General features: G+C 68.4%; 48 protein-coding genes (2 of these 48 cut by a window edge). 13 read left to right on the top strand and 35 right to left on the bottom strand.

Annotation, left to right across the window (positions count from 1 at the left end):
- From AC1RAD_RS01490 to AC1RAD_RS01460, 7 genes are all read right to left on the bottom strand, one after another.
- Positions 1–889: the 5' portion of a potassium transporter Kup gene (locus AC1RAD_RS01490; protein WP_159273598.1), read on the bottom strand. It extends 980 nt beyond the left edge of the window; only the first 889 of its 1,869 coding nucleotides appear in the window; the start codon lies at positions 887–889; its stop codon lies off the left edge, out of view.
- Between the two features lie 156 nt (positions 890–1,045).
- Positions 1,046–2,362, bottom strand: a complete 1,317-nt coding sequence (gene gshA / locus AC1RAD_RS01485) for a glutamate--cysteine ligase (RefSeq protein WP_062477724.1) — start codon at positions 2,360–2,362, stop codon at positions 1,046–1,048.
- 184 nt (positions 2,363–2,546) lie between these two features.
- Complete coding sequence (locus tag AC1RAD_RS01480; protein WP_492733531.1) at positions 2,547–3,839, bottom strand: glutamate-5-semialdehyde dehydrogenase; 1,293 nt, start codon at positions 3,837–3,839, stop codon at positions 2,547–2,549.
- Positions 3,840–3,974: 135 nt separating this feature from the next.
- Positions 3,975–5,045, bottom strand: coding sequence for a DNA polymerase III subunit delta (gene holA / locus AC1RAD_RS01475; protein ID WP_062477727.1), 1,071 nt, complete (start codon positions 5,043–5,045; stop codon positions 3,975–3,977).
- Between the two features lie 23 nt (positions 5,046–5,068).
- Complete coding sequence (locus AC1RAD_RS01470; protein WP_062477729.1) at positions 5,069–5,590, bottom strand: LPS-assembly lipoprotein LptE; 522 nt, start codon at positions 5,588–5,590, stop codon at positions 5,069–5,071.
- A 35-nt stretch (positions 5,591–5,625) separates the two neighbouring features.
- Positions 5,626–8,256, bottom strand: coding sequence for a leucine--tRNA ligase (gene leuS / locus AC1RAD_RS01465; RefSeq protein ID WP_095949735.1), 2,631 nt, complete (start codon positions 8,254–8,256; stop codon positions 5,626–5,628).
- An 87-nt stretch (positions 8,257–8,343) separates the two neighbouring features.
- Complete coding sequence (locus AC1RAD_RS01460) at positions 8,344–9,819, bottom strand: FAD-dependent oxidoreductase (protein WP_492733529.1); 1,476 nt, start codon at positions 9,817–9,819, stop codon at positions 8,344–8,346.
- Between the two features lie 130 nt (positions 9,820–9,949).
- Between AC1RAD_RS01460 and AC1RAD_RS01455 the strand changes: the two genes are divergently transcribed.
- From AC1RAD_RS01455 to AC1RAD_RS01430, 6 genes are all read left to right on the top strand, one after another.
- Positions 9,950–11,608 (top strand): alpha-amylase family glycosyl hydrolase, encoded by a 1,659-nt coding sequence (locus AC1RAD_RS01455; protein WP_492733527.1) that lies wholly within the window; start codon positions 9,950–9,952, stop codon positions 11,606–11,608.
- Positions 11,609–11,613: 5 nt separating this feature from the next.
- Positions 11,614–13,794, top strand: coding sequence for a 1,4-alpha-glucan branching protein GlgB (glgB, locus tag AC1RAD_RS01450; RefSeq protein WP_492733525.1), 2,181 nt, complete (start codon positions 11,614–11,616; stop codon positions 13,792–13,794).
- Between the two features lie 709 nt (positions 13,795–14,503).
- Entirely contained in the window at positions 14,504–16,582 is a 2,079-nt protein-coding gene (gene glgX / locus AC1RAD_RS01445; RefSeq protein WP_492733523.1) for a glycogen debranching protein GlgX, read from the top strand.
- Between the two features lie 91 nt (positions 16,583–16,673).
- Complete coding sequence (glgC, locus tag AC1RAD_RS01440; protein WP_492733521.1) at positions 16,674–18,011, top strand: glucose-1-phosphate adenylyltransferase; 1,338 nt, start codon at positions 16,674–16,676, stop codon at positions 18,009–18,011.
- A 14-nt stretch (positions 18,012–18,025) separates the two neighbouring features.
- Positions 18,026–19,495, top strand: coding sequence for a glycogen synthase GlgA (gene glgA, locus AC1RAD_RS01435; RefSeq protein WP_492733519.1), 1,470 nt, complete (start codon positions 18,026–18,028; stop codon positions 19,493–19,495).
- Positions 19,496–19,539: 44 nt separating this feature from the next.
- Positions 19,540–22,023 (top strand): glycogen/starch/alpha-glucan phosphorylase, encoded by a 2,484-nt coding sequence (locus AC1RAD_RS01430; RefSeq protein ID WP_492733517.1) that lies wholly within the window; start codon positions 19,540–19,542, stop codon positions 22,021–22,023.
- A 24-nt stretch (positions 22,024–22,047) separates the two neighbouring features.
- On the opposite strand, the gene AC1RAD_RS01425 is transcribed toward AC1RAD_RS01430, so the two are convergent.
- The 4 genes from AC1RAD_RS01425 to AC1RAD_RS01410 form a co-directional block, all read right to left on the bottom strand.
- Positions 22,048–22,518 (bottom strand): ExbD/TolR family protein, encoded by a 471-nt coding sequence (locus tag AC1RAD_RS01425; protein WP_095743305.1) that lies wholly within the window; start codon positions 22,516–22,518, stop codon positions 22,048–22,050.
- A gap of 15 nt (positions 22,519–22,533) precedes the next feature.
- Positions 22,534–23,229 carry a MotA/TolQ/ExbB proton channel family protein gene (locus tag AC1RAD_RS01420; protein WP_095743304.1) on the bottom strand — a complete coding sequence of 232 codons (696 nt, stop codon included), beginning with the start codon at positions 23,227–23,229 and terminating at the stop codon, positions 22,534–22,536.
- A 28-nt stretch (positions 23,230–23,257) separates the two neighbouring features.
- On the bottom strand, positions 23,258–24,058 hold the full coding sequence (gene dapB / locus AC1RAD_RS01415) for a 4-hydroxy-tetrahydrodipicolinate reductase (RefSeq protein WP_492734538.1): 801 nt from the start codon (positions 24,056–24,058) through the stop codon (positions 23,258–23,260).
- Positions 24,059–24,234: 176 nt separating this feature from the next.
- Positions 24,235–24,795 (bottom strand): outer membrane protein assembly factor BamE, encoded by a 561-nt coding sequence (locus AC1RAD_RS01410; protein WP_062481043.1) that lies wholly within the window; start codon positions 24,793–24,795, stop codon positions 24,235–24,237.
- 85 nt (positions 24,796–24,880) lie between these two features.
- On the opposite strand from AC1RAD_RS01410, the gene fur reads away from it, so the two are divergent.
- Positions 24,881–25,300, top strand: coding sequence for a ferric iron uptake transcriptional regulator (fur, locus tag AC1RAD_RS01405; RefSeq protein ID WP_062481042.1), 420 nt, complete (start codon positions 24,881–24,883; stop codon positions 25,298–25,300).
- A gap of 59 nt (positions 25,301–25,359) precedes the next feature.
- Here the strand turns inward: fur and hprK are convergent, their stop codons facing one another.
- From hprK to AC1RAD_RS01385, 4 genes are all read right to left on the bottom strand, one after another.
- Positions 25,360–26,319: an HPr(Ser) kinase/phosphatase gene (gene hprK / locus AC1RAD_RS01400; RefSeq protein WP_062481041.1), complete on the bottom strand. Its 960-nt coding sequence runs from the start codon at positions 26,317–26,319 to the stop codon at positions 25,360–25,362.
- Positions 26,320–26,423: 104 nt separating this feature from the next.
- Positions 26,424–26,891 carry a PTS sugar transporter subunit IIA gene (locus AC1RAD_RS01395; RefSeq protein ID WP_042581318.1) on the bottom strand — a complete coding sequence of 156 codons (468 nt, stop codon included), beginning with the start codon at positions 26,889–26,891 and terminating at the stop codon, positions 26,424–26,426.
- Between the two features lie 192 nt (positions 26,892–27,083).
- Entirely contained in the window at positions 27,084–27,413 is a 330-nt protein-coding gene (gene hpf / locus AC1RAD_RS01390; RefSeq protein ID WP_013538898.1) for a ribosome hibernation-promoting factor, HPF/YfiA family, read from the bottom strand.
- A gap of 322 nt (positions 27,414–27,735) precedes the next feature.
- A complete protein-coding gene (locus tag AC1RAD_RS01385) occupies positions 27,736–29,853 on the bottom strand; it encodes an ATP-dependent helicase (RefSeq protein ID WP_492733515.1) in 2,118 nt (705 codons plus the stop codon).
- A 225-nt stretch (positions 29,854–30,078) separates the two neighbouring features.
- On the opposite strand from AC1RAD_RS01385, the gene corA reads away from it, so the two are divergent.
- Positions 30,079–31,065 (top strand): magnesium/cobalt transporter CorA, encoded by a 987-nt coding sequence (gene corA / locus AC1RAD_RS01380; RefSeq protein WP_056584267.1) that lies wholly within the window; start codon positions 30,079–30,081, stop codon positions 31,063–31,065.
- Between the two features lie 55 nt (positions 31,066–31,120).
- Entirely contained in the window at positions 31,121–31,873 is a 753-nt protein-coding gene (locus tag AC1RAD_RS01375) for a YoaK family protein (RefSeq protein ID WP_492733513.1), read from the top strand.
- A gap of 9 nt (positions 31,874–31,882) precedes the next feature.
- Here the strand turns inward: AC1RAD_RS01375 and AC1RAD_RS01370 are convergent, their stop codons facing one another.
- The 11 genes from AC1RAD_RS01370 to AC1RAD_RS01320 all read right to left on the bottom strand — a co-directional run bounded on the left by AC1RAD_RS01370 (position 31,883) and on the right by AC1RAD_RS01320 (position 43,537).
- On the bottom strand, positions 31,883–32,623 hold the full coding sequence (locus AC1RAD_RS01370; protein WP_492734537.1) for a 5'-methylthioadenosine/adenosylhomocysteine nucleosidase: 741 nt from the start codon (positions 32,621–32,623) through the stop codon (positions 31,883–31,885).
- A 36-nt stretch (positions 32,624–32,659) separates the two neighbouring features.
- Positions 32,660–34,291, bottom strand: a complete 1,632-nt coding sequence (locus tag AC1RAD_RS01365; RefSeq protein ID WP_095743302.1) for an ABC transporter substrate-binding protein — start codon at positions 34,289–34,291, stop codon at positions 32,660–32,662.
- A 47-nt stretch (positions 34,292–34,338) separates the two neighbouring features.
- The gene (locus AC1RAD_RS01360) at positions 34,339–35,361 is read right to left on the bottom strand and encodes a peptide ABC transporter ATP-binding protein (RefSeq protein WP_492733510.1); all 1,023 of its coding nucleotides are present in this window, start codon (positions 35,359–35,361) and stop codon (positions 34,339–34,341) included.
- Positions 35,358–36,383 carry an ABC transporter ATP-binding protein gene (locus AC1RAD_RS01355; protein ID WP_492733508.1) on the bottom strand — a complete coding sequence of 342 codons (1,026 nt, stop codon included), beginning with the start codon at positions 36,381–36,383 and terminating at the stop codon, positions 35,358–35,360. Before AC1RAD_RS01355 ends, AC1RAD_RS01360 begins: the two co-directional genes overlap by 4 nt.
- 17 nt (positions 36,384–36,400) lie before the next feature.
- Entirely contained in the window at positions 36,401–37,309 is a 909-nt protein-coding gene (locus AC1RAD_RS01350) for an ABC transporter permease subunit (protein ID WP_095949747.1), read from the bottom strand.
- A gap of 4 nt (positions 37,310–37,313) precedes the next feature.
- A complete protein-coding gene (locus tag AC1RAD_RS01345; protein WP_492733506.1) occupies positions 37,314–38,318 on the bottom strand; it encodes an ABC transporter permease subunit in 1,005 nt (334 codons plus the stop codon).
- A 54-nt stretch (positions 38,319–38,372) separates the two neighbouring features.
- Complete coding sequence (locus AC1RAD_RS01340; protein WP_070063399.1) at positions 38,373–40,052, bottom strand: long-chain-fatty-acid--CoA ligase; 1,680 nt, start codon at positions 40,050–40,052, stop codon at positions 38,373–38,375.
- A 100-nt stretch (positions 40,053–40,152) separates the two neighbouring features.
- Positions 40,153–41,652, bottom strand: a complete 1,500-nt coding sequence (locus tag AC1RAD_RS01335; RefSeq protein ID WP_492733504.1) for an NAD(P)(+) transhydrogenase (Re/Si-specific) subunit beta — start codon at positions 41,650–41,652, stop codon at positions 40,153–40,155.
- A complete protein-coding gene (locus AC1RAD_RS01330; protein WP_062481510.1) occupies positions 41,649–41,978 on the bottom strand; it encodes an NAD(P) transhydrogenase subunit alpha part 2 in 330 nt (109 codons plus the stop codon). Before AC1RAD_RS01330 ends, AC1RAD_RS01335 begins: the two co-directional genes overlap by 4 nt.
- A 49-nt stretch (positions 41,979–42,027) precedes the next feature.
- Positions 42,028–42,390, bottom strand: a complete 363-nt coding sequence (gene panD / locus AC1RAD_RS01325; protein WP_062481508.1) for an aspartate 1-decarboxylase — start codon at positions 42,388–42,390, stop codon at positions 42,028–42,030.
- A 16-nt stretch (positions 42,391–42,406) separates the two neighbouring features.
- Positions 42,407–43,537: a Re/Si-specific NAD(P)(+) transhydrogenase subunit alpha gene (locus AC1RAD_RS01320; RefSeq protein WP_492733502.1), complete on the bottom strand. Its 1,131-nt coding sequence runs from the start codon at positions 43,535–43,537 to the stop codon at positions 42,407–42,409.
- A gap of 402 nt (positions 43,538–43,939) precedes the next feature.
- On the opposite strand from AC1RAD_RS01320, the gene AC1RAD_RS01315 reads away from it, so the two are divergent.
- The 3 genes from AC1RAD_RS01315 (at position 43,940) to AC1RAD_RS01305 (ending at position 45,676) form a co-directional block, all read left to right on the top strand.
- Positions 43,940–44,662, top strand: coding sequence for a response regulator transcription factor (locus AC1RAD_RS01315; protein ID WP_492733500.1), 723 nt, complete (start codon positions 43,940–43,942; stop codon positions 44,660–44,662).
- Between the two features lie 83 nt (positions 44,663–44,745).
- A complete protein-coding gene (locus AC1RAD_RS01310) occupies positions 44,746–45,174 on the top strand; it encodes a DUF4019 domain-containing protein (protein ID WP_492698944.1) in 429 nt (142 codons plus the stop codon).
- A gap of 28 nt (positions 45,175–45,202) precedes the next feature.
- Positions 45,203–45,676, top strand: coding sequence for an NUDIX hydrolase (locus AC1RAD_RS01305; RefSeq protein ID WP_492733498.1), 474 nt, complete (start codon positions 45,203–45,205; stop codon positions 45,674–45,676).
- 7 nt (positions 45,677–45,683) lie between these two features.
- Here AC1RAD_RS01305 and mnmA read toward each other — a convergent pair whose 3' ends face one another.
- Positions 45,684–46,784, bottom strand: a complete 1,101-nt coding sequence (gene mnmA / locus AC1RAD_RS01300) for a tRNA 2-thiouridine(34) synthase MnmA (protein ID WP_492733496.1) — start codon at positions 46,782–46,784, stop codon at positions 45,684–45,686.
- Positions 46,785–46,929: 145 nt separating this feature from the next.
- Between mnmA and AC1RAD_RS01295 the strand changes: the two genes are divergently transcribed.
- Positions 46,930–48,648: a long-chain-fatty-acid--CoA ligase gene (locus tag AC1RAD_RS01295; protein ID WP_492733494.1), complete on the top strand. Its 1,719-nt coding sequence runs from the start codon at positions 46,930–46,932 to the stop codon at positions 48,646–48,648.
- Positions 48,649–48,917: 269 nt separating this feature from the next.
- On the opposite strand, the gene AC1RAD_RS01290 is transcribed toward AC1RAD_RS01295, so the two are convergent.
- The 8 genes from AC1RAD_RS01290 to AC1RAD_RS01255 form a co-directional block, all read right to left on the bottom strand.
- The gene (locus AC1RAD_RS01290) at positions 48,918–49,907 is read right to left on the bottom strand and encodes an LLM class flavin-dependent oxidoreductase (protein ID WP_492733492.1); all 990 of its coding nucleotides are present in this window, start codon (positions 49,905–49,907) and stop codon (positions 48,918–48,920) included.
- 44 nt (positions 49,908–49,951) lie between these two features.
- The gene (locus AC1RAD_RS01285; protein WP_492733490.1) at positions 49,952–51,616 is read right to left on the bottom strand and encodes an FxLYD domain-containing protein; all 1,665 of its coding nucleotides are present in this window, start codon (positions 51,614–51,616) and stop codon (positions 49,952–49,954) included.
- Positions 51,617–51,633: 17 nt separating this feature from the next.
- A complete protein-coding gene (locus AC1RAD_RS01280) occupies positions 51,634–52,239 on the bottom strand; it encodes a hypothetical protein (RefSeq protein WP_492733488.1) in 606 nt (201 codons plus the stop codon).
- A gap of 16 nt (positions 52,240–52,255) precedes the next feature.
- Positions 52,256–54,052, bottom strand: a complete 1,797-nt coding sequence (locus tag AC1RAD_RS01275) for a VanW family protein (RefSeq protein WP_492733486.1) — start codon at positions 54,050–54,052, stop codon at positions 52,256–52,258.
- Positions 54,049–54,654, bottom strand: coding sequence for a DUF6891 domain-containing protein (locus AC1RAD_RS01270; RefSeq protein WP_307696902.1), 606 nt, complete (start codon positions 54,652–54,654; stop codon positions 54,049–54,051). Before AC1RAD_RS01270 ends, AC1RAD_RS01275 begins: the two co-directional genes overlap by 4 nt.
- 300 nt (positions 54,655–54,954) lie before the next feature.
- Positions 54,955–55,335: a helicase SNF2 gene (locus AC1RAD_RS01265; RefSeq protein ID WP_492733484.1), complete on the bottom strand. Its 381-nt coding sequence runs from the start codon at positions 55,333–55,335 to the stop codon at positions 54,955–54,957.
- A gap of 247 nt (positions 55,336–55,582) precedes the next feature.
- Complete coding sequence (gene pdxR / locus AC1RAD_RS01260; RefSeq protein WP_070063410.1) at positions 55,583–57,067, bottom strand: MocR-like pyridoxine biosynthesis transcription factor PdxR; 1,485 nt, start codon at positions 57,065–57,067, stop codon at positions 55,583–55,585.
- Between the two features lie 70 nt (positions 57,068–57,137).
- Positions 57,138–57,234: the final stretch of an inositol monophosphatase family protein gene (locus AC1RAD_RS01255; RefSeq protein ID WP_206167823.1), read on the bottom strand. The gene runs 704 nt beyond the window's last position; the window shows 97 of its 801 coding nt (coding positions 705–801); its start codon lies off the right edge, out of view; its stop codon occupies positions 57,138–57,140.

The following is a 57,234-nucleotide window of genomic DNA, read 5'->3' as shown; positions in this document are numbered from 1 at the left end:
TCGAGAGCGTGGCCAGCAGCACCAGCGGAATGAGGGCCCATTCAGGCGCCATCATGAAGAACGGGTTCTTCACGGCCTCGGGGTTCTCCAGGAGCAGCGCGCCCTGGCCCAGGTAGTTGAGCGTGAGCGCCGGCATGACGACCGAGAACCACGCGATGCGGATCGGCTTCTTGCCGAAGTGGCCCAGGTCGGCGTACAGCGCCTCGGCACCGGTCACGCACAGCACCATGGCGCCCAGCAGGATGAAGCTGGTGCCCGGGTTGTCCCAGATGAACTTCAGCGCGTACCAGGGGTTCAGCGCCTTGATGATCTCGGGGTGGTGCGCGATCTGCCACACGCCCAGCACGGCGATGGCCGCGAACCACGCCAGCGTGACGGGGCCGAAGAACTTGCCGATGCCCGCCGTGCCGCGCTTTTGCACCGCGAACAGGCAGAACAGCACGACCAGCGTGATCGGGATCACGTAGTGCTTGAAGTGCGGCGACACCACCTCCAGGCCCTCGACCGCCGAGAGCACCGAGATGGCCGGCGTGATCACGCCGTCGCCGTAGAAGAGCGAGGTGCCGAAGATGCCGACGATCAGGAGCAGCTGGCGCAGCCTCGGCTTGTCGGCCACGGCCTGGGAGGCCAGCGCGAGCATCGCGACCAGGCCGCCCTCGCCTTCGTTGTCCGCGCGCAGCACGAGCACGACGTACTTGATGGAGACGATGACCGTGAGGGTCCAGAAGAACATCGACAGGATGCCGTAGACGTTCTCCACGGTGAACGGCACATGGCCGTGACCGAAGACTTCCTTGACCGCATAGAGAACGCTGGTGCCGATGTCGCCATAGACGACGCCGATGGCGCCGACGATGAGGCCGGCAGAGATGTTTTTGGGGGCTGACACGGGGGTCGATGGGAAAAGGTTGGCTCGCAATGATCGACGCGTCAGTCACGCCGGGGTGCCGCGGCCGCGCCGCGCATCCCTCCGCCCTTTTGGTTCCGTTGCTGTGGGGCCGCTATTTTGCCGTTGCCCGCCGACGCCGCAACCCGCCCCCGCCGCTCATTCGTAGATTTCGGCGTCCGGATCGGTCGCTTCCATCTCGTAACTGGCCGCGACCATGGCCAGACGGCCCACCACGCCATACATGTAAAAACGGTTGGGGGCGCTGGCACCGGGCTTGGCACCCGGCTGCGGCAGCTGCGCGCTTTCCGAGAACGCCAGCGGCACGTAGCTGGCGCCCGGCTGCTTGAGGTTCTCGTCGGCGGCGCGCTCGGCGTGCACGCGGTAGAAGCCGCCCACCACGTAGCGGTCCATCATGTAGACCACCGGCTCGGCCACGCCGTTGTGCACGCGCTCGTTGGTGAGCACGCCCTCCTGCACGATCAGCTCGGTGGGCTCGCGCAGGTCGCGCCCGGCGCTGGTCTTGGCGGGCGACGAGGTGGCGGTGCGCGACTTGCCGATCAGCGCCTCGACCTCCTTGGCGTCGCGCACGGTCACGACGCCCGGGCTCCCGCTGCCGCTGTGGCCGCCCTTGACGACCACGAAGGGCTTCTCGTTGATGCCGTATTCCTTGTACTTGCGGCGCACCTTGGTGAGCACCGCATCCACATGGCTGGTGAGCACGTCGATGCCGCGGCCCTCGGCCACGTCGACGCCTTCGGCGCGCGCGTAGATCGGGTTGATCAGCCAGGGGTCGATGCCCAGCAGCTTGCCGAAGCGCTTGCACAGCTCTTCGTAGCTGTGCAGGTGGTTGCTCTTGCGGCGCACCGACCAGCCCGCGTGCAGCGGCGGCAGCAGGTACTGCTCGTGCAGGTCTTCGAGGATGCCGGGCGTTCCTGCAGAAAGCTCGTTGTTGAGCAAAATTGTGCAGGGATCGAAGTTCTTCAGGCCCAGGCGGCGCTTGGAGCGCACCACCGGCTCGAGCGTCACGGTCTCGCCGTTGGGCAGCTCGATCTTCTTGGGCGACTTGATGGCCGGATCGATCGAGCCGATGCGCACATTGAGGCCCGCCATGTGGAAGATGCGCACCAATTGCGCGACGTTGGCGAGATAAAAGGTGTTTTTCGAGTGGTTTTCAGGAATGACGAGCAGGTTGCGCGCTTCCGGACAGATCTTCTCGATGGCCGCCTGCGCGGCCTGCACCGCCAGCGGCAGCATTTCCTTGGTGAGGTTGTTCCAGCCACCCGGGAACAGGTTGGTGTCGACCGGAGCCAGCTTGAAGCCCGCGTTGCGGATGTCGACGGCGCTGTAGAACGGCGGCGTGTGCTCCATCCACTCGAGGCGGAACCAGCGCTCGATGGCGGGCATCGAGTCGAGCACCCGCTGCTCCAGTTCGTTGATCGGGCCGGTCAGGGCAGTGACGAGATGCGGAACCATGCAGCGGCCTTGTTGGTTTTGTGCTTAAAGGTGGAGTGGAATTGTAGGATTTGGGGATGGCGCGCCCAATGACAAGCAGCCAAAGAGAACAAAGCACCCCAATCCACAACACACGTTGCAAGAACACCGCGGCACGGGCCTCGCCGCGCCGCCGGCCCGATGGCCCCGGCCCTTCGGACCCCGATTAACCGCGGACTTCGCCCTGCCCCAGCACCACGTACTTGAGCGAGGTCAGGCCTTCGATGCCGACCGGGCCGCGCGCGTGGAACTTGTCGGTGCTGATGCCGATTTCGGCGCCCAGCCCGTACTCGAAACCGTCCGCGAAGCGCGTGCTCGCATTCACCATCACGCTGGCCGAATCGACCTCGCGCAGGAAGCGCTGGGCGTTGATGTGGTCGCGCGTGACGATGGCGTCGGTGTGGTGGCTCGAGTAGCGGTTGATGTGCGCAATGGCCTCGTCCAGCCCCGCCACCACCTTGACGCTGATGACGGCGGCCAGGTACTCCTCGGACCAGTCGGACTCGACCGCATCGAGGATCTTCGCCTGCGGATGGTGCGCTTCACTGGCGCGCAGGATCGCGGCGGCGGCCGGGTCACAGCGCATCTCGACGCCCTTGGCGGCGAAGATGGCGGCGATCTCGGGCAGGAAGTGGTCGGCCACCGAAGCCGCCACCAGCAGGCCTTCGGCGGCGTTGCAGGGGCTGTATTTCTGGGTCTTGGCGTTGTCGACGATGCGCAGCGCCATGTCGAACTCGGCCGTGTCGTCCACGTAGACGTGGCAGTTGCCGTCCAGGTGCTTGATGACGGGCACCTTGGCGTCGCGGCTGATGCGCTCGATCAGGCCCTTGCCGCCGCGCGGAATGATCACGTCGACGAACTCGGGCATGGCGATGAGCTGGCCCACGGCCTCGCGGTCGGTGGTCTGCACCAGTTGCACCGCATCGACCGGCAGGCCGGCTTCGGCCAGCGCCTCGGACACCAACAGTGCCAGCGCCTTGTTCGAATCGATGGCTTCCGAGCCGCCGCGCAGGATGGCGGCGTTGCCGCTCTTGATCGCCAGGCTCGCGGCCTCGATGGTCACGTTGGGACGGCTCTCGTAGATCATGCCGAAGACGCCGATCGGCACGCGCATCTGGCCCACGCGGATGCCGCTGGGCTGCTGCTTCATGCCGATGATCTCGCCGATCACGTCGGCCATGCCGGCCAGCTGCTCGCAGCCCTCGGCCACGGTCTCCAGGACCTTGGGCGTGAGCTTGAGCCGGTCGACCATCGGGGCTGACAGGCCGGCGGCCGTGGCGCGCTCCAGGTCCTTTTGGTTGGCGGCAGCCAGCGCGGGGCCGGCTTCGCGCAGGCGCCGGGCCAGCGCTTTCAGTGCTCTGTTTTTGGTAGCTGCATCCGCACGGGCCATGAGGAATGCAGCGGCTTTGGCTTGCAGACCGAGGGTCTGCATGTGCTCGCTGACGTTGAACGCGTTCATAGCGGACATTTTCCAGCATTTGGAATCTCCCCCAGGCTTCGCGCACTTCGTGTCGCTTCTCCAACCCCCTCGCCGGGGGCAACACCAGCGGCCCGGCAAAGCCGGTTCCGCGGTGTTCGCTGGAAAAAGCCCGGGTCAGGCGCGACGCGGTGCCGCAGCCGTGCTGCAGGCACGGCACAGCATCAGCGCCAGCCGCTGCAGCGCCTGCCAGCCGCTGGCGGGCCAGTCGGGCTGCTTCAGGCCCTTGCAGATGCCGTCGACCAGGTGGGCCGCGCGCAGCAGCCGGGTCAGCATGCGGTCGTCCAGGCGCGGCAGCACGCGCTCGAAGGCGCGCTCGCGCGGGCCCCAGATGCGGTTCTCGCGCAGCGCCATGGGCAGCGGGCGGCCGGCGGCCATGGCGTCCTTCACGCGCTTGAGGGCACGGATGTCCTCGGCGATCGTGTAGTGCACCAGCACCTCGGCCTCGCCCTCGGCCTGCAGGCCGTCGAGCATGCGCGCCACGCGCTGCGGGTTGCCGGCCAGCACGGCCTCGGAGAGCTTGAACACGTCGTAGCGCGCCACGTTGTTGACGGCGCCCTCGACCTGCTCCCAGCTCAGCTCGCCCGCCGGGTGCAGCAGCGCGAGCTTCTGGATTTCCTGGTGCGCCGCAAGCAGGTTGCCTTCGACGCGGTCGGCAAAGAACTGCAGCGTACGCTGGCCTTCGTCGCCGGGCATCACGCGCTGGTTCTGCAGCCCCAGGCGCTGGGCGATCCACTGCGGCAGCGCGGCGCGCTCGATCGGGTCGACCTGGATGCTCACGCCGTTGTTCTCCAGCGCCGAGAACCACGCGCCGGTGCGCGTGGCCTTGTCCAGGCGCGGCAGCATCACCAGCGTGAGCGTGCTGTCGTTGCCGGGCGCGCCCTCGGCCAGCTGCTGCAGGGCGACGCTGCCGTCCTTGCCGGGCTTGCCCGAAGGAATGCGGATCTCGACGATCTGCTTGTCGGCGAACAGCGAGAGCGAGCCCCCGGCCGCCAGCACCGCGCTCCAGTCGAAGTGCGCGCCGGCCACGGTGTACGAGCTGCGCTCGGTGTGGCCCTGGGCGCGCGCGGCGGCGCGGATGGCATCGGCCGCCTCCTGCGCGAGCAGCGGCTCGTCGCCGTGGATCGTGTAAAGCGGCTTCAGGCCCTTTTGCAGGTGGGCGCCGAGCTGGGCACTGGCAAGTTGCATTGAAAAAAGAACGGAAGCGACGCTTACAGGGACTGCACCGCGGCCAGCCGGCGCATCAGCTGCTGCGCGATGTCGGCCTGCATGTCGCGGAACAGCAGGTCGGCCTCGCCTTCCTTGGCCAGCGCGTTGGTTTCGTTGAAGCTCAGGTCGCGCGTCTGCGAGACCTCGGACGCGGGCAGCAATTCCTTGCCGCCCGGCGTGCGCAGGCTGAAGCGCACGCGCAGGCGCAGCTGCAATTCGCGCAGCAGGCCGGCGGAGTTGGTCGAGATCACGAAGCGGTCGCGGTCCTCGCCCAGCACGACCAGCACGGCGTCGGCGGTGCTGGCCTCTTCCTTGGGCACCAGCGTCACGTTGCCGGCCGCGCGCAACTCGCGCCGCAGCTGGTTGATGAGCGCCGTATTGCCTTCGAGCGACAGCGTCTTGAACGCGAAGTTCGGCGCCTTGCGCAGCGCGAAGCCGCAGCCGGACAGGGCCAGCGAAGCGCCTGCCACGCCGAGGCCCAGGAGAAAGCCGCGGCGCGGCTGCGAGGCATTGCGAATGTTCATGCGTCTGTCGTTTCCGTCGTTCTGCAGTGTCGGGTTCAGATGACCACGTTGACCAGGCGCCCGGGCACCACGATCACGCGCTTGGCCGGCGCGCCTTCGGCGAAGTTGACGAAGTCGTCGCAGGCGAGCGCCAGCCGCTCGATCTCGTCCTTCGAGGCACCGGCGGGCACCAGCAGCTTGCCGCGCAGCTTGCCGTTGACCTGCAGCATGAGCTCGACCTCGTCCTGCGCCAGCGCGGCCACGTCGACCACGGGCCAGGGGGCGTCGAGCAGGTCGCCCGATGCCTTGTCGTAGCCGAGCTGCTGCCACAGCTGGTGCGCGATGTGCGGCGTGGCCGGGTACAGGCAGCGCAGCAGGATGCCGAAGCCCTCGCGCGCGGCGGCCGCGTCGCCCGCGCTGCCGTCGGACTTGAAGCCCTCGAGCGCGTTGAGCAGCTTCATCGCGCCCGACACCACCGTGTTGTATTGCATGCGCTGGTAGTCGTAGTCGATCTGGCGCAGCACGGTGTGCACCTCGCGGCGCAGCGCCTGGGCGGGCTTGCCGAAGCTCTGGCCGGCGAGCGCCACGGGCGCCACGTCGGCCTGGGCCACGCCGTAGTTCCACACGCGGCGCAGGAAGCGGTAGCTGCCCTCGACGGCCGCGTCGTTCCACTCGAGCGTGGCTTCGGGCGGCGCGGTGAACATGGTGTACAGGCGCGCGGTGTCGGCGCCGTACTTCTCGATCAGGTCCTGCGGGTCGACGCCGTTGCGTTCGCTCTTGCCCATCTTGCCCACGCCGCCGTACTCGACCTTGGTGCCGTCGGCCAGTGTGCCGCCGGTGATGCGGCCCTGCGCGTCGAGCACCGCCGTGACTTCGAGCGGCGGGAAGTAGTCCTTGCCGCCCTTCTCGTTGCGCTTGTAGAAGATGTGGTTGAGCACCATGCCCTGCGTGAGCAGCTTGGCGAAGGGCTCGTCGGCCTTCACCAGGCCCAGGTCGCGCATGACCTTGGTCCAGAAGCGCGCGTACAGCAAATGCAGGATCGCGTGCTCGATGCCGCCGATGTACTGGTCCATCGGCATCCAGTAGTCCGCGCCCTCGGCGACCATGGCCTTGTCGTTGGTCGGGTCGCAATAGCGCATGAAGTACCACGACGAATCGACGAAGGTGTCCATCGTGTCGGTCTCGCGCCGCGCGGCCTTGCCGCACACCGGGCACACCACGCCGGCGTGGAAGCCTTCGTGCTTGGCCAGCGGGTTGCCCGAGCCGTCGGGCACGCAGTCGGTCGGCAGCACCACGGGCAGGTCCTTTTCGGGGACCGGCACCGCGCCGTGTTCTTCGCAATGGATGATCGGGATCGGCGTGCCCCAGTAGCGCTGGCGGCTCACGCCCCAGTCGCGCAGGCGCCAGGTGGTCTGCAGCTCGCCCAGGTCTTTCTGGCCCAGCGCATGCGCCACGGCGGCCACGGCCTCCTTGTAGGTCATGCCGCTGAAGTTGTCGGAGTTGATGGTCACGCCGCGCTGCTTGTCGCCGTACCAGTCCTGCCACTTGTGATAGTCGAAGTGCGGCTCGTCGTCGACCAGCACGACCTGGATGATCTCGATGCCGTACTTGTTGGCGAAGGCGAAGTCGCGCTCGTCGTGCGCGGGCACGCCCATCACGGCGCCGTCGCCGTAGCCGATGAGCACGTAGTTGCCCACCCACACCGGCACCTGCTCCTCGGTGATCGGGTGCTTCACGGTCAGGCCCGTGGGCACGCCCTTCTTCTCCTGCGTGGCGAGCTCGGCCTCGGTCGTGCCGCCGCCCTTGCATTCTTCGATGAAGGCCGCGACCTTCGGGTCGAGCGTGGCGGCGTGCGCGGCCAGCGGATGCTCGGGCGCGACGGCGCAGAAGGTGACGCCCATGATGGTGTCGGCACGCGTGGTGAACACGTACATGCGGCCGTCCTGGATGAGCTTGCCGCTCGCGTCCCGGATGTCATGCGTGAACGCGAAGCGCAGGCCTTCGCTCTTGCCGATCCAGTTTTCCTGCATCAGCTTGACGCGCTCGGGCCAGCCCGGCAGCTTGTGCTGGGTGTGCTCGAGCAGTTCTTCGGCGTAGTCGCTGATCTTCAGGTAGTAGCCGGGGATCTCGCGACGCTCGACCGTGGCGCCGGTGCGCCAGCCCTTGCCGTCGATCACCTGCTCGTTGGCCAGCACGGTCTGGTCGACCGGGTCCCAGTTCACGACCTGGGTCTTGCGGTAGGCGATGCCCTTTTCGAGCATCTTCAGGAACAGCCACTGGTTCCACTTGTAGTAGCTCGGATCGCAGGTGGCGATCTCGCGGCTCCAGTCGATCGCCAGGCCCATGGCCTGGAGCTGGCCCTTCATGTAGGCGATGTTCTCGTAGGTCCACTTGGCCGGCGGCACGCCGTTCTTCAGCGCCGCGTTCTCGGCCGGCAGGCCGAAGGCGTCCCAGCCCATGGGCATCAGCACGTTGTAGCCGCTCATGCGCAGGTAGCGCGTGAGCATGTCGTTGATCGTGTAGTTGCGCACGTGGCCCATGTGCAGCTTGCCGCTCGGGTACGGCAGCATCGAGCAGGCGTAGTACTTCTTGCGGCTCGCGTCCTCGGTGACACGGTAGACATCGGCGGCGCGCCATTGCGCCTGGGCAGCGGACTCGACGTCGCTGGGTTTGTAGCTGGGGTTCATGACATCTCGGCAGGGCCCGGCTCGACGGCGGCCGGGAAGGCGGATTATCGCGCCGTGCGTGATCGTCCCCCGGGCCCCATGCCGGAATCAGGCCCTTTCCTGCGGCGGCGGGGCGGGCGTCCACTCGTCGCCGAACAGTTCCGGCTCGCTGTAGGCCTCCAGATTCGCCCAGTGGTGGGCCGCGTCTTCCCGGTAGAACAGGCTGGCAAGCCCCGCCGCCAGGCGCCGTGCGCCGTCGCTGATGGCGGGAATGTCGCCCGACACCGTGCCGTGCGACAGCGCCGCCGGGTAGCAGAAGCAGTGGATGCGCGCGAGGCCCGGGCAGGCGCCGGGCGCGGTTTCCTGGAATTCGAAGGCCGGCCCGAGGTCGGGCGAATCGGCCAGTTCGCGGTCTTCGTCGCCGGGCGCGGGCGTGAAACGGTCTTTCCAGGTACGAATGTGCGCGGCAATGCCCGCGAATTCGGGGCGAGCGGCCCAGTCGACCTGGAAACCGGTCGACACGATCAAGAAGTCGAACTCGAAGTCGCCCTTGGGCGTGGTCACGCGCAGCGCCTCGCCCTGCGGCGCCACCGACAGGATGGGGCAGCCGAAGTTGAAGAAAGCGTTGGCGTGCCGCGACACCCGCAGCGTGCTGCCGTGCGGCGGCGGCACGTTCAGCACGTTGATGTAGTGGCGGATGCGCCATTTCAGTTCGTCGGGCAGGTCGTAGTGCCCCTGCGTGAGCCCCGGCACGCCGGCGCCCTTGCCCTTGTTGACGCGCGGCAGGTCGGGCCGACGGATCAGCAGTTCGACGCTGTGCGCGCCGGCCTCGAGCGCCGTGGCGGCGCTGTCCATGGCCGAGGAGCCCGCGCCGACCACGCCCACGCGCAGGCCCTTCAGGCGCGCGTAGTCCATCTCGTCGGAGGAGTGCGCCCACTTGGCGCGTGGCAGGCCATCGACAAAGGCGGGCACGGCCGGGCCGCCCAGGCCGTCGCGGCCGGTGGCCAGCACGACGCGGCGCGCCAGCACGCGGCGCTCGCCCTCGGGCGTGCGCAGGTCCAGGCGCACGGCGCTGGCGTCGGGCAACGGTTGCAAGCCAGTAACAGCGGTGTCGTTGCGCACGTCCACGCTCATCACGCGGCGGTACCAGACCAGGTAGTCCATCCACTGCAGGCGCGGGATCTTGTCCATCGCGGCCCAGGCCTCGGTGCCGAACTGGGCTTCGAACCAGGCGCGGAAGGTCAGCGAGGGCAACCCCAGCGCCGGGCCCGTGAGCTCCTTGGGCGAGCGCAGGGTTTCCATGCGCGCCGTGGTGGCCCAGGGGCCTTCGCGCCCGGCCGGCGCGCGGTCGAAGACCACCGCGCGGATGCCCTGCTGCGCCAGCGCGCCCGCCGCGGCCAGCCCGGCCTGGCCGCCGCCGATGATGGCCACGTCGAGCACGGGTTCGCCGTCGACCTGGCGCGGCGGTACCCAGGCGCGGGCGGGCCAGCCGAGGTAGTCGAGGTCCTGGGCGAGCCGGCGTTCGAGCGCGGCAAGGCCGATGGGTGGGGCGGAGGGGGGGAAAGCGGTGTCGTCGGTGGTCATCGGTCGGGGGTCGGGGCGGCAGCGCCCCGCCCTGCTGAATTTACCCACTTCCGCGCGGCGCCCGCCTGCCACAGCGTACCGCTGGCCCGGATTTCGCATGCCACAATGAATTTCGACCACAGGGGCAGGCATGAGCGGCAGCAACGGCGAATGGTGGCGGGGCGCGGTGATCTACCAGATCTACCCGCGCAGCTTCATGGACAGCAACGGCGACGGCGTGGGCGACCTGCCCGGCATCACGTCGAAGCTCGACCACGTCGCCCGCCTGGGCGTCGACGCGGTCTGGGTCTCGCCCTTCTTCCGCTCCCCCATGAAAGATTTCGGCTACGACGTGGCCGACTACCGCGCCGTCGATCCGCTGTTCGGCACGCTGGCCGACTTCGACGCCATGCGCGCACGCATGCATGCGCTGGGCCTGAAGCTCATCATCGACCAGGTGCTCTCGCACACCTCCGACCAGCACGCGTGGTTCGTCGAAAGCCGCAGCTCGCGCGACAACCCCAAGGCCGACTGGTACGTCTGGGCCGACCCCCAGCCCGACGGCACGCCGCCCACCAACTGGCTCTCGGTCTTCGGCGGCTCGGCCTGGCAGTGGGACTCGCGCCGGCGGCAGTACTACCTGCACAGCTTTCTCGCCGAGCAGCCCGATCTCAACTTCCATTGCCCCGCCGTGCAGAACGCGCTGCTCGGCGAGGTGCGCTTCTGGTGCGAGCGCGGCGTGGACGGCTTTCGCTTCGACGCCTGCAACCACCAGTTCCACGACGCGCTGCTGCGCGACAACCCGCCCGCCACGGTCGAGTCGATGGGCGAGGTCAGCACCGTGCGCGCCGACAACCCGTATGCGATGCAGGTCCACCTGTACGACAAGAGCCAGCCCGAGAACCTCGTGTTCCTCGAGCGCCTGCGCCGGCTGCTCGACGGCTACGGCGCGGTCGCGCTGGGCGAGGTCGGCGACGAGAACGCACCGCCCGTCATGGCCCAGTACACCGAACTCGGCAAGCGCCTGCACCTGGCCTACAGCTTCAGCCTGCTCACGGCCGACCACAGCCCCAAGCACCTGCGCCACCAGGTCGAATCGCTCGACGCCGCACTGGCCGTGACGGGCGGCTGGGGCTGCTGGGCGGTGTCGAACCACGACGTGCCGCGCGTCGCCACGCGCTGGAGCGACGGCGCCGCGCCCGACACCCGCCGCGATCGGCTCTGGCTCGCGCTGCTGCTCGCGCTGCGCGGCAGCGCCAGCCTCTACCAGGGCGAAGAGCTCGGCCTGCCCGAGGCCGACGTGCCCTTCGAACTGCTGCAGGACCCCTACGGCCGCGCCTTCTGGCCCGAGTTCAAGGGCCGCGACGGCTGCCGCACGCCGATGCCCTGGACCGCCGACGCGCCTAACGCCGGCTTCAGCACCGGCACGCCCTGGCTGCCGGTGGACGGCGCCCACCTGCCGCTGGCCGTCGCGCAGCAGGAGGCTGACCCCGGCTCGATGCTCGCCTTCAGCCGCGCGCTGCTGCACTGGCGGCGCACCCAGCCGCTGCTGCGCACGGGCGCGCTGGCGTTCGTCGATGCGCCCGCGCCGCTGCTGCACATCGTGCGCAGCGACGGGGACGCGGTGCTGCATACGATCTTCAATACGGGGAGCGAACCGGTGTCGATTCCGCTGCCCGAGCCGCTGGTGCCGCTGGCCGGCCACCCGCTCGCGCCGACCGCAACGGTCACCGCCGCTCCAAAGCCCCTGCTGACATTGGCGCCTTATGGCGTGTGCTTCGGCACGCCTGCCGAAGCAGGAGGACGCTGAACCCCATGCCACCTTCTCCTTTCCTCCAAGCTGCCGACATCCAGGCGCTGATGCGCGCCGAGCACGGCGACCCGTTCGCCGTGCTCGGCCCCCACGAGACCGCCGACGGCCTCGAGGTGCGCGCGCTGATGCCCGGCGCGCGGCAGGTGGCCGTGGTGCATTCGCGCACCGGCTGGCCGCTGTCGATCCTTGCGCGGCACGAGGGCTCCGACCTGTTCAGCGGCCTCGTGCCCGCGGCCGAGGCGCGCATGGGCTACTCGTTCCAGGTCGACTGGGAGAACGGGCACGCCTCGCGGCTCGAAGACCCGTACCGTTTTCCGTTCGTGCTCGGCGAGACCGACGTGTGGCTGCTGGCCGAGGGCACGCACCTGCGGCCGTGGGAGCGGCTGGGCGCGCACCTGCGCGAGATCGACGGCGTGAAGGGCGTGGCCTTTGCGGTCTGGGCGCCGAATGCGCGGCGCGTGTCGGTGGTCGGCGACTTCAACAACTGGGACGGCCGGCGCCACATGATGCGGCTGCGCCGCGAGTGCGGCGTGTGGGAGATCTTCGCGCCGCACGTGGCGACCGGCGACAGCTACGAATTCGAGATCCTGTCGTCGCGCGGCGAGGTGCTGCGCAAGGCCGACCCCTTCGCGTTCTCGTCGCAGCTGCGCCCCGGCACCGCCTGCGTCGTGGCGCCGCTGCCCGCGCCCGTGCCGATGCCCGCCGGGCGCGCCGAAGCCAATGCGCGCGAGGCTCCGATCAGCATCTACGAAGTGCACCTGGGCTCGTGGCGCCGCAAGCACCACGGCCAGGAATGGCTGGACTACCGCGAACTGGCCGACACGCTCGTGCCCTATGTGCGCGACATGGGCTTCACGCACATCGAACTGCTGCCCATCACCGAGCACCCCTTCGACGGCTCGTGGGGCTACCAGCCCATCGGCCTGTATGCGCCGACCTCGCGCTTCGGCACGCCCGGCGACTTCCGCCATTTCGTCGAAGCCGCGCATGCCGCGGGGCTGGGCGTGATCCTCGACTGGGTGCCCGCGCACTTCCCGACCGACGCGCATGGTTTGGGCAACTTCGACGGCACCGCGCTGTACGAGTACGCCGATCCGCGCGAGGGCTTCCACAACGACTGGCAGACGCTGATCTTCAACTACGCCCGCACGGAGGTGCGCAACTACCTCGTGGGCAATGCGCTGTACTGGCTGGAGCGCTACGGCGTGGACGGCCTGCGCGTGGATGCGGTGGCGTCGATGCTGTACCGCGACTACAGCCGCAAGGCCGGCGAGTGGGTGCCGAATGCGCAGGGCGGGCGCGAGAACCTGGAGGCCATCGATTTCCTTCGCCGCATGAACCGCGTGGTGGGCGTGGAGCGTCCGGGGGCTGTGACCATTGCCGAAGAGTCGACGAGCTTTCCGGGTGTGACGCGACCGCCGGAAGACGGCGGGCTGGGGTTTCACTACAAGTGGAACATGGGGTGGATGAACGACACGCTGGCGTATGCGGGGACCGATCCGGTCTATCGCAAGCACCATCACCAGCAGATCACCTTCGGGCTGATGTACGCGCACAGCGAGAACTTCGTGTTGCCGCTGTCGCATGACGAAGTGGTGCACGGCAAGGGGTCGATGATCGGGCGCATGCCTGGGGACGAATGGCAGAAGTTCGCGGGGTTGCGCAACCTATATGGGTACCTCTGGGCTTATCCGGGGAAGAAGCTGCTGTTCATGGGAGGGGAGTTTGCGCAGTACGCGGAGTGGAATGCGGATCGGGGGCTGGACTGGCACTTGCTTGAGCATGCGGGGCATCAGGGGGTGCGGCGGTTGGTGCGCGATCTGAACAACGTGTATCGGCACTTTCCTGCTTTGCATGAGCTGGACCACGAGGGGGCTGGGTTCGAGTGGTTGGTGCATGACGATGTGGCGCAGTCGGTGTTTGCGTTTGTTCGGCGGGCTCGGGATGGGGGGGTTGTTGTGGTGGTTTGCAACTTCACGCCTGTGCCTCGGCTTGGGTATCGGTTGGGGGTGCCTTGTGCGGGTTCGTATCGGGAGGTCATCAATACGGATGGGGTTGTGTATGGGGGGAGTGGGGTTGGGAACGGGGTTGTCGAGAGTTCTCCGGTGGGGTGGCATGGGAAGGCGGATTCGGTTGTTGTCAGCTTGCCGCCGCTCGCTACTTTGATGTGGGTGGTGGCTTGAAACGCTCTGGGCTGGTTTTTGTTCCGGGGCCGGGTCTCGGCCCGGCGGCCGACCTACTTTTCTTTGCTTCGCCAAAGAAACGTAGGCAAAAGAAAGGCGACCCTGCTGTCTGCGTCCCTCCGCTTCGCTACGGGCAACCTGCGGTGCTCACGTTTCGCGGGGTCTCGCCCAAACTCGCTTCGCTCAAACAAGGGCGAGCCCTGATCCGCGAAACGCTGCGCTCCTCGGCGCATACAGAAGGGATTGGGATACCAACAGGCCATCGCTTCGCTCGGCCAGTGAGCCGCAGCAGGCGCTTTGCGCCTGCTGCGGCTGGGATTGGTCGCGACGTTGGTTGGAACATGAGCGCAAGCGCACGCGCGGGTGCAGATGTGCTTACGAGCACCAACCCGAGCACGAACACAGGATTGGGCTGTCGGCAACTGCCGGGCCGAGCGAAGCGACGGCCCGCCCGGTGTCAAAGCCCCTCTGGCTGCGCCGAGGAGCGCAGCGTTTCGCGGATCAGGGCTCGCAGCTGTTTGAGCGAAGCGAGTTCTGCGAGACCCCGCGAAACGCGAGCACCGCAGGTTGCCCGTAGCGAAGCGAAGGGTCGCAGACAGTGGGGTCGCCTTTTCTTTGCTTACTTTCTTTTAGCGAAGCAAAAGAAAGTAAGTCGCCCGCCGGGGCGAGTCCCGGCCTCGGAAAGCAAACACCGCCGGGGAGTCAAAGCATGCTGAGCCCAGGCCATCCCCTCCCCTTAGGCGCAACGCCATCACAACAAGGCGTCAACTTCGCTATCACAGCGCCAACAGCAACCAAAGTAGAACTCTGCCTCTTCGACAGCACAGGCAAAAGCGAACAACAGCGCCTACCGCTCCCAGAGTGCACAGACGGCATCTGGCACGGCCACCTCCCCACCGCCCGCCCCGGCCTGATCTACGGCTACCGAGTCCACGGCCCCTGGTCCCCAAAAGAAGGACAGCGCTTCAACCCCGCCAAGCTCCTCCTCGACCCTTACGCCCGAGAAATCCTAGGCCACTACAACGGCAGCGATCTCTTCCTAGGCCACGCCCCCACAAACCCAACCCAACGCGACACCCGAGACAACGCCCCGATAGCACTCAAAGCCCGCGTAACAGCGCCCAGCAACACACCCCAAACAACAGGCCAGGCCCACATCCCCCCCACAGACCGCGTCCTGTACGAGCTGCACATCCGCAGCCTCACCCACCAGCACCCAGGCGTTCCCGAACCGCTAAGAGGCACCTACGCCGGCCTCGCAGAACCCGCCATCCTCGACCACCTGCAACGCCTGGGCATCACCACCCTCAGCCTCATGCCCGTACAGCACCGCGCCGACGAACAGCGCCTGCTCGCCAAGGGCCTGACCAACCACTGGGGCTACAACACCATCGGCTGGTTCGCCCCCGAGGCGCGCTTCTGGAGCGGCCGCCCCGGCACCACGCCTGCCAGCGAATTCCGCGCCATGGCCGATGCGGTGCATGCGCGCGGCATGGAACTGGTGATCGACGTGGTCTACAACCACAGCGCCGAAAGCGACGAACTCGGCCCCACGCTCTCGCTGCGCGGCATCGACAACGCCCTGTACTACCACCTGCGCCCGGACGACCGCGCCCTGTACGAGAACTGGGCCGGCACGGGCAACTGCCTCAACCTCGGCGAGCCGCGCGTGCTGCAACTCGTGATGGACAGCCTGCGCTTCTGGGCCTGCGAGATGGGCGTCGACGGGTTCCGCTTCGACCTCGCCCCGGTGCTGGGCCGCGACGCGCAGCGCGGCTTCGATGCGCGCGCGCCCTTCTTCGCGGCGATGGCACAAGACCCGGTGCTGTCGCGCACGCTGCGCATCGCCGAGCCCTGGGACCTCGGTCCCGGCGGCTACCGGCTCGGCGAGTTCCCGCCCGGCTGGCTCGAATGGAACGACCGCTTCCGCGACACGCAACGCGGCTTCTGGCTGCGCCAGGGGCGCGAGGGCGCCGCCGGCCTGGGCGACTTCGCGCACCGCTTCACGGCCTCCAGCGCGAGCTTCGCGCACGACGGCCGCGCGCCGACCGCGAGCGTCAACTTCATCACCGCGCACGACGGCTTCACGCTGCGCGACCTCGTGAGCTACGAGCAGCGCCACAACCTCGCCAACGGCGAAGACAACCGCGACGGCCATGCGAACAACCTGAGCACCCACTGCGGTGTCGAAGGCCCGAGCGACGACCCCGCCGTGCGCACGATGCGCGCGCGCCTGCAGCGCACGCTGCTCGTCACGCTGCTGCTGTCCCAAGGCACGCCGATGCTGCTGGCCGGCGACGAGCTCGGCCACAGCCAGGGCGGCAACAACAACGCCTACTGCCAGGACAACGAGACCACCTGGCTCGGCTGGATCGGGCTGTCCGACCCGGCCAGCGAACGCGCGCGCCTGACTGCGTTCGTCGCGCGGCTCACCGCCCTGCGCCGCGAGGCGCCGGCGCTGCGCAGCGCGCGCTGGTGGCCGGCCGAGCCGCCGGCCGACGACGCCCCCCCGGGCCTGCGCTGGCTGCGCCCCGACGGCCAGCCGATGGCGCCGGCCGACTGGCACGCAGGCACGGCCCTTGCGATCCTTTTCGGGCAGGCCGAAGGTGCCTGGCTGGTGCTGGTGAATGCGGGCCCGGGCCCCGTCAGCTTCACGTTGCCGAATGGCGACTGGCGCTGCTGCCTGGCCACCGATGCCGAAGACCCCGACGACCTGCGCACCGCGTCCCGCCCGCTGGGCCGCACGGCGCAGGTGCCGGTTTCGAGCCTCTGGCTTGCAAGAACGTAGGAGCCAAGCCCACGGCGCAGTGCCAGACTCGGTGCGGACACTCTGAAGACGACGACGAACTCAACAAGCGAACGAACGAACGGAGACACAGATGGACAAGCTCAACACCCAGGGCGCACAAGCCCCGCAGGCGCCCCTGCAGGCCCATCAACTGGTCCGCCGCACCATCGCGCTGGTGCTGGCCGGCGGCCGGGGCTCCCGCCTCAAGCAGCTCACCGACCGGCGCGCCAAGCCGGCCGTGTACTTCGGCGGCAAGTTCCGCATCATCGACTTCGCGCTGTCCAACTGCCTGAACTCCGGCATCCGGCGCATGGCGGTGGTCACGCAGTACAAGTCGCACTCGCTCATGCGCCACCTGCAGCGCGGCTGGAGCTTCCTGCGCGCCGAGCTCAACGAGATGGTCGACGTGCTGCCCGCGCAGCAGCGCATGGGCGACGAGCACTGGTACCGCGGCACGGCCGACGCGGTGTTCCAGAACCTGGACATCATCAGCACCCGCTCCACGCCGCACGACTACGTGGTGGTGCTGGCCGGCGACCACATCTACAAGATGGACTACTCCATCATGCTCAAGGACCACGCCGAGCGCGGCCTGGGCTGTACGGTCGGCTGCATCGAGGTGCCGCGCATGGAGGCCACGGCCTTCGGCGTGATGGCGGTGGACGACGGCCGCCAGATCACCAGCTTCCTCGAGAAGCCGGCCGATCCGCCCGCCATGCCCGGCCACCCCGACCTGGCGCTGGCCAGCATGGGCATCTACATCTTCGACTCGGCCTACCTGTACCGGCTGCTCGAGGAAGACAACGCCAACCCCGACTCGAGCCACGACTTCGGCAAGGACATCATCCCGCGCGCCGTGGCCGAGGGCCGCGCGCTGGCGCATCCGTTCAGCATGTCCTGCGTCACGCGCGCCTCGCGCGGGCCCGATGCCAAGGCCTACTGGCGCGACGTGGGCACGATTGATGCATTCTGGGCAGCCAACCTCGACCTGGCCTCGATCACCCCGGAGCTCGACATCTATGACACGGACTGGCCCATCTGGACCTACCAGCGGCAGCTGCCGCCGGCCAAGTTCGTGCTCGACCGCGAGGGCAAGCACGGCATGACGGTCAACACCATCGTCTCGGGCGGCTGCATCGTTTCGGGCTCGAAGATCAGCAGCGCGGTGCTGTTCTCGGGCGTGCGCATCCACTCCTTCTGCGAGATCAACGAAGCCGTGCTGCTGCCCGATGTGGAAGTGGGCCGCGGCTGCCGGCTGAACCGCGTGGTGATCGACCGCGGCTGCGTGATCCCCGACGACACGGTGATCGGCGAAGACGCCGAGGCCGACGCCGCGCGCTTCGAGCGCACGGAAACGGGCGTGGTGCTGGTCACGCGCGAAATGCTCAAGCGGCTCGCGCCGGACCCCGCACCCGCGGCCGCTGCCTGATCGACCGCACCACCATGCGCATCCTCCAGGTCAGCGCCGAGCTGTTTCCCCTCCTGAAGACCGGCGGCCTGGCGGACATCGCCGGCGCCCTGCCCCTGGCCCTCATGGCCGCGGGGCAGGAGGCGCGCGCGCTGCTGCCGGGCTTTCCCGCCATCGTGGCCGGCGTGCGCGACCTGGTGCCGGTGGCCGAGTTCACCGCGCCCTGGGGCGAGCGCTTCGGCCTGCGCGCCGGGCACGTCGCCATCGCCGGCGCGCCGCCGATTCCCACCTACGTGATCGATGCACCCGCGCTCTACGACCGACCCGGCAATCCGTACGAAGACACCACGCGCCAGCCCTACAGCGACAACCACCGGCGCTTCGCGCTGCTGGGCTGGGCGGCGGCGCAGCTCGCGCAGGGCCTCGACCCCGGCTGGCGACCCGACATCGTGCACGCGCACGACTGGCACGCGGCGCTCGCGCCCGCCTACCTGGCCTTCGCGCGGCGCGCGGGCGGCCCACGCACGGGCAGCGTGTTCACGGTGCACAACCTGGCCTACCAGGGCGTGTTCGCGCCCTGGCACTTCGCCGAACTCGGGCTGCCAGCGCCGGCCTTCCACATGAACGGGCTGGAGTACCACGGCCAGATCTCCTTCATGAAGGGGGGCCTGTACTTCGCCGACCAGCTCACCACCGTGAGCCCGACCTACGCACTGGAGATCCAGACGCCCGAGCAGGGCTGCGGCCTCGACGGCCTGCTGCGCCAGCGCAGCAACGTGCTCAGCGGCATCCTCAACGCGGTCGACGACCAGGTCTGGAACCCGTCCACCGACGCCGCGCTGGTGCAGGGCTACCAGACGCCCGAGGGCCGCCACATGGCCGGCAAGGCGCGCTGCAAGTCGGTGCTGCAGCGCCAGCTGGGGCTGGCCGAGCGTCCCGACGCGCCGCTGTTCATCGTGGTGAGCCGGCTCACCGAACAGAAGGGCCTGCACCTCGTGCTCGGCGGCCTCGACACGCTCTTGGCCCAAGGCGGCCAGCTCGCGCTGCTGGGCAGCGGCGAAGGCTGGCTCGAAGAGGCCTTCCGCCAGCGCGCGGCGGCGGCGCCCACCTCGGTGAGCGTCACCATCGGCTACGACGAGACGCTGGCGCACCAGCTCTTCGGCGCGGGCGACGTGACGATCGTGCCTTCGCTGTTCGAGCCCTGCGGCCTCACGCAGATGTACGGCCTGAAGTACGGCAGCCTGCCGCTGGTGCGCCGCGTCGGCGGGCTGGCCGACACCGTCGTCGACTGCACGCTGGAAGACATGGCCAGCGGCGCCGCCACCGGCTTCGTGTTCGACCGCTTCGAGGACGCCGACTACGACCGCGCCCTGCGCCGCGCCTTCGCGCTGTACGAGCGCGCCGCCGACTGGCGCCGCGTGCGCGGCAACGCCATGCGGCGCCCGGCCGACTGGGGCACGGCGGCCGCGCAGTACATCGATGTGTACCAACGGGCGCTGGCCTGAAGCCCCCGCCCCACACCCCACCACCCACTCCGGGAACGCCCCCCATGACGATCAAGGACTTCGCCTACGACCACCCCGACCGCGACGTTGCCGCCTTCAAGCGCGCGGTGGCCAACAAGCTGATCTACGCCGTCGGCAAGGACCCCGTGGCAGCCAGTCCCGACGACTGGCTGCACGCCACCGCGCTGGCCGTGCGCGACCAGCTTGTCGAGCGCTGGATGACGACCACGCGCGCCAACTACGCGCAGGACCTCAAGCGCGTGTATTACCTCTCGATGGAGTTCCTCATCGGGCGCACCTTCACCAACGCGCTGCTCGCCGTCGACCTGTACAGCACCGTGCGCGAGGCGCTGGCCGACTTCGGCGTCGACATGGCGGCGCTGGCCGAGCGCGAGCCCGATGCGGCGCTCGGCAACGGCGGCCTCGGACGGCTCGCGGCCTGCTTCCTCGATTCGATGGCCACACTCGGCGTGCCCGGCATGGGCTACGGCATCCGCTACGAGTACGGCATGTTCCGCCAGCGCATCGTCGACGGCCAGCAGGTCGAAACGCCCGACTACTGGCTCACGCGCGGCAACCCGTGGGAGTTCCAGCGGCCCGAGGTGAACTACCGCGTGCGCTTCGGCGGCCACGTGCAAAAGCGCGAAGGCAAGAACGCGCCCTACGGCGCGGCCGACTGGGTCGACACGCACGACGTGCTGGCCGTGGCCTACGACACCATCATTCCCGGCTACGGCACGCAGGCCACCAACACCTTGCGGCTGTGGTCGGCGCGCGCCACCGAGGAGATCGACCTGTCGGCCTTCAACCGCGGCAACTACATGGCGGCGGTGGAGAGCAAGAACCACTCCGAGAACGTCTCGCGCGTGCTCTACCCCGACGACTCCACGCCCTCGGGCCGCGAGCTGCGGCTGCACCAGGAATACTTCTTCTGCAGCGCCAGCGTGCAAGACCTGCTGCGCCGCTACCTGCGCAACCACACGAGCTTCGACCAGCTGTCGGAAAAAGTCAGCATCCACCTGAACGACACGCACCCGGTGCTCGCCGTGCCCGAGCTCATGCGCCTGCTGCTCGACGAGCACGGCCTGGCGTGGGACGTGGCCTGGGGCCACACGCAGAAGGTGTTCAGCTACACCAACCACACGCTGATGCACGAGGCCCTGGAAACCTGGCCGGTCGAGATGCTCGGGCGCATCCTGCCGCGCCACCTGCAGATCCTGTACGACATCAACGCGAAGTTCCTGGCCGCCGTGACGCAGACGCACGGCCAGGACGTCGAGCTGGTGCGCCGCCTCTCGCTGATCGACGAGACCGGCGAGCGCCGCGTGCGCATGGCCTACGTGGCGGTGCTCGCGAGCCATTCGGTGAACGGCGTGTCGGGGTTGCACTCGGAGCTGATGAAGCAGTCGATCTTTGCCGACTTCGCGAAGATCTTTCCCGAGCGCTTCAACAACAAGACCAACGGCGTCACGCCGCGCCGCTGGCTCGCGCAGGCCAACCCGCCGCTGGCCGCGCTGCTCGACCAGCGCATCGGCAAGGGCTGGCGGCGCGACCTGTCGCAGCTCGAAGCATTGCGCCCGATGGTCGCGCAGCCCGCCTTCGTGCGCGCCTTTCGCCATGCCAAGCGCGAGAACAAGCTGCGGTTGGCCAACTGGGTCGGCGAGCATCTGAAGCTCGACCTGGACACCGACGCGATGTTCGACGTGCAGGTCAAGCGCATCCATGAGTACAAGCGGCAGCTGCTCAACGTGCTGCACGTCGTCGCGCGGTATCACCGCATCCTCGATGCGCAGGCCAGCGGCACGCCGGCCGACATCGTGCCGCGCGTGGTCGTGTTCGCGGGCAAGGCGGCCTCGGCCTATGCGATGGCCAAGCAGGTGATCCGGCTCATCAACGACGTGGCGGCCACCGTGAACGCCGACGCGCGCGTGGGCAAGCTGCTGAAGGTGGTGTTCCTGCCGAACTACAGCGTGAGCCTGGCCGAGATCATCATGCCGGCGGCCGACCTGTCGGAGCAGATTTCCACCGCGGGCACGGAAGCCTCGGGCACAGGCAACATGAAGTTCGCGCTCAACGGCGCGCTCACCATCGGCACGCTCGATGGCGCCAATGTCGAGATGCGCGAGAACGTCGGCCCCGAGAACATCTTCATCTTCGGCCACACCACGCCCGAAGTGGCCGACATCCGCGCCCGCGGCTACCAGCCGCGCGAGATCTACGAGGAGAACGCCGAACTCAAGCGCGTGCTCGACGCGGTCCGCGACGGCGCGTTCTCGCCGGGCGAGCCGGCGCGCTACCAGGGCATCTACGACGCGCTCGTGAACTGGGGCGACCATTACCTGCTGCTGGCCGACTACGCGAGCTATGTCGCGAAGCAGGCCGAGGTCGATGCGCTGTACCGCGATGCGGAGGCGTGGACGCGCATGGCGATCCTCAACGTGGCGGGAATGGGGGCGTTCTCGTCGGACCGGACGATCGCGGAGTACGCCCACGAGATCTGGCACACGAAGCCCGTGGTGCTCGGCTGAGGCGAGCGGGCCGGGCCCGCAAGGTCAGCGCGGTTTGGCGGGCGCCGCTTCGGCCTCGGTCACGAAGCCGATGCGGCTCAGCCCGGCCTTGTTCGCGATGCCCATGAGCGCCACCACCTTGCCGTAGGGCACGGTCTGGTCGGCGCGCAATTGCACCTCGGTGTCCTTGCTGTCGGCGGCGGCTTTTTCGAGCTGGGCGGTCAGCTCGTCGTCGGTCACGGGCTTGTCGTTCAGGAAGACCTTGCCCGAGGCATCGACCGACAGGCTCACGAACTTCGGCGTGTCGTTGGGCTGGCCCGCGTCGGTCTGCGGCAGGTCGAGCTTGATCGAGCTGGCCATCAGCGGCGCAGTGATGATGAAGATCACCAGCAGCACCAGCATCACGTCGACCAGCGGCGTGACGTTGATGTCGGACAGCGGCCGCTGCCCGCCCGCGCCCATGGCCCGCCCGCCGCCTGCGGCGCTGCTGCCCAGTGAGGTGCGTCCGAAGGCCATGGTGTGCGTGGCGCCTTAAACGGGCATCGGCCGCGCCGGCGGCGGTGCGGCGGGTGCCGGCGCTTCGCCGAAGCTGCCGAGCAGATCGTGCGCGAAGCCTTCGAGCTCGGCCTCGACACGGCCCACCACACGGCCGAACACGTTGTAGGCCAGCACGGCCGGAATGGCGACCGCGAGGCCGAAGGCCGTCATGACGAGCGCCTCGCCGACCGGCCCGGCCACCTTGTCGATGGTGAAACCGCCGGTCTGGCCCGCGATGCCCGCGAGTGCGCCGTAGATGCCCCAGACAGTGCCGAGCAGGCCGACGAAGGGCGCGGTGGCGCCCACGGTGGCCAGCAGGATCTGCCCGGCCTGCAGGCGCCGCAGCGCGCCGTGCAGCGCACCGCGCAGCACGCGCGTGAGGCGCTGGTTGCGGTCGACCGTGGCGCCCAGCGTGCCGCCGGGGGCTTCGGTGGCGGCCTGGCGCAGCGCGGCCACGGCGGGGCGCACGAGTTCGGCGCGGTCGAAGGCCTGCAGCTTCTGCTCGGCCTCGACCAGGGTGGCCGACTGCCAGAACGCCGCGATGCTGCGCAGCACGTCGCGCGTGCCGCCGCGCAACAGCCAGGCTTTCCAGAGGATCACGACCCAGCTGGCGATCGACATCGCGAGCAGCAGCGCGGCCACCGAACGGCTGACGCCGTCACCGTGGGTCAGCAGTTCGAGCACGCTCATTCGCGTCCTTGGTTGTGGTGCGCCTGGCTTAACGCAGGCCGAGTACGTCGAACATGTCGAACAGGCCGCTGCGCTGGCCGCTCAGGAAGCGCACCGCACGCAGCGCGCCCTGCGCGTAGGTCACGCGGCTGGACGACTTGTGGGAGATTTCGATGCGCTCGCCGATGCCCGCGAACAGCACGGTGTGGTCGCCCACGATGTCGCCGCCGCGGATGGTGGCGAAGCCGATGGTCGACGGGTCGCGCTCGCCCGTGATGCCTTCGCGGCCGTACACGGCGCAGTCCTTGAGGTCGCGGCCCAGCGCGTCGGCGATCACCTCGCCCATCTTGAGCGCGGTGCCCGAGGGCGCGTCGACCTTGAAGCGGTGGTGGGCCTCGACGATCTCGATGTCGTAGCCGGTGGCCATGGCGCGGGCGGCCATGTCGAGCAGCTTGAGCGTGACGTTGACGCCCACGCTCATGTTGGGCGCCATCATGATGGCGATGTCTTTGGCGATCTCGGCGATCTCGGCCTTCTGCGCATCGCTGAAGCCGGTGGTGCCGATCACGGCCTGCACGCCCAGCTCGCGGCACACGGCCAGGTGCGCCATCGTGCCTTCGGGGCGGGTGAAGTCGATGAGCACCTGCGCGTCCTGCAGGCCGGTGCGCAGGTCGGCCACGATGGGCACGCCGCTGGTGAAGCCCAGGAAGGCCGCGGCATCGGCGCCGAGGGCGGCGCTGCCTGCGATGTCGAGCGCGCCGGCCAGGCGGCAGTCGGGCGCGTTGCGCACGGCTTCGATGAGCATGTGGCCCATGCGGCCCGAGGCGCCGGCGATCGCCACCCGGCGCAGCGCGGGAGCGGAGGAAGAAGAATCGGAGGTGGGGGTGGTGGTCGGTTCAGTCACGGGGATTCGGTCGTTGAAAAGTCCCTACGGGAGCCATGGACACCGACGAAAGCCGCCCCACCGGTCCGGCGGGCACCGCCCGCAGGAGGGGTGGCCGCCGCCGGAGCCCGTGCCGCGCACGCTCAGCGCGCGGCTTCGAGCGGGGGGTAGGCGGCCGGCAGCGCGGGCATGGGGGCTGCCGGGGTGCCGGTGGTGTCGGCTTTCTTGTCGGCCTTGGGCGCGAATTTCTTGAGCTCTTCTTCGGTGGCCTCGAGCTGCGGCACCTTGCCGCTCTTGCGGCGGGTGTCGAGCGTGGCGACGAATTCTTCTTCGCTGGGCATTTCGTCGCCCTCGAAGCGGTCCATGAGTTCGCCGTTGAAGAACACGGTCAGGCGGCGCTCCTGGGGATCGACGCCCTGGCGGCGGATCGTGAAGACGTAGTCCCAGCGATTGGCGTGGAAGACGTCGTTCAGCAGCGAGGTGCCGAGGATCTCGCGCACCTGCTGGCGCGACATGCCGGGCTTGAGTGCCGCGACCTGTTCCTTCGACACGAAATTGCCCTGCACCACTTCGACTTTGTAGGGGGTGACGGCAGACAGCGCGCCACGCGTGCGTTCGCTGAAACCGCTGCAGGCACCGAGGGCGAGCGTCGCCGCAATGGCAGCAACCAGCAACCAGGGCCGGCGTTGGAGGATGGCAGGCATGGGAGAAGAGGGGGTAGCGATATGATCGAACATTGTAGCGGCCGAGCCTGAAGGCCCGGCCTCAGCCCAGGGCGCAGGAACCATCATGGCCAACATCGACGAACTCAAGAACACCGGCCTCAAGGCCACCTTGCCGCGACTGAAGATCCTCGAGATCTTCCAGACCGGCAGCCAGCGGCACATGACCGCGGAAGACGTCTTCCGCGTGCTGCTCAACGAACACTCCGACATCGGCCTGGCCACCGTGTACCGCGTGCTCACGCAGTTCGAGCAGGCCGGCATCCTCGAACGCAGCCACTTCGAAAGCGGCAAGGCGGTCTACGAACTGAACGAAGGCACGCACCACGACCACCTGGTCTGCACCTCGTGCGGCAAGGTCGAGGAGTTCTACGACGCCGAGATCGAGCGGCGCCAGCAGATGATCGCCAAGGACAAGGGCTGGGTCCTGCAGGACCACGCCATGTCGCTGTACGGCCTGTGCGGCGACTGCGTCAAGAAGCGCTGACGCTGAAGACCTGCTGAAGCAGAAAGCGGCCCTTCACTTTGAAGGGCTTTTTTCTTTGCTCAGTCCGGATCGCGCCCGCTCTCCATCGCCTTGTGGTGGCGCGCCACGAAGTCGGCATAGGTGTCGATGCCGCGCAGCTGCAGGATCGAGTTGCGCACTGCGGCTTCCACCAGCACGGCGATGTTGCGCCCCGCCACCACCTGGATGATGACCTTGCGCACCGGGATGCCCAGCACGTCCTGCGTGAGCGGCGCCGAGGGCATGCGCTCGTAGTCGCGCTCGAAGCTGTCGCGCCGCACGAGGTGCACGATGAGCTTCAGCCGCATCTTCCGGCGCACCGCCGTCTCACCGAAGATCGCGCGGATGTCCAGCAGGCCGATGCCGCGCACCTCCAGCAGGTTCAGCAGCAGGTCGGGGCAGCGGCCCTCGATGGTGTTCTGGTTGATGCGGTACAGGTCGACCGCGTCGTCGGCCACCAGGCCGTTGCCGCGCGAGATCAGCTCCAGGCCGAGCTCGCTTTTACCGAGGCCCGACTCGCCCGTGATCATCACGCCCATGCCCAGGATGTCCATGAACACGCCATGCATCGAGGTGCGCTCGGCGAAGTGCTTGGACAGGTAGGCGCGCAGCAGGTCGATCACGAAGGCCGACGACTCGCGCGTGGCAAACAGCGGCAGCTGGGCGCGTTCGCAGATCGACAGCAGCTCGTCGGGCGCGGCCTGGCCGTCGGCCAGCACCAGCATCGGCGGCTCCAGCGTGACGATGCGCCCGATGCGGCGCACGCAGTCTTCCTTGCTGCCGCGCGTGAGGTAGGCCACCTCGCGCGCGCCGAGGATCTGCACGCGGTACGGGTGGATGTAGTTCAGGTAGCCGACCAGGTCGGCGGCCGACTGCGCGCGGCTGATGACGTCGGGGTCGAACTGGCGCTCCGAGGCGCCCAGGCCCGCAAGCCATTCCCAGCGGAGCGACCCGCGGAACTCCTCGAACATGGCATCGGCGCTGATGACGGTCGGCTTCATGCGTGCGGCGGCCGGCGCGAGACGCCGGCATTCTGGTCAGGATGGAGGGAGAGAAAAGCGTCGCCGCAGCTTATCAGCAGCAGCGGCAGGCCCGGCACGGGCGCTCAGGCGACCTGGGTCGACTGCCAGCCGGCGATGAGGCCGTGCAGCGCGGCGGCGTCGGTGCTGGACTTGATCTGCTCGCGCAGGCCGGCGTCGCTCAGCAGCTCGGCGATTTCAGACAGGATTTCGAGGTGCTTCTGCGTGGCCGCTTCGGGCACCAGCAGGAAGATCAGCAGCGCCACGGGCTGCTCGTCGGGAGCGTCGAAGCCGATGGGATTCGCCAGCTGGAACACCGCGGCCATCGGTGCCTTGAGGCCCTTGATGCGGCCATGGGGAATGGCGACGCCGTGGCCCAGACCGGTGGAGCCGAGGCGCTCGCGCGCAAACAGGCTGTCGGTGATGAGGGCACGGCCCAGACCGTGAAGGCTCTCGAACAGCAGGCCGGCTTCTTCGAAAGCACGTTTCTTGCTGGTGGCGTCAACGCTCACGAGCACTTGAGCGGGCGGCAGGATGGACGCGAGGCGATTCATGGTGGGGTCAGAGCGGGGGCGATTATGCACCTCCTCGGTAAAAACCCCCAGTCCCCCTAATTACTTTCGTCTACATGTGTTGCCGTGAGGCGTCGCTTCCTCTGGAGGCCCTTGCAAAGCCCCACCAATGTGGTCGGACAAACAAAAGGCCGCCCGAAGGCGGCCTGGGATGCGGGGCGCGGGGCCCGGCGTTTACATCACGCGCTTGGGCGCCACGTGATGGTGGTCCTGCAGGCGATCCTTGTGGCGGACCACCTGGCGGTCGAGCTTGTCGACCAGCTCATCAACCGCGGCGTACAGATCAGCGTGGCTCGATTCCGCGAACATGTCATTGCCCTTGACGTGAATGTTGCACTCCGCCCTTTGGCGGCGTTCCTTTTCCTTCTGCTTTTCCACCGTGAGGATCACCTTGACATCGACCACCTGGTCGAAATGTCGCGTGATCCGGTCCAGCTTGCTCGTGACGTAGGTGCGCAAGGCAGGTGTGACGTCGAGGTGATGACCGCTGATCGTCAAATTCATGAATGACCTCCTGAGAATTGACGGTTGGGGAAATGACCGCGCTCCGGGATGAAGCGTGGCCGGCGAAACAGGTGAGGTTGGGAGAGAGGGAGAGAAGAGGAAGGGAGATGGAGAAAGGGGGCGGTCGGATTCACTATGCCCAAGCTGTCACGGTATTGCAATACCGGGGCTTGCCCGAGTGACGGGCCGGTGTATTGCATGCCCTAATCCGCTATTGATTCCATAGCTGTCCCCGTGCAGTGGCATGCCGTTGCGGCACATTGGAAGCAAGTGTTTCCATGTGCAGCGCGCAGTGACCCTCCCGCCCGAAGGGCCGGCCCGTTCAGCGCCAGGCGGCGCGCATGCGGTTGCGCAGGTCGATCACCGCGGCCGGCGGCGGCACCGCGGGCGGCAACACCGGCGGCGGCGGCCAGGTCTGCAGTTCGAAGCCCGCCAGGTCGGACTCGGTGATGAAGCGGGTGCGGTTGGCGTACAGGTGCCGGTCGCCACGCGCCGCCTGCTGCGTGATGTGGAAGCGCTGCGGCATCACCAGGTGCAGGTGATCGCGGGCCCGCGTCATCGCCACGTAGAGCAGGCGCCGTTCTTCTTCCAGCTCGTGCGCGCCCTGCGCCACGTCGGCCGGCATGCAGCCGTCGACCACATTGATGACGTGCACCGAGTTCCACTCCTGGCCCTTGGCCGAATGGATGGTCGACAGGATCAGGTAGTCCTCGTCGAGCGAGGGCGGGCCGGGCCGGTCGCTGGTGGCCTCGGGCGGATCGAGCGTGAGCTCGGTGAGAAAGCGCTCGCGCGAGCCATAGCCGGCCGCCAGCCGCGCCAGCTGTTCGACGTCGGCACGCCGCACGCCCGAAGTGTCTTCGTACAGCCGCTCCAGGTGCGGCTGGTACCACTGCATCGCCACCTCCACGTCGGCCGGCCACTGCAGTGACGGCGCGCGCAAGGCGGCGTAGGCCTGGGCGAAGTCGGCCCACTGTTCACGCGCGGCCGACGGCGGCACGAAGTCGCGCACGGCCGCGGCCGGGTCGGCCGCCTGGTCCATCGCGTCGAGCAGGCGCGTGCCGGTGGCCGGGCCCACGCCCGGAATGAGCTGCGTGACCCGGAAGCCCGCCATGCGCCCGCGCGGGTTCTGCGCAAAGCGCAGCACCGCGAGCAGGTCCTTCACATGCGAGGCCTCGAGGAACTTGAGCCCGCCGAACTTGACGAACGGGATGTTGCGCCGCGCCAGTTCCAGCTCGAGCGCCGCGCTGTGCGACGAGGTGCGAAACAGCACCGCCTGCGACTTCAGCGCCAGCCCGCCTTCGCGGTGCGCGAGGATCTTGTCGGCCACCCAGCGCGCCTGCCCGGCCTCGTCGGGCACGAGCACCAGCACCGGCTTGCCGGCCGAGGGCTTGTCGGTCCACAGCGTCTTGGCGTGCCGCTCGGCGGCTTGCGCGATGACGCGGTTCGACACGTCGAGGATCGGCTGCGTCGAGCGGTAGTTGCGCTCCAGCGTGACGATGCGCGCGGCCTGCGAGAACTGCGAGGGAAAGTCGAGGATGTTGCGCACCGTGGCGCCGCGGAACGAGTAGATCGACTGCGCGTCATCGCCCACCACCGTCACGCCGCGCCCGTCGGGCTTCATCGCGCGCAGGATCTCGGCCTGCAGCAGGTTGGTGTCCTGGTACTCGTCGACCAGCACGTGGTCGAAGCGCGCGCCGACGTGCGCGGCCAGCGCGGGCTCGGCGACCATCTCGGCCCAGTAGAGCAAGAGGTCGTCGTAGTCGAGCACGTTCTGCTGCTGCTTGGCCTCGACGTAGGCGCCGAACAGCGTCTTGAGCTGGGCCTCCCACTCGGCGCACCAGGGAAAGCTGTCTTTCAGCACGGCGGCCAGCGGCGCGCGCGTGTTCACGCAGCGCGAGTAGATCGACAGGCAGGTGCCCTTGCGCGGGAAGCGGTTGACCGTGGACGACAGGCCCAGCTCATGCCGCACCAGCCCCATGAGGTCTTCGGCGTCGCCGCGGTCGTGGATGGTGAAGCTCTCGTCCAGCCCGATCTGCGCGGCGTATTCGCGCAGCAGCCGCGCGCCGATGCCGTGGAAGGTGCCGGCCCACGGCAGCGCGGGCGGGCGCTCCGACTTCAGGCCCAGCACGCGCGCCAGCACCTGGCCCGCGCGGCGCTCCATTTCCTGCGCGGCGCGGCGCGAGAAGGTGAGCAGCAGCAGCCGCTGCGGATCGACCCCGTCCGCGATGAGGTGCGCCACGCGGTGCGCCAGCGTGCTGGTCTTGCCCGAGCCGGCGCCGGCGATCACGAGCAGCGGCCGGTGGTCGGCGCCGACCGCCGCGCCCACGCCGTGCTCGACCGCCGCGCGCTGGTCGTCGTTGAGCGCGGCGAGCGCCGCGGCCAGGCGCTCGGCTTGCGTCTTCGGCGGGGTGGAAAGAACGGGGGACGCAGGGGTCTGCATGGGCACGACTTTACTGTATGTCCGTCCAGTTCGCGTGCCTTGTCGCCCTGTGGCCGGTGACATAATCGCGCCTCGCTGCAACCGGAGACTCCCCTTGGAAACCGCCCCGTCTCGGCAGCTTTCAACTCCCTGGCGACGCTGCGCGTGATGTACTGACGCCGGGTCCGCGGGAATTGAAAGCGCCCCGCCCTCGCCCATCGTTCAGTCACCCCCGGGAGTGAGCCCATGCTCAACATCTTTACGCTCGCCAACGGCCGCCTCGTCCAGGAAGAGATCGAGTCGCTCGAAGAGCTCTCCAAGTTCCAGCCGATCTGGGTCGACCTCGAGTCGCCCACGCTCGAGGAAAAGCGCTGGATCAAGCAGTACTACGGCCTCTCGATTCCCGAAGACGCGATGGACGAGGACATCGAGGAATCGGCGCGCTTCTACGAGGAAGACAACGGCGAACTGCACATCCGCTCCGACTTTTTGATCGACGACGACGAAGACCCGCGCACGGTGCGCGTCGCCTTCATCCTCAACCAGCACAACACCGACCTGCGCAGCCGCGGCGTGCTGTTCTCGATCCACGACGAAGACGTGCCCGTGTTCCGCCTCCTGCGCATGCGCGCACGCCGCGCACCGGGGCTGATCGAAGACGCCAAGGAAGTGATGCTCAAGCTCTTCGACGCCGACGCCGAATACTCGGCCGACACGCTGGAGAACATCTACGACGAGCTCGAGGTGGCGGGCAAGAAGGTGCTCTCGGGCAACGTGAGCGACGAGCTGGCCGGCGAGGTGCTGGGCGCCATCGCGCGGCAGGAAGACTTGAACGGCCGCATCCGCCGCAACGTGATGGACACGCGCCGCGCCGTGAGCTTCATGATGCGCAGCAAGATGCTCAACGCCGAGCAGTTCGAGGAGGCGCGGCAGATCCTGCGCGACATCGAATCGCTGGACAACCACACGGCCTTCCTCTTCGACAAGATCAACTTCCTGATGGATGCGACCGTCGGTTTCATCAACATCAACCAGAACAAGACCATCAAGATCTTCTCGGTGGCCAGCGTCGCGCTGCTGCCGCCCACGCTGATCGCGAGCATCTACGGCATGAACTTCAAGTTCATGCCCGAGCTCGACTGGGCCATGGGCTACCCCTACGCCATCGCGCTGATGGCCGCGAGCGCGCTGGTGCCGATGTGGTACTTCCGCCGGCGCGGCTGGCTCAAGTAGTCGCTGTACTGGGTGCTAGAGTGGCTGCCGGCAGGCAGCTGACCTGGAGAGCCCCGTGCGCAGACTTCGTTTTCTCACCAACCGCCACCGCGCGCCGTCGACGAACACCGCGCTCGGACTGCTGCTGGCCTTCAACGCCGGCGCCATCAATGCGGGCGGTTTCCTCGTGCTGCACATGTACACCTCGCACATGACCGGCTTCGCCTCGCAGCTGGCGGACGGCATGGTGCGGGGCAACCTCACGCTGCTGCTGAACGCGCTGGGCGCGATCCTGGCGTTCGTGAGCGGCGCCGCGGTCTGCGCGGTGCTGGTGAACTGGGCGCGGCAGCACCGGCTGCATGGCGTGTACGCGCTGCCGCTGCTGCTGGAGGCCGCGCTGATGTTCCCGTTCGGGCTCGCCGGAGCCATCACGCTGACCTGGGCCACGCCGTTCGCGGTGCCGCTCACGGTGCTGCTGCTGTCGTTCATCATGGGGCTGCAGAACGCCGTGGCGTCGAAGACCTCGGGCGGCAGCACGCGCACCACCCACATGACCGGCAACATCACCGACGTGGGGATCGAGCTGGGCAAGATGCTCTACTGGAACCGGCGCGCGCCGTCCACGCCGCTGCCGGTGCGCCACGACCGCAGCCGGCTGCGCCGCTGCGGCGGCCTGGTCGCCATGTTCGTGCTCGGCGGCGCCGTGGGCGCGCTGGGCTTCAAGCACGTGGGCTTCATCTGCGTCGTGCCGCTGGCCGCGCTGCTGCTGGCGCTGTCGATCCCGCCGCTGCTGCGCGACCTGCCGCAACTGCGCCGGCTCGCACCGTAGGCAGGTGCTTCAGGCCGCGTCGCGCGGCAGGGAGGCGAGCCAGGCGTCGACGAGCGCGAGGCTGTAGCGGCTCGCCACCTCGGCCACGAAGCGCGTGAAGTCGCCGTGCGCGGCATCGTCGGCGCGGTCCGAGATGGTCCGCAGCGCCGCGAAGGGCACGCCGTAGTCGTGGCAGGCCTGCGCCATGGCAGCGCCTTCCATCTCGACCGCGAGTGCGTCGGGCAGCGAACGCTGCAGCGCCCCACACTCCGCGGTGGTCGACACGAAACGGTCGCCGCTGATCAGCAGGCCGCGATGCACCTTCGGTGCACGCAGATGGAATTCATCGACAGCCTTCTGCCCCACCAAGCCCACCGGATCGTGCAGCGTGCCTTCGGCCACCGCCGCCAGCGCATCGCCGATGGCCTCATCGGCCGCGAAGCGCGAACGCCCCATCAGCGGCACCTCGTACTTCGGAAAGATCGGCGAGGCGTCCATGTCGTGCTGCAGCAGCTCGGTCGCCACGACCACGTCGCCGACGTTCACGCCCGGCGCCAGCCCGCCCGCCACGCCCGTGAACACGATCGCCCGCACGCCGAAGCGCTCGAGCAGCACCGTGGCCGTGACCGCCGCCGCGACCTTGCCGATGCGCGACAGCACCGCGACCACGGGCTGGCCCTGCAGGTGGCCGACCCAGAAGTCGCGGCCGGCCACGCGCACGCGCTGCTCGTCGGGCATGCGCGCGAGGAGCGCACTCAGCTCCTCGTGCATGGCCGCGACGATGGCGATGGGCGCAGCAGCCACGGCTTACTTGATATCCACGCCGTAGAACGTATGGCGGCCGAAAGGACTGAGCTTGAAGTCGACGACTTCCTTGCGCACCGGCTTCAGCTGCACCGCGTGCGCGATGGTGAACCACGGCGCCTGCTCCTTGAAGATGACCTGCGCCTTCTTGTAGAGCGCGTCGCGCTCCGACTGCTTGGTCGCGCTCTTGGCCTTCACCACGAGGTCTTCATACGGCTGGTAGCAGAACTTCGAGATGTTGCTGCCGCTGGCCGACTTGGCCGAGGCGCAGCCCAGCAGCGTGTACATGAAGTTGTCCGGGTCGCCGTTGTCGCCGGTCCAGCCCAGCATGCCCATCTGGTGCTCGCCGGCCTGCAGGCGCTTGCGGTACTCACCCCACTCGAAGCTCTTGATCTCGGCCTTGACGTTGATCTTGGCCAGGTCGGCCTGCATCAGCTCGGCGATGCGCTTGGCGTTCGGGTTGTACGGGCGCTGCACCGGCATGGCCCACAGGTCGGTGCTGAAGCCGTCGGGGAAACCGGCCTGCGCCAGCAGCTTCTTGGCGGCTTCGGGGTCGTACGGGTCGTCCTTCACGGCATCGTTGTAGGACCACAGCGTCGGCGGGATCGGGTTCTTCGCGGCCACGCCGGTCGTGAGGTACACGCCGTCGATGATGGCCTTCTTGTTGATCGCCATGTTGATGGCCTTGCGCACGCGCACGTCGTCGAAAGGCTTCTTCGTCGTGTTGTACGAGAGGTAGCCCACGTTCAGGCCCGGCTGCTCAAGCACCTGCACGTTCGGGTCCTTGCGGATCGCGTCGAGGTCGGCCGGGTTCGGGTACGGCATGACGTGGCACTCGCCCTTTTGCAGCTTGGCCCAGCGCACCGACGCATCGGGCGTGATCGCGAACACGAGGTCGTCGATCTTGGCCTTGCCGCCCCAGTACTGCGGGAAGGCCTTGAAGCGGATGATCGCGTCCTTCTGGTACTGCACGAGGTAGAACGGCCCGGTGCCGACCGGGTCCTGGTCGACCTTCTCGGGCGTGCCGGCCTTCAGCATCGCGATGGCGTATTCCTTCGACTGGATGCCCGCGTACTGCATCGCCAGGTTCGCGAGGAACGGCGCCTCGGCCTGGTTGAGCGTGATCTTCACCGTGTGGTCGTCGATGCGGTCCACCGACTTCAGCAGCTTGGGCATGCCCATGTCGTTGAAGTAGGAGTGGTTCTGGCTCGTGACCTTGAAGAAGGGGTCGCTCTCCTTCCACTGGCGCTCGAGCATGAAGATGAAGTCGTCGGCGTTGAAGTCGCGTGTGGGCTTGAAGCTCTTGCTCGTGGTGTGCCACTTCACGCCCTTGCGCAGGTGGAAGGTGTACACGGTGCCGTCGGCCGAGATGTCCCATTTTTCGGCCAGGCCCGGCATCACCTTGGTGCCGCCGCGCTCGAACTCGACGATGGTGTTGTAGACCTGCGTGGTCACGTCGAAGGACGTGCCGGTGGTGTTCATGCCCGGATAGAAGTTTTCCGGGCTTCCTTCGGAGCAGTACACCAACGTCTTGGCTGACACGGCGCCGCAGGCCAGGGTAAGGGCCGTGAGCGCTGCCGGTGCCAGGAGCGCCAGCTTTTGTGAGCGGCGCGAAACGGAGGACTGGGTCGTCATGGGGACTCCTCGAGACAGGGTTGAAAAAATCGCCACTCCACTCTTCTTCAGGACGCGGCGAGCACGGGACCATCGGCGCGCACGACAGGCGCGCCATCGAGAAACTGCTCGGCGTAGTGGCAGGCCACCAGCCGTTCGTCGAGCGCGCGCAGCGCGGGGCGCTCCTCGCGGCAGCGCGGCTGCACGTGCGGGCAGCGCGTGCTGAAGACGCAGCCCGAAGGCGGGTCCAGCGGCGACGGCAGTTCGCCCTTGAGCACGATGCGCTGGTTGCTCAGGCCCGGCGTCGAGGCCAGCAGCGCCTGCGTGTACGGATGCAGCGGCCGCGCGAAGATGCGCGACTTGGGGCCCTGCTCCACCGCATGGCCGAGGTACATCACGAGCACGTCGTGCGCGATGTGGCGCACCACGCCCAGGTCGTGCGAGATGAAGAGGTAGGCCAGCCCCAGCTCGGCCTGCAGGTCGGCCAGCAGGTTCAGCACCTGCGCCTGGATCGACACGTCGAGCGCCGACACCGGCTCGTCGGCCACCAGCAGGCGCGGCGACAGCATGAGCGCGCGCGCGATGGCGATGCGCTGGCGCTGGCCGCCCGAGAACATGTGCGGGTAGCGGTTGGCGTACTCGGGGCGCAGGCCGACGCGGGCCAGCATCTCGCGCGCGCGCTCGGCGCGCTCCGGCTTGCTCAGCGTGGTGTTGATGGCCAGCGGGTCTTCGAGCACCGCCGAGATCTTCTTGCGCGGGTTGAGCGAGCCGTACGGGTTCTGGAACACCAGCTGCACCGCCTGGCGCAGCTCGCGTTTTCGTTCATGCGGCGGACTCACGGCATCGGCGCCGATCAGCGTCAGCTGCCCGGCGGTGGGCTTCTCGATCAGCGCGACCATGCGCGCGAGCGTCGACTTGCCACAGCCCGATTCGCCCACCACCGCGAGCGTGCGCCCGCGTTCCAGGCGGAACGAGATGTCGCCCACGGCGCGCAGCTGCGCCGGCGCGCGGAACAGCCCTCGCCGCACGGCGTAGGTGCGCTGCAGGTTGCGCGCCTCGGCGACGATCTCCGGCGGCGATGCGTCGCTCATGGCAGCACCTCCGCGATGGCCGCGCGCGGCGGGTCGTGCGCGATGGCTTCGGCGCGACCCGGCTCGCCGAGCGGAAAGTGGCAGCGCACCTCGGCGCCCTGCCACGCACGCAGCGCCGGTCGCACCTGGCAGGCGCGCTCGGTGACGTAGCCGCAGCGCGGCGCGAACAGGCAGCCCGCGGGCCGGTCGTGCACGCCGGGCACCACGCCGCTGATGGTGGCGAGCCGCCCCTCGGGCGCGGCGCGCTCGGGCAGCGCCGCGAGCAGCGCCTCGGTGTAGGGATGCTGCGGCGATGCGAACAGGCGGTCGACGCGCTGGTGCTCCATCACCTGCCCCGCGTACATCACGGCGATGCGCTGCGCCATCTCGCTGACCACGCCCATGTTGTGCGTGATGAGCACGAGCGCCATGCCGCGCTCCTTCTGCAGGTCGCGCAGCAGGTCGAGGATCTGCGCCTGGATGGTCACGTCGAGCGCGGTGGTCGGCTCGTCGGCAATCAGCAGGCGCGGGTTGCAGGCGATGGCCATCGCGATCATCACACGCTGGTTCATGCCGCCCGAGAGCTGGTGCGGGTAGCTGCCCAGGCGCGACGAGGCGGCGGGAATGCCCACCTGCTCCAGCAGCTCGGTGGCGCGCTTCTTCGCTTCGCGCTTGTCGAGCTTCAGGTGCAGGCGCAGCGTTTCCATCAGCTGGAAGCCGATGGTGAAGCAGGGGTTGAGGCTGGTGGTCGGCTCCTGGAAGATCATCGCGACCTCCTTGCCGACCAGCGTGCGGCGCGCCTTGTCGGAGATGCCGAGCAAGTCCTTGCCCGCAAAGCGCATGTGGTCCGCGCGCACGCGGCCCGGGAAGCCGACGAGGCCCATGAGCGCCATCATCGTGACGCTCTTGCCCGAGCCCGATTCGCCGACGATGCCGAGCACCTCGCCTTCTTCGAGCGTGAGGCTCACGCCGTCGACGGCGTGCAGCACGCCGCCTTGCGTGGGGAACTCGACGTGCAGGTCCTTGATGTCCAGCAAAGGCATCTGTGCTCTCCTTTGCGTCAGCGCTTGAGCTTCGGGTCGAGCGCATCGCGCAGCCCGTCGCCCAGCAGGTTGAAGGCCAGCACGGCCGCAAGGATGGCGAGCCCCGGAAAGGTCACGACCCACCAGGCGCGCAGCACGAACTCGCGCGCATCGGCCAGCATCGTTCCCCACTCGGGCGACGGCGGCTGCGCGCCCAGGCCGATGAAACCGAGCGCCGCCGCATCGAGGATGGCGGTCGAGACGCCCAGCGAAGCCTGTACGATCAGCGGCGCCGAACAGTTGGGCAGCACCTCGCGGAACATCAGGCGCAGCGTGCTGGCGCCGCTCACGCGCGCCGCGGTCACGTAGTCGCGCGAGACCTCGGCGATGACCGTGGCGCGCGTGATGCGCACGTAGTGCGGCAGCACCACGATGGCCACCGCGAGCATGGCGTTGACGAGCCCCGGCCCGAGGATCGCGACGATCACGATGGCCATCAGCAGGCTGGGCATCGTGAGGATGATGTCCATCATCCGCATGATCGCGATCTCCAGCGCGCCGCGAAAGAATCCGGCGACGAGCCCGAGCACCACGCCCACCACCACCGACAACGCCACCACCGCGACGCCGATCGACAGCGACAGCCGCGCGCCGTGCATGAGCCGCGACAGGATGTCGCGCCCGATGGCGTCCGTGCCCAGCAGGTAGGTCCACGAGCCGCCTTCCTGCCAGGCCGGCGGCTTGAGGAACGCGGCGGCGTTGGTTTCGTTCGGTGCGTGCGGCGCGATCCACGGCGCGAACAGCGCCACCAGCAGCAGCACCACGATGGTGACGAGACCGATGACCGCGCCCCGGTTCGCCGAGAAAGCGGTCCAGAACTCGCGCCAGGGACCGGGAGGCGCCGAGGCCTGCGAGCCGGGGGGAACTGCGTGGGTGTTGCTCGTCATCGACTCAGTGCCTGATCCGCGGGTTGATGACGCCGTAGGCGATGTCCACCAGCAGGTTGAGCAGCATCACGATGCCGCCCAGCAGCAGCATGCCGCCCTGCAGCACCGGGTAGTCGCGCCGGCCGATGGCCTCGATGAGCCACTTGCCGACGCCGGGCCAGGAGAAGATGGTCTCGGTCAGGATCGCGCCGGTGAAGAGCACGCCGACCTGCAGGCCGATCACGGTGACGACCGGGATCAGCGCGTTGCGCAGCGCATGCAGGCCCACCACGCGAAAACGCGACAGGCCCTTGGCGCGCGCGGTGCGGATGTAGTCCTCGCCCAGCACCTCGAGCATGGCCGAGCGCGTCATGCGCGCAATGACCGCCAGCGGCACGGTGCCCAGCACGATGGCCGGAAGAATGAGGTGATGCAGCGCCGACCAGAAGGCCTCGGTCTCGCCGGCGCGCAGCGCGTCGATCAGCAAAAAGCCGGTCTGCGGTTCGACGAAGTACTGCACCGAGATGCGGCCCGACACCGGCGTCCAGCCCAGTTGCACCGAGAAGAACAGGATGAGCAGCAGGCCCCACCAGAAGATCGGCATCGAGTAGCCGGTGAGCGACGTGGCCATCACGCCGTGGTCGAAGATGGAGTTGCGCCGCACCGCCGCGAGAATGCCGGCCGGCAGCCCGAGCAGCAGCGCGAAGAGAATCGCGCACACGCCGAGCTCGACGGTGGCCGGAAAGAGCGCGAGGAACTCGCTCATCACCGTGTCCTGCGTGATGAGCGACTTGCCCAGGTCGCCCTGCAGCACGCGGCCGATGTAGATGCCGTATTGCACGAGCAAGGGCTTGTCCAGGCCCATGGCGGTGCGCAGTTCGGCGTGGCGCGCGGGGTCGATCCCGCGCTCGCCGGCCATCGTCTCGATGGGGTCACCCGGCACCAGCCGGATGAGAAAGAAGGCCAGCAGCGTCATGCCGATGAAGGTCGGCACGAGCAAGCCTAGGCGAACGTAAATGAATCTGAGCATCGACCCGCGAATATGCAAGATCGATGCCCCGGCCCCACCCGGGCGGAACCCTTACTACTTCTTGCTATCCCGCAGTTCGCGTCGCAGGATCTTGCCCACCGGGGTCTTGGGCATGTCGGTGCGGAACTCGATCACGCGCGGCTGCTTGTAGCCCGTGAGGTTGGCGCGGCAGTACTCGCGCACCTGTGCTTCGGTGAGCGACTCGTCCTTCTTGACGATGACGAGCTTCACGGCCTCACCGGTCTTGTCGTCGGGCACGCCCACCGCGGCGCACTCGAGCACGCCGGGCAGCATCGCCACCACGTCCTCGATCTCGTTCGGGTACACGTTGAAGCCCGACACCAGGATCATGTCCTTCTTGCGGTCGACCACCTTGAAGTAGCCGCGCTCGTCGACCACGCCGATGTCGCCGCTCTTGAAGTAGCCGTCGGGCGTCATGACCTTGGCGGTCTCGTCGGGGCGCTGCCAGTAGCCGGCCATGACCTGCGGGCCCTTGATGGCGATCTCGCCGCGCTCGCCCGTGGGCACTTCGTTGCCGTCGTCGTCGAGCAGCTTGAGCCAGGTGCTCGGCAGCGGCAGGCCGATGGTGCCGGTGTAGGCCGTGCTGTTGGTCGGGTTGCAGGTGGTCGAGGGCGAGGTTTCCGAGAGGCCGTAGCCTTCGCAGATGGGGCAGCCGGTCTTCTCGAGCCAGAGCTTGGCCACCGCGGCCTGCACCGCCATGCCGCCGCCGACCGAGACCTTCAGGTTCTTCCAGTTGACGGTGTTGAAGTCGGGGTGGTTCGCCAGCCCGTTGAACAGCGTGTTGACGGCCGGGAAGCTGTGGATGGTGTGCTTCGACAGTTCCTTGAGCACGCCGGGAATGTCGCGCGGGTTCGGGATCAGGATCAGCTTGCCGCCCGTGCGCATGCTCAGCATCATGCCGACCGTGAACGCGAAGATGTGATACAGCGGCAGCGCGCACACGCTGGTGGGCTGCTCGTTGGCCGGCACCTTGGCCATGACGGGCTCGTTCCAGGCCTCGGACTGCAGCACGTTGGCGATCACGTTGCGATGCAGCAGCACCGCGCCCTTGGACACGCCGGTGGTGCCGCCGGTGTACTGCAGCACAGCCACGTCGTCGGGGCCGGTGGCCACGGGCTTGAGCGAACCGCCCGCGCCCTTGTCGAGCGCATCGTTGAAGCGCACCGCGCCCGGCAGGCTGAAGTGCGGCACCAGCTTCTTGACGTTGCGCACCACGTAGTTGACCAGCGCGCCCTTCAGGAAGCCGAGCCGGTCGCCCATGGAGGCCAGCACGATGTGCTTGATCGGCGTGCTCGCGATGCACTGCTGCAGCGTGGTGCCGAAGTTCTCCATGATGACGATCGCCTTGGCGCCCGAGTCCTTGAGCTGGTGCTCGAGTTCGCGCGGCGTGTACAGCGGGTTCACGTTCACCAGGATCAGGCCGGCGCGCAGGATGGCCGCCACCGCGATCGGGTACTGCGGGCAGTTGGGCATCATCGCGGCGACGCGGTCGCCCTTCACGAGGCCCAGGCCCTGCAGGTAGGCCGCGAAGGCCTTGCTGAGCTTGTCGGTCTCGCCGTAGCTCACGTCCTTGCCCATGAAGCTGTAGGCCGTGCGGTCGGCGTACTTGGTGAAGCTCTCCTCCATGAGCGCCACCAGCGACGGGTAGTGCGACGCGTCGATGTCGGCGGGCACGCCTTGCGGGTAGCTGCTGAGCCAGGGGCGTTCGGTCATGGATGTGTCTCCTCGGAGTCGGATGAGTTTTTAAAAACGAAAACGGCGCACGTGAGGCGCCGCGACGATCAGGCCCGCATCGCGGGCACGGACCTTCGGCCTATTCGATGGCCTTGCCCATATCTTCCACTACTTTTTTCGCATCGCCAAAGACCATCATGGTCTTGTCCATGTAGAAGAGCTCGTTGTCCAGGCCCGCGTAGCCGGCGGCCATGGAGCGCTTGTTCACGATGACGGTCTTGGCCTTGTAGGCTTCCAGGATCGGCATGCCGTAGATCGGCGTGCCCTTGGTGAGCGCGGCCGGGTTCACCACGTCGTTGGCACCCAGGATGATCGCCACGTCGGCCTGCGCGAACTCGCCATTGATGTCCTCCATCTCGAACACCTGGTCGTAGGGCACCTCGGCCTCGGCCAGCAGCACGTTCATGTGGCCCGGCATGCGGCCGGCCACAGGGTGGATGGCGTACTTCACGTTGACGCCCTTGTGCGTGAGCTTCTCGGCCAGTTCGTTCACGGCGTGCTGGGCGCGCGCCACGGCCAGGCCGTAGCCCGGCACGATGATCACCGTCTCGGCGTTGGACAGCATGTAGGCCGCGTCGTCGGCGCTGCCGCTCTTCACAGGACGCTGTTCCTTCGCGCCGTCGGTGGCGGTGGTTGCCTCACCGCCGAAGCCGCCCAGGATCACGTTGAAGAACGAGCGGTTCATGGCCTTGCACATGATGTAGCTCAGGATCGCGCCCGAAGAGCCCACCAGCGAACCGGCCACGATCAGCATCGCGTTGTTCAGGCTGAAGCCGATGCCGGCCGCCGCCCAGCCCGAGTAGCTGTTGAGCATCGACACCACCACCGGCATGTCGGCGCCGCCGATCGGGATGATGATGAGCACGCCCATCACGAAGGCCAGCGCCAGCATCGCGAAGAACGCCGGCCAGCTTTCGGTGGCCACGAAGACCAGGCCCAGGGCGATGGTCGCCAGGCCCAGCACCAGGTTCAGCATGTGCTGGCCCGAGAACTGCACCGGCGCGCCCTGGAACAGGCGGAACTTGTACTTGCCCGAGAGCTTGCCGAAGGCGATGACCGAGCCGCTGAAGGTGATGGCGCCGATGGCCGCACCCAGGAACAGCTCGAGCCGGTTGCCGTACGGAATGGCGTAGCGCACGAAGCCCTCGAAGAGCACCGCGCCGTCGGGCGTGCGCGCACCGACGACAGCCGCCACGGGCGCGGCCGTGATGCCGAAGGCCCAGGGCTCGGCCACCGCGGCCACGCCGATGAACACCGCGGCCAGGCCGATCATGCTGTGCATGAAGGCGACCAGCTCGGGCATCTTGGTCATCTCGACCTTGTTGGCCATGAAGGCGCCCAGGCCGCCACCGACCACGACGGCAGCCAGCACCCAGGCGATGCCGGTGGTGAAGTCGACGTTGAGGGCGCGCGCCTGTCCGTGGACGAGCGCGATGGTGGTCAGCACGGCGATCGCCATGCCGGTCATGCCGAAGATGTTGCCGCGGATCGAGGTGGTGGGATGGGACAGGCCCTTCAGGGCCTGGATGAAGCAGACGCTGGCAACGAGGTACAGCAGCGTGACGAGGTTCATGCTCACTTGGCGGCTCCCTCTGCAGCCTTCGGTGCGGCCTTCTTGTCCTTCTTCTTGAACATCTCGAGCATCCGGCGCGTGACCAGGAAGCCGCCGAAGACGTTCACCGCGGCCAGCGCCACGGCGAGCACGCCCATGGTCTTGCCCAGCGGGGTGGTGGTGAGCGCGGCGGCCAGCATGGCGCCCACGATCACGATGGCCGAGATGGCGTTGGTCACGGCCATGAGCGGCGTGTGCAGCGCGGGCGTGACGGTCCAGACCACGTGGTAGCCGACGTAGATGGCCAGCACGAAGATGGTCAGGTTGATGACGGTGTGCGAAACGATTTCCATGGTGTTGTGTTCTCCTCGTTCGGTCTCTGTCTCTTGGTCCCGGGCTCTGTCAGAGCTTCTTGACTTCGTTGATGCGGTTGGCATCGCCAAGCAGCACCACCTTGGGCTTGTAGTCGGCGGCTTCGGCCTCGGTCATGGGGGCGTAGGTGCAGATGATGAGCAGGTCGCCCACATGCGCCTTGCGCGCCGCCGCGCCGTTGAGCGAGATGGCGCCCGAACCGCGCGCCGCCTTGATGATGTAGGTCGAGAAGCGCTCGCCGTTGTTGACGTTGTACAGCTCGATCTTTTCGTACTCGCGCATGTCGGCCGCGTCGAGCAGGTCTTCGTCGATGCCGCACGAGCCTTCGTAATGCAGGTCGGCTTCGGTCACGGTGGCGCGATGCAGCTTCGCGCGGAGCATGGTGCGGTTCATGGAAGGCAGCCTGCTCTTACTTGCGCGTGACCTGGCCGTCCTGCGTGACGCGGCAGGCGGCGACGATGTCGTCCTCAAGGTCGATCTTGAGCGCGCCTTCCTTCGTGACGACGAGCTTGAGGAAGTCGAGCACGTTGCGCGCATACAGCGCCGACGCGTCGGCCGCCACCAGCGCCGCGAGGTTGGTTTCGCCGACGATGGTCACGCCATGCTTGACCACGGTCTTGTCGGCCTCCGACAGCGGGCAGTTGCCGCCGATGCCGTCGGCGCCCTTGCCGGCCGCGATGTCGACGATCACCGAACCCGGCTTCATCGACTTGACCATGTCCTCGGTGATGAGGGTGGGCGCGGCGCGGCCAGGGATGAGCGCGGTGCTGATGACCACGTCGGCCAGCGCGACACGCTTGGCGACCTCGGCCTGCTGGCGCGTGAGCCAGCTGGCGGGCATCGGACGGGCGTAGCCGCCGACGCCTTCGGCCGCGTCCTTCTCTTCCTGCGTCTCGTAGGGCACGTCGATGAACTTGCCGCCCAGCGACTCGATCTGTTCCTTGACGCTCGGACGCACGTCCGAGGCCTCGATGACGGCGCCCAGGCGCTTGGCCGTGGCAATGGCCTGCAGGCCGGCCACGCCGACGCCCAGGATGACGACGCGCGCGGCCTTCACGGTGCCGGCGGCGGTCATCAGCATGGGGAAGAAGCGCTGGTACTTGTCGGCCGCGATCATCACGGCCTTGTAGCCGGCGATGTTGGCCTGCGAGCTGAGCACGTCCATGCTCTGGGCGCGCGTGGTGCGCGGCGCGGCTTCGAGCGCGAAGCCCGTGACACCCGCGGCGGCCAGGCGCTGCAGGCCGGCCGCGTCGAAAGGATTGAGCATGCCGATGACGACCGCGCCGGCCTTCAGCTGCGCCGCCTCGGCGTCGCTGGGCGTGCGCACCTTGAGCACCATGTCGGCGGAGAGCGCCCCGGCCGCATCGGTGATCTCGGCGCCTGCCGTCTGGTACGCCGCGTCGGTGACGCTGGCTGCAATGCCGGCACCGGCCTGCACACGCACGGTATGCCCGGAGGCCACCAGTTTCTTCACCGTTTCGGGTGTAACGGCCACTCGGGTTTCGCCAGCCGCTGTCTCGGCAGGCACGCCTATCAACATAGAGTTCTCCTCAGGGGGAAGGGGCAGCACGGATTGCGGGCAGAGCTTACAGCAAGATTACAAGCGCACCTGTCGCCAGAATGCCGCGTTCTTTTTGCCGCTCAACGCCCGCAGGCACTGCACATGAAGCTACTTAATTGATAGCAAATTGGCGGCCGGTCCGACCCCGGGGGAAACACGGGTGACCGCCGCAGAAGCGCTTGTGGCGCCTTCGCTCGCTCTGGTTCTAGATTGCAATCAACTAACACCAATTGGATTCAATTAGCAATTGAACCACATACATAAAATCAATTTGCGTGAATTAATAGCAATTCACAGCAATGATTTCAGACGCAGATAGATACACTTCGATTCATATTGCGGACACATAGAGGTCCACACAGGGCGGAACAAGGGAATGGAATGCGCATTGCAGTACTCGACACCGAGCCGGACCAACTCCGGTTGATCAACCAATCCATGGCGAGCCTCGGTCACGAGTGCCACACGTACGCCGCCGGCAAGGCGCTGCTGCACGCCATGCGCCGCGAAACCTTCGACCTGCTGGTCCTCGACTGGCGCCTGCCGGACATGAACGGCCCGGACGTCGTCAAGACGATCCGGCAGGACTACAAGAGCCGCATGCCGATCCTGTTCGTGACCGAGCACCACGACGACAGCGACATGGTCGAAGGCCTCAATGTCGGCGCCGACGACTTCATGGCCAAGCCGCTGCGCCCGATCGAGTTCGAGGCCCGCATCAACGCCCTGCTGCGCCGCGCCTACCCCTCGCGCAACGAGCCCGAAATGGTGTTCGGCCCGTACCACTTCTTTCCGCCCTCGCGCACCATCAGGGTCCACGGCGAGCTGGTCGAGCTGAAGAACCGCGAATACGAACTCGCGCTCTTCCTGTTCCAGAACCTGGGGCGCCTGCTCTCGCGCGAGCACCTGCACGAGGCGGTCTGGGGGCTGGGCGTCGAGGCGCTGTCGCGCTCGCTCGACACCCACGTGTCGCGCCTGCGCACCAAGCTCGAGCTGCGTCCGTCGAACGGCTTCCTGCTGCTGGCGGTGTACGGCCTGGGCTACCGGCTGGAAACCATCGAGGTCGACACGCGGCCCGCCGCTGCCGCTGCCACCGCGCGCTGAGCGCACGCCCCGGCAGGCCGGGCGGGGAACCCCTCCTCCCCGTCGGCCTCCAACTTGTTCCGTCCGAACAAGTGCCCTTCCCCATGCCCCGGCTCCTCCTGGCCGCGCTGCTCCTGCTGTGCAGCGGTCTGTTCCCCGCCCTCGCTGAAGACGTCGAGGCCAGCGACATGGTGCGCGGCGGCCTGCAGGCGATCCAGATGATCGACCGCGACCAGGCCGGCGAGCTGTGGGACGGCGCCACGCCCGCCACCCGCAAGCGCATCACCCGCACCGACTTCGCCAGCAAGGTGGCCAAAAGCCGCGCCCCGCTCGGCGGACCGCAGCAGCGCACCTGGGTGGCCGTGCACCGGCAGGTCGTGACCGACCCGGACGCCGATGCGGCCGGCCAGTACGTCAGCGTCGAGTACGAGACCCGCTTCGGCAACACGCCCGAGCGCACGCTGCGCGAACGGGTGAGCTTCCGGCTCGACGCCGACCGCATCTGGCGCTTCAGCGGCTATGTCGTGCGATAGCCGAGATGCCGATAGACTCGCGCCCACGATGCCCACACGCTGGAAACCCAATGTCACCGTGGCCGCGGTGATCGAGCAAGACGGCCGCTTCCTGCTCGTCGAAGAGCAGACCGACGACGGCCTGAAGCTCAACAACCCCGCCGGCCACCTCGACCCCGGCGAGTCGCCCGAGGACGGCTGCATCCGCGAAACGCTCGAGGAAACAGCCCACGCCTTCACGCCGACCGCGCTGCTGGGCGTGTACATGGCGCGCTCGGCCGAGCAGCCCGACGTGACCTACATGCGCTTTGCCTTCACCGGCGAACTGGGCGCGCGCGAGGAAGGCCGTGCGCTCGACGAAGGCATCGTGCGCACGCTGTGGATGAGCGTGGACGAGATCCGCGCCAGCGTGGCGCGCCATCGCAGCCCGCTGCTGCTGCGCTGCGTCGAGGACTACCTCGCCGGCAAGCGCCACCCGCTCGCGCTGATCCACACCGAAGACAGCGTGCGGCAGTCCCGCTGAGGCCTGTTCAGACGATGACGCCGCCCCCGAGGCAGCGCTCGCCGTCGTACAGCACGGCCGACTGCCCCGGCGTGACCGCCCATTGCGGCGCACCGAAGCGCAGGCTGAACGCGCCGTTGACGCCCTCGGCCAGTTCGCAGGCCGCATCGGCCTGCCGGTAGCGCGCCTTCGAACCGTAGGCGCCCGCGGTGGGCGCCTCGCCGGCCACCCAGCTCGCGTCGTCCGCCTTCAGTTCGGACGACAGCAGCCACGGATGGTCGTGCCCCTGCACCACCCACAGCGTGTTCTTCTCGACGTCCTTGCGCGCGACGAACCAGGGCGAATGGTCGCCCGCGCCGCGCTGGGCGCCCTTTTCCTTCACGCCGCCGATGCCCAGCCCCTGGCGCTGGCCCAGCGTGTAGAAGCTCAGGCCCTGGTGCTCGCCGAGCTTGCGGCCGCGGTCGTCCTTGATCGGGCCCGGCTCCTTGGAGATGTAGCGGTTCAGGAAGTCGCGGAACGGCCGCTCGCCGATGAAGCAGATGCCGGTCGAGTCCTTCTTCTTCGCGTTGGGCAGGCCGATCTCTTCCGCGATGCGGCGCACCTCGGTCTTGTGCAGCTCGCCGACCGGGAACAGCGTCTTCGACAGCTGCGCCTGGTTCAGGCGGTGCAGGAAGTAGCTCTGGTCCTTCGAGTTGTCGAGCCCCTTGAGCAGCTCGTGCCGGCCCGAAGCTTCGTCGAGGCGCACGCGGGCGTAGTGGCCCGTGGCGATCTTCTCGGCGCCCAGCCGCATGGCGTGGTCGAGAAAGGCCTTGAACTTGATCTCGGCGTTGCACAGCACGTCGGGGTTGGGCGTGCGGCCGGCCTTGTATTCGCGCAGGAACTCGGCGAACACGCGGTCCTTGTAGTCGGCGGCGAAGTTGACGTGCTCGATCTCGATGCCCAGCACGTCGGCCACGCTGGCGGCGTCCACGAAGTCGATGTTCGACGAGCAGTACTCGCTGTCGTCGTCGTCTTCCCAGTTCTTCATGAAGATGCCGACCACCTCGTGCCCCTGCTGCTTGAGCAGGTGCGCGGTGACCGCGGAGTCCACCCCGCCGCTCAGCCCGACCACGATCCGTTGTTTTGCCATAAGCCCGCCATTGTCCCAGCCCGGCGACAGGGGCATCCGGCGTGTGGGAAATCGGGAAAACCCGTGTCGCCGGCTTGTCAGCCGCCACTCCACGATGCGAAAGGCCGGCGCTACAGTGCCCCGAAACACAGCGGAGACAACACGCATGGCGACCCCTTCCCTCTCTGGCGACCCCACCCCCTGGACGCGCAACTACCCGCCCGGCATGCGCTGGGACGCCGACCTGCCCGTCAAGCCGGTGCAGCAGATGCTCGACGAGGCGGTCGCGCGCTGGCCCGACCATTCGGCCGTGGAGTTCATGGGCCAGTCGCTCAGCTACCGCCAGCTTGGTGACGCGGTCGACCGCGCCGCCAAGAGCCTGCAGGACCTGGGCGTGAAGCCGGGCGTGCATGTCGGCCTGTACCTGCCGAACACGCCGCACTACCCGATCGCCTTCTTCGCCGTGCTCAAGGCCGGCGGCACGGTGGTGAACTACTCGCCGCTGGACGCCGAGCGCGTGCTGGCCCACAAGATCGAGGACAGCCGCACCGACATCCTCGTCACGCTCGACCTCGTGAACCTCTACCCGCTGATGGCGCGCCTGCTCGACAGCTCGCGCCTGAAGACGCTGGTGGTCGGCAGCCTCGGCGACTACGGCGCGGCGGGCGACAAGGTGCAGGCGCAGCTGCAGGGAGCCGGCCAGATCGCACCGGTGCCCACCGACGACCGCCACGTGCGCTTCACCGACCTGCTCAAGAGCGAAGGCACGCACCAGACCTACCCGCTGGGCGACCTGGCCGAAGAGATCGTCGTGCTGCAGTACACCGGCGGCACCACCGGCCTGCCCAAGGGCGCGATGCTCACGCACGCGAACCTCACGTCGGCCTCGGCGCAGTACTACGAATCGACCAAGGGCGATCCGCCCATCCTGGACGAAGGCAAGGAACGCTTCCTGGTCGTGCTGCCGCTGTTCCACATCTTCGCGCTCAGCGCCGCGATGCTGCTGGGCGTGCGCCTGGGCGCGGCGCTGGTGCTGCACACGCGCTTCGATGTCGACGCGGTGATGAACGAACTCGCGGCCAGCCGGATCAGCGTGTTCCCTGGCGTGCCGACCATGTACACCGCCATCCTTGCGCACCCCAGGGCCAGGGAGATGGACCTGCGCTCGCTGAAGTTCTGCGGCTCGGGCGGCGCGCCGCTGCCGGTGGAGGTGGAGCAGCGCTTCTTCGAACTCACCGGCTGCCACCTCAACGAAGGCTGGGGCATGACCGAGACCTCGCCCGTGGGCACCTTCACGCCCGCGCGCGGCGTGCGCAAGGCCGGCTCCTGCGGCATGCCGCTGCCGCGCGTGCGCATCAAGCTCGTGAGCCTGGACGACCCGACCCAGGACGTGACCGCGTTCGGCGAGCCCGGCGAGCTGTGCGTGCAGGGCCCGAACGTCATGAAGGGCTACTGGAACAACCCGAAGGCCACCGCCGAGTCGATGACGGCCGACGGCTACTTCCGCAGCGGCGACGTCGCGAAGATGGACGCCGATGGCTACCTGTACATCGTCGACCGCACCAAGGACATGCTGCTGTGCGGCGGCTACAACGTGTACCCGCGCGTGCTCGAGGAGGCGGTGTACGAGCACCCGTCGGTGGCCGAGGTCTGCGTGATCGGCGTGCCCGACGAGTACCGGGGCCAGTCGCCCAAGGCCTTCGTGAAACTGAAGGACGGCGCAGACGATCTCACGCTCGACGCGCTCAAGACCTTCCTGAAGAACCGCCTGGGCAAGCACGAGATGATCGGCGCGCTCGAGATCCGCGCCGAGCTGCCCAAGACCGCCGTGGGCAAGCTCTCGAAGAAAGACCTCGTGGACGAGGAAGCCCGCAAGCGGGCCTAGGGCCTGTTCACCCTATTTCTGGCGTCGCGTTGGCTGGCAAAGGGGCTGGCTGCAAGGCGCCCGTGCGCAGCAAGGCTGAAGCCTTGCAAGCGCGGGCAACGCCGCAGACGGCCCCTTTGCCAGCCAACCCGAAGGGAAGGTCTGCCACGGCGGGCCACTCAGCGTTGCGCTCCTTGCGTGTGCGCATGCACACGCGGCGTCACGCGCCTTGATTGGCCCGCCGTGGCAGACCTTCGCGACGCCAGAAATAGGGTGAACAGGCCCTAGCCTTACTTCTTCTGGCCGAAGGCCTCGGCGAGCAGCTCGTACGAGCGCAGCCGGGCGGCGTGGTCGAACACCTGCGAGGTGATCATGAGTTCGTCGGCGCCGGTGCGCGCCACGAACGCTTCCACGCCCTGCTTCACCGTCTCGACCGAGCCCACCGCCGAGCACGACAGCACCGAGTCGAGCAGCGCGTTCTCGGCCGGGCCGACCTTCTGGCGGTAGTTCTCCACCGGAGGCGGCAGGCGACCCGGACGGCCGCTGCGCAGGTTCACGAAGGCCTGCTGCCACGAGGTGGCGCGGAACTCGGCCTCGGCGTCGGTGTCGGCCGCGAACACGTTGAAGCCCAGCATCACGTACGGTTTCTGCAGCTGCGCCGAGGGCTTGAAGGTCTCGCGGTAGATCTGGATGGCCTGCATGATCTGCTGCGGCGCGAAGTGCGAGGCAAAGGCATACGGCAGCCCCAGGTGCGCCGCCAGCTGCGCGCCGAAGGTGCTCGAGCCGAGGATCCACACCGGCACCTCGAGCCCCGCACCGGGCACGGCGCGCACGGCCTGCTGCGGGTTCTTCGACATGAAGTCCATGAGCTCCATCACGTCCTGCGGGAACTGGTCGGCGTCCGACTCCAGGTTGCGCCGCAGGGCGCGCGCGGTGCGCTGGTCGGAGCCGGGCGCGCGGCCCAGGCCCAGGTCGATGCGCCCCGGGTACAGCGACTCCAGCGTGCCGAACTGCTCGGCGATCACCAGCGGCGAGTGGTTGGGCAGCATCACGCCGCCGGCGCCGATGCGGATGGTGGAGGTGCCCGCGCCCACGTGCGACAGCAGCACGGCCGTGGCCGCGCTCGCGATGCCCGGCATGCCGTGGTGCTCGGCCAGCCAGTAGCGCGTGTAGCCCAGCTTCTCGCCGTGCTGCGCCAGCGACAGCGAGTTGCGGAACGACTGCGCGGCATCGCTGCCTTCGGTGATCGGGGAAAGGTCGAGGATCGAAAGCGGAATCATGGCGCGATCATGGCGCGAACCGCCCGATGCCGTCATGCGCGGGGCTATTCGGTTTGGTATAGCGTCGCGACGCTCGCGAAATCGCGCCCGTGCTGCGTCACATGGACCTGGAAGGGCACGCTCTCGCCCGGCGCGATGGCCGGCAGGTTCTCGATCAGCTTGAAGCCGGTCAGCTGGTCGTTGCGGTCGCGCAGGCTCACCCACAGCCGCACCTTGGCCGCGATGGCCGTGCCGGGGTTCTTCACCGTGCCCGTGACCTCCACGCTCTTGTAGGTGAAGCGCTGGCTGAAGTTGAGCAGCACGCTGCCGGTGCCTGCCTGCGTGCCCGTCACCTGCACCTCCAGCGGCTTGCGCGGGCCGGGCAGCGCGGCGCGGCGCATCGGCTTCCACTCGACGCGGGTCTGGGTGATGCGATCCACCGCCTTGGGCTCCAGCAGGATCGGAAAGCGCTCGCCCGGGTACAGGGAGGCCAGCGCATCGAGGCGCGTGGTGCCGTCGGCCGTGCTGCCGCCGAAGCGCGAGATCACGGCGCCGGGCGAAATGGCGATGGCGTCGGTGCTGCGGTTCACCAGCTCGGTCATGAACAGCGGCCGCTGGATCGTGCTGCGCCCCGCCACCAGTGGCAGCAGTTCGAGTTGCCGCGGGTCGAAGCGCTCGCTGTCGTCGGCCAGCAGGTCTTCGGTGCCCAGCCGCAGATCGGGGTGGAAGGCCTCCGGCGCGCCGGCCGTGCGGATCACGCGGTCGGCGCTGAGCACCGTGGTGCGCGCGCCCGAGGGCGTGACGGTGCGGTAGCCGATGCGGTAGTCCCAGGCCGCGATGGCGGCGGCGCGGCCGAAGCGGCTGAGGTCGACATCGATCGCCGTGCGTGCGCCGGGCGCCAGCTCGGACCCCGGCGCATGGCCGCGCCCGACGCCGATCACCTGGCCGGCGTCGTCGTGCAGCGTGACCAGTGCCTCGATGCTGCCGAACGCCGGCGTGCCGGGCGCGCCCGCATGCACGAGGCGCCCGACCAGGCGCACGCGCTCGCCCTGCTGCACCAGCCGCACGCGCGAGAACGCCAGGCGCGGCCCCTCGGCGGCGCTGCGCGGTTCGGACAGCTTCTCGACCGTCACGTCCTGCCGCGTGACGTTCTGGCCCGAGGGCAGGTCGACCAGCACAGGCGCGGACTCGCCGGGCATCAGCACATCGATCGGCAGGGATTCGTTGCGCTCGTTCAGCCGCGTGTCGCCGTCGTGGAACACCACCTTCAGGCCAGGCCGCTCAAGCGGCCGGCCGGTCTCGTTGCGCGCCAGCACCAGCAGCTTCGGCCGCTCGCCGACCAGCACCTGGCGCGGCTCGGAGAGCTTCAGGCCGTCGGTCGCGATGGTGCGCTCGACGAGCGTGCGCGCCACCGAAGGCGTATCGCTGCGTTGGCCCGAACCGAACAGCAGCATCGCGACCTGAACGGCCACCGCCACGCCGAGAAAGCCGATCACGACGAAGCCGATCGTGCGCACCATCTGCTTCTGGCGCAGCGCCTGTTCGGCGGCGATCTGCTGGCCGGCGTGGTGCTTGACCTGCTGCAGCACGCGCTCGAGGCGGTCGGACACGTCGTCTTCCACCAGCGACATCGAGCCGCAGTGCGCGCAGGTGTATTCGTTCAGGCCGGTGCGGCGCAGCGCGCTGCTGCCGCACTCGCCGCATTTGAGGGTCTGCAGGTCGATGCTCATGTGTCTTCTTTTTTGTCTTACCAGCCGAACACGTCGACGACGTTTTCGGCCGCCGCCGCACTGCCCAGCAGCGGCACGAGGCGCTCGACCAGGCGCGCGCGGTGCACCGGATCGACCTCGCAGTCGTCCTCGTCGGTGAAGATCGTGTCGCCCGCTTCGTCCCACACTTGGCCGATGGTGCCCAGGCAGGCGGCCATCTCGAAGATGTCGGCGAAGAGCGGTTCGTCTTCCTCCCAGGCGCCCGTGCCGTGCATCGCGAACTGGATCGCGCCGGTGCGCAGGTCGAAGATGAACGGATCGGCGCCCTGGTCGGCCACCACCAGCCAATGGTCGGGCCAGTCTGCAATGCGCTCGCCGGTGATGCCGTGCCAGCGGTAGCCCGCCTGCAGCTGCCACAGGCGCGAGAGCGCGGGAATGCTGAACGGGTTGCCCGTGGTCGGCACCGTGAGGCCCGCGTAGCCCACGCGCTCGTTGACCCACTCGCCGAGCGGGCCGACCTGTTCGTAGAAGGTAGCGAGGGCGGCGGGCAGCGCCAGCTCGCCGTGCCAGTGCTCGGCGGCGGATTGCGGCGCCAGCGCGCCATGGGAAGCCAGGGCCGCGCGGGCCTGTTCGATCGATGCCAAGGGGGTTGTTCTCCGTTCAGGTCAGGCGGACGGCCTGCTGCAATGCGGTGCGCAGTGCGTCGATGTCGCCGGGTGCGACCTCGTGCACGCCCGGCACGCCGGCCAGGCCGCAGGCCGTCGATGCCACCACGGGCACGCCGGCCGCCACGGCGCGCAGCGGTGCGCGCGGCGCGTGCTCGACGTGCGCGGGCAGCACGACGACGCTCGCACCGGCCAGCACGTCGCCTTGCCAGTTCATGTGTTCAATGGGTTCGATGCCCTGCCAGAGCCGCGCGTCGTCCGAGGGCGCGCCCAGCACGCGCAGGCGGCACGGCCAGCCTTGCAGCGCGGCGGCGAGTTCGCGCGCGCCCTTGCGCGCCAGTGCGCTGGCGGCGAACACGACGAGCGGTGGTTCTTCGCGCTTGCAGTGCGTGGCCTTCACCTGCGGCAGCGCCCAGTCGAGCCGCTGCAGCGTGGCCTGCGGCGCGTACGTCGCCATGGCCTGCGCCACGGCGGCATGCGCTGTGACGACGACCGTCGCGCGCGCGAGCGCCAGGGCCTCGTCGCGCATCAACGATGCATCGGCGCGGAAGTCGCGCAAGGTGGCATCCACGGGCCAGCGCTGCGATGCGGCATCGAGCCGGCGTTCGATGTCGGCCATCGGCAGTGCGCTGGCCAGCACGGTGATGCGGCGCCCGTCGAGCACGCCGAGGCGCTGCAGGTGCGGCAGCAGCGGCTGCTCGACCACCAGGTGTGTGTGCGCCGGCACCAGCCGCGCGGCAAAGGCCAGCGCGAGCCAGCGCTGGCCGTCGATCAGGCTGGCCTGGCGCCGGCCCGCCTGCCGCGCCCAGCGCCGCTGCCACACGGCGCGGCGCAGGCTCGCGGCCCACGCGGTGGTCACCGCTGCGTTCGTCGCAGGCTCGCGATGCCAGCCTGCAGCAGGCACGCGCCAGAACGCGAGCCGCAGCGGCACGGGCTGCATGCGCTGCGCCTGCGGATGCGCCTCGCGCAGGTGGCGTGCGAACTCCGGCGTCCAGCCATCGACGAGGACGGCGGTGCGCCCTTCGGCGCCGACATCGACCGGCGGACGGTGGCGAAAGCACGCCGTCTGGTCGCAGCTCAGGCAGCCGCGCGCCAGCGGCAACGCGGTGGGTACGTCGTCGTTCGTGCGCCGCAGCGTGACGGGCTCGGCCGGCACCGCCCGCGGCGTGCGCGCACGGATGCGCACCACAAGCTCGGTGTCGGTCAAGGCCACTTCGAGCCGCCAGGCGTGCCGGGCGCGCAGCTTGACGTCGACGTAGTTCCAGAACACCGTCGCATCGACGGCGTCGCCGTCCGGCGCATCGGCCTGCTCGATGCGCGCCGTGTGGCCGTGGCGCTCGACCAGCTCGAAGCCCGCGCGCACGGCCACGGTGGCCAGTGCGTTCGACAGCTGGCACAGCCCGCCGGCCAGCGTCGGCACCACGCAGCCGCCGCGCACCTCGCGCCCGACCACGAAGCCGCGCCCGGCACCCGGTCGCCCCAGTTGGCGCCAGAAGCTCAGCACCTCGCCGGCCGGCACCTCGATGGCGTCGAAGGCCGGCCGCGCCACGCGCAGGTTGTGCACCTTGCCGGCGACCAAGGGAAATTCATCGGCCCGGCCGTCGGACCACAAGGGGGTTCGGTACTGCGCGAGCACCGGCGCATCGGCCAGTGCATGTTGGCCGCCGGGCCAGCGCCGGGCCGAGGGCCGCAGGGTTTCGCGCAGGGCGTGGGCCGTGGCGAGCAGCCGCGAGCGCAGCCAGAAGTCGATCGCGTCGATGCGGCGCGGCGGCTGCCAGGCCTGCGCACTCACGCGGCGGGGCCTCGCTTGCGCCATTGGCCGAGGTCGGCTTCGATGCGCTCGTTGATGTTGCCGCTCCATTGCGCGCCGAAGCCGGCGTCGCGCAGCAGCTCGACGATGCGGCGGCCGACCACGACGGTGTTGGCTTCGCGCTGCGCGATCTCGGGGATCATGCCGCCGCTGAAGGCGAGGTACAGGCGGCCGTTGCGCACGGCGCCGTCCAGGTCCTGTGCGTGATAGAAGCAGCAGCCGCGGATGCCGGACTCGAGCCGGCCCGCCGCACGCCACTGCTCGCGCACGTCGTCGTGCCCGTCGGACAGCGTGTTGCCCGCGCGGTGCAGGGCGATGATCTTTTCGCTGCGCAGCTGCGCGAACACGGCCTCGAGCCGGTCGTACTCGGTCTGCGCGGGCCACTGCGCCTCGGCGGCGCGCTTGGCGGCGCAGGCGCGCGTGGTTTCGGCCTTGATCCAGGCGCGGTCCTCGGGCGTGAGCTCATCCGGATCGAGGTACTCGTCGGTGATCATCCAGCCGATGTCGGCATCGGCATGGAAGCCGCTCCACACCAGGTCGTGGATGCGTCCGCGCGTGTCTTCGGGGTCGAGAGTGAGGGCCATGCGTAGTGGGTCGTCGCTTGGTTGGCGACGGATCGTGCTTTCATTTTTCGCGGTCGGAACGACGCTCGATTCTCGCGTGTCCGCACCACGGCGATGCATTAATGCGAAAGCATGCGCTCTGGCGGCCATCCCTCCCGCGCCCAAATCATGAGGGATGCGCAAGGCCAAGGCAATGTGACTTTCGGCCAAGAATTCACGGTCATGGCCCATGAAAAAAGCCGACCCTGCATTGGCAGGGTCGGCTTTCATGAAGACCTGGAGCGCTCGCCGATCCCATCGGCGAAGCGTTCTGGCTGTTGCTTACAGCGGCAGTGCGTCGCCGTGGGCAGCAGCGCGGGCTGCGGCGCGAACCGCAGCGCGGTCGACGGTGCTGGCGACGATCGGGGCCACGCCCGACGAAGCGCCTTCGGCGTACGGGTCGGCGCTGTGTGCGGCGGCGACAGCGTCGGCACGCACGGCGGCGCGGCTGACGGTCGAGACGATCACTTGCGCGGGGCCTGCGTTGGCGCCGGTGGCGTAGGGGTTGGCGCTGTGCGCGGCCACGACGGCTTGGGCGGCGACGTCGGCGCGGCTGGCGGCCGAGGTCAGTTGATGCACGCCTTCATAGCTTTCGGCATGGGCGGCGCCGGCAACGGCCATCAGGGCAACAGCAACGGCGGAGAGGATCTTCGAGGCGGTCATTTGGATTTCTTCCTTCTTCAATTCAGTTCAAGTTCTTGCTTTGGATGTCGAACCGGTCTTGGGTGGGTCACCGCCCCTCTGTTCTTTTTCGGAGGGCGGCCACCTCGCTCGGGGCCCTGTTCACCCAGATCAGCTTTGAGGGCTGGTCCGTGAGATGAATTGTGCGCCTCGATCTAGGTAAAAACCCGTAGCAAAACGAACCGCGGTGTTCACGGATTCGAAACAATTGAGGGGCAGCGGGCGCGCCTCAAGCGTTCGCGACCGCACTGCCAAAGAGCGCCAACGCCGGGGCGATCCGCTCGGCGGGCGTGTTGCCGAAGCCGAAGACGAAGCCGGTGCGGACCTGCTCGCTCAGGCAATAGGCGGAGATCGCGGGCACATCGATACGGTGCGCCAGCAGCGCCTGGGAAACCGCCGCATCGTCGATCGGCGTGCGAGAGATGGCCGACAGGTGCAGCCCCGAGCCGGTGGTCGACAGCTCGAAATCGCGCCCCACCAGCGTCCTGAAGCAGTGCTCCATGAGCTGCGCGCGTTCGCGATAGCGCACGCCCATGCGCCGGATGTGGGCCGCCAGCTGCCCGCTCGCCATGAAGTCGGCCACCACGCCCTGGGTCGGCATGGAGGCCTTGAACGAGAAGATCTGCGTGGCGCAGGCAAAAGCGTCCGCCAGGTCGGGCGGGACCACCAGGTAGGCCAGGTTGAGCGCGGGCGAGATGGAACGGTTGAAGTTCCCGATGTAGATGACCCGCCCCCCGTGGTCCAGCGCCGCCAGCGGAGGCAGCGGCCTGCCGCGGAAATGGAAGGCGTTGTTGAAGTCGTACTCGATCACCCAGGCATTGCGCTCGTGCGCCCACTGCAGGAGCGAGAGGCGCCGCTCCAGCGGCATCGTGCTGCCGAAGGGGAACTGGTTGGTGGGCGACGCCACGATCAGCCGCGCGTCCGGCGCATGGCTGTCGAACCGGCTGCTGTCCAGGCCTTGCAGGTCGATGGGCACCGGCACCAGGTCCGCGCCGAAGCCCATCAAGGCGGCAAGCCGGGTGATGTAGCCCGGGTCTTCCACGATGATGCGATCGCCGTGGTCGGTCAGCACCTGGCCGGCCAGCACGAAGCCCTGCGTCGTGCCGTCGACCACGAGCACCTGGTCCGGCAGGCAGGAAATGCCGTGTGCCTCGCCCACATAGTCCGCGATCTGCTGACGCAGTTCGGGCAGCCCCATCGGCGAGCCGTAGCCCAGCTCCGCGGCCGGTGCCGAGCGCCAGTACTGCGACGAGACCTTGGCGAACTGCTCGAACGGCAGCTGGTCGAGCGCGGGCACGGTCGGGCTGAGGTCGAACGTGGCATTGCGCTCGGGCGGCAGCGCCAGTTCGGACATCGCCTGCGCGCGCCGCGAGATGTGCCGGGGCGCCGGCGCGGCGACAGGGGCGTTCGACGGCGCCCCGGCCGGCGCGCTGCGCTCCTCGGGCAGCACGGCGGCGATGTAGGTGCCCGCCCCGACGCGGCCGCTGACATAGCCCTCGGCCAGCAGCCGTTCGTAGACCAGGACCACGGTGTTGCGCGACACGCCGAGTTCCGCGGCCAGCTGGCGGGTGGGCGGCAGCCGCGAGTTCTTGGAGATCCGGCCCTGCACGATGGCCTGGCGGATCTGCTCGAACACCTGGACGTGCAGCGGATCGGAGCCGCTGCGGTCCAGCGAGAGCGAACTCCAGGTCGGGTAGTTGAAGTGCCGCGGCATACGAGATCTCCATGCCGCCCGTGCCGGACAGGCTGCGGCGGCCTTCGAATATACGGCCCGGTCGCCCGCGCTAGGCGCCGGCAAGCATGCGCAGGACCTCCTCGTGGCGGCGGGGGTTTCCCGACGCGACCAGCCGGTTGCCGGAGTAGATCGTGAGCGGACGCCCC

The organism is Variovorax sp. GW823-FHT04B03, assembly GCF_058796495.1.
The sequence above is the reverse complement of the archived record's forward strand: the minus strand, read 5'-3'. Positions and strand labels throughout refer to the sequence as shown.

Bases quoted from the DNA above. Each gene is read 5' to 3' on its own strand.
- AC1RAD_RS01345 (WP_492733506.1), bottom strand. From the start codon at position 38,318: ATGCTCAGATTCATTTACGTTCGCCTAGGCTTGCTCGTGCCGACCTTC.
- AC1RAD_RS01305 (WP_492733498.1), top strand. From the start codon at position 45,203: ATGCCCACACGCTGGAAACCCAATGTCACCGTGGCCGCGGTGATCGAG.
- AC1RAD_RS01460 (WP_492733529.1), bottom strand. From the start codon at position 9,819: ATGACCACCGACGACACCGCTTTCCCCCCCTCCGCCCCACCCATCGGC.
- glgB (WP_492733525.1), top strand. From the start codon at position 11,614: ATGCCACCTTCTCCTTTCCTCCAAGCTGCCGACATCCAGGCGCTGATG.
- AC1RAD_RS01295 (WP_492733494.1), top strand. From the start codon at position 46,930: ATGGCGACCCCTTCCCTCTCTGGCGACCCCACCCCCTGGACGCGCAAC.
- AC1RAD_RS01395 (WP_042581318.1), bottom strand. From the start codon at position 26,891: ATGAATCGCCTCGCGTCCATCCTGCCGCCCGCTCAAGTGCTCGTGAGC.
- AC1RAD_RS01330 (WP_062481510.1), bottom strand. From the start codon at position 41,978: ATGGAAATCGTTTCGCACACCGTCATCAACCTGACCATCTTCGTGCTG.
- panD (WP_062481508.1), bottom strand. From the start codon at position 42,390: ATGAACCGCACCATGCTCCGCGCGAAGCTGCATCGCGCCACCGTGACC.
- AC1RAD_RS01320 (WP_492733502.1), bottom strand. From the start codon at position 43,537: ATGTTGATAGGCGTGCCTGCCGAGACAGCGGCTGGCGAAACCCGAGTG.
- gshA (WP_062477724.1), bottom strand. From the start codon at position 2,362: ATGGTTCCGCATCTCGTCACTGCCCTGACCGGCCCGATCAACGAACTG.
- corA (WP_056584267.1), top strand. From the start codon at position 30,079: ATGCTCAACATCTTTACGCTCGCCAACGGCCGCCTCGTCCAGGAAGAG.
- AC1RAD_RS01270 (WP_307696902.1), bottom strand. From the start codon at position 54,654: ATGGCCCTCACTCTCGACCCCGAAGACACGCGCGGACGCATCCACGAC.
- AC1RAD_RS01425 (WP_095743305.1), bottom strand. From the start codon at position 22,518: ATGGCCTTCGGACGCACCTCACTGGGCAGCAGCGCCGCAGGCGGCGGG.
- AC1RAD_RS01420 (WP_095743304.1), bottom strand. From the start codon at position 23,229: ATGAGCGTGCTCGAACTGCTGACCCACGGTGACGGCGTCAGCCGTTCG.
- AC1RAD_RS01310 (WP_492698944.1), top strand. From the start codon at position 44,746: ATGCCCCGGCTCCTCCTGGCCGCGCTGCTCCTGCTGTGCAGCGGTCTG.
- AC1RAD_RS01455 (WP_492733527.1), top strand. From the start codon at position 9,950: ATGAGCGGCAGCAACGGCGAATGGTGGCGGGGCGCGGTGATCTACCAG.
- AC1RAD_RS01470 (WP_062477729.1), bottom strand. From the start codon at position 5,590: ATGAACATTCGCAATGCCTCGCAGCCGCGCCGCGGCTTTCTCCTGGGC.
- AC1RAD_RS01340 (WP_070063399.1), bottom strand. From the start codon at position 40,052: ATGACCGAACGCCCCTGGCTCAGCAGCTACCCGCAAGGCGTGCCCGCC.
- AC1RAD_RS01315 (WP_492733500.1), top strand. From the start codon at position 43,940: ATGCGCATTGCAGTACTCGACACCGAGCCGGACCAACTCCGGTTGATC.
- AC1RAD_RS01290 (WP_492733492.1), bottom strand. From the start codon at position 49,907: ATGATTCCGCTTTCGATCCTCGACCTTTCCCCGATCACCGAAGGCAGC.
- holA (WP_062477727.1), bottom strand. From the start codon at position 5,045: ATGCAACTTGCCAGTGCCCAGCTCGGCGCCCACCTGCAAAAGGGCCTG.
- fur (WP_062481042.1), top strand. From the start codon at position 24,881: ATGGCCAACATCGACGAACTCAAGAACACCGGCCTCAAGGCCACCTTG.
- AC1RAD_RS01265 (WP_492733484.1), bottom strand. From the start codon at position 55,335: ATGACCGCCTCGAAGATCCTCTCCGCCGTTGCTGTTGCCCTGATGGCC.
- leuS (WP_095949735.1), bottom strand. From the start codon at position 8,256: ATGAACCCCAGCTACAAACCCAGCGACGTCGAGTCCGCTGCCCAGGCG.
- AC1RAD_RS01355 (WP_492733508.1), bottom strand. From the start codon at position 36,383: ATGCCTTTGCTGGACATCAAGGACCTGCACGTCGAGTTCCCCACGCAA.
- hpf (WP_013538898.1), bottom strand. From the start codon at position 27,413: ATGAATTTGACGATCAGCGGTCATCACCTCGACGTCACACCTGCCTTG.
- hprK (WP_062481041.1), bottom strand. From the start codon at position 26,319: ATGAAGCCGACCGTCATCAGCGCCGATGCCATGTTCGAGGAGTTCCGC.
- glgX (WP_492733523.1), top strand. From the start codon at position 14,504: ATGCTGAGCCCAGGCCATCCCCTCCCCTTAGGCGCAACGCCATCACAA.
- pdxR (WP_070063410.1), bottom strand. From the start codon at position 57,067: ATGCCGCGGCACTTCAACTACCCGACCTGGAGTTCGCTCTCGCTGGAC.
- AC1RAD_RS01285 (WP_492733490.1), bottom strand. From the start codon at position 51,616: ATGAGCATCGACCTGCAGACCCTCAAATGCGGCGAGTGCGGCAGCAGC.
- AC1RAD_RS01430 (WP_492733517.1), top strand. From the start codon at position 19,540: ATGACGATCAAGGACTTCGCCTACGACCACCCCGACCGCGACGTTGCC.
- glgC (WP_492733521.1), top strand. From the start codon at position 16,674: ATGGACAAGCTCAACACCCAGGGCGCACAAGCCCCGCAGGCGCCCCTG.
- AC1RAD_RS01480 (WP_492733531.1), bottom strand. From the start codon at position 3,839: ATGAACGCGTTCAACGTCAGCGAGCACATGCAGACCCTCGGTCTGCAA.
- glgA (WP_492733519.1), top strand. From the start codon at position 18,026: ATGCGCATCCTCCAGGTCAGCGCCGAGCTGTTTCCCCTCCTGAAGACC.
- AC1RAD_RS01360 (WP_492733510.1), bottom strand. From the start codon at position 35,361: ATGAGCGACGCATCGCCGCCGGAGATCGTCGCCGAGGCGCGCAACCTG.
- AC1RAD_RS01350 (WP_095949747.1), bottom strand. From the start codon at position 37,309: ATGACGAGCAACACCCACGCAGTTCCCCCCGGCTCGCAGGCCTCGGCG.
- AC1RAD_RS01410 (WP_062481043.1), bottom strand. From the start codon at position 24,795: ATGCCTGCCATCCTCCAACGCCGGCCCTGGTTGCTGGTTGCTGCCATT.
- AC1RAD_RS01365 (WP_095743302.1), bottom strand. From the start codon at position 34,291: ATGACGACCCAGTCCTCCGTTTCGCGCCGCTCACAAAAGCTGGCGCTC.
- AC1RAD_RS01370 (WP_492734537.1), bottom strand. From the start codon at position 32,623: ATGCACGAGGAGCTGAGTGCGCTCCTCGCGCGCATGCCCGACGAGCAG.
- AC1RAD_RS01385 (WP_492733515.1), bottom strand. From the start codon at position 29,853: ATGCAGACCCCTGCGTCCCCCGTTCTTTCCACCCCGCCGAAGACGCAA.
- mnmA (WP_492733496.1), bottom strand. From the start codon at position 46,784: ATGGCAAAACAACGGATCGTGGTCGGGCTGAGCGGCGGGGTGGACTCC.